The following is a 57,671-nucleotide window of genomic DNA, read 5'->3' as shown; positions in this document are numbered from 1 at the left end:
CCGGAATGTCGGTCGCCATTCCTACCGCAATCCCAGAGCCGCCATTCAATAAAATATTGGGCAGCCGCGCGGGCAAACTTTTGGGCTCTTTAATTGTGCCGTCAAAATTTGGCTGCCAATCACTCGTTCCCTGCCCCAGTTCTGACAGTAAACTCCGCGCATAGGGCGCTAACCGTGATTCAGTATATCGCATGGCCGCGAACGATTTGGGATCATCAGTCGACCCCCAATTGCCTTGCCCATCAACAAGCGGATAACGATAACTAAATGGCTGAGCCATTAATACCATTGCCTCGTAACAGGCACTGTCACCGTGAGGATGAAATTTACCAAGCACATCACCCACCGTCCGAGCGGACTTCTTATACTTAGCGGCATTATGTAGGCCAAGCTCTGACATCGCGTAGACGATGCGTCGTTGCACAGGCTTTAAACCGTCACCGACAAAAGGCAAAGCACGATCTAAAATTACGTACATCGAATAGTTCAAATAAGCTTGTTCAGCAAATTGAGCCAACGACTGCTGTTCGACGTGTTCGTTCATGAATTCTGGAAAATTAGTTGCACATTTTTATGTACGAAAGACTACTCAATCGTACCGTGAGTTACAACGGTATTTTGGTTCTAGGATGCAAAATCGAGTAACATTTAGACCCGATATCTTGTTTGCTATAATTGTTCTTAGCCTCACCTTAGTTAGAATGCTTAAATGACCGCCCCCACTGAACTTCTCTTCGACCTCGAGACCCTGATAAACTCTGCACAACCTCGACGTATTTTAATACTCGGCAATATTGATCCGGCGTTCCTAAATGACTACTGCGAACAAAAGAAAATACTTAACCAGGACTGCAATGTCACTCACATTGACGCGATAGACATTGATAGAATTTGGGAAATTAACGACCGCTTTGATGTCGGTCTAGCGCTCAACCTGTTTGAACATATCAACACAAGCAAGGGCTATCAGGTTCTCTCTCGCCTGCGCGATGTCCTCACCCCACAATACTGCGTTGCACTGCCCTTAAGTCATCAAGATGACAATTCTGATTGGCAACTGACCGACCTATTTAGCTTTGCGTTGAGCAAAGTGGCAGAGTACGAGCAGGACAAATCTGGCCTAACGCTTTTTAAATACAACATCGACGACTATAAAAAAACGCCCGACTGGCTAAACGCAGACAACTGGGCTAACCCTCAATTATGGGGGAAATACTGGTGGTAGCTTTGTTTTTTGGTATTACCAATTAATATTACCAAAACCAACTTTATTGTATTACAATGGCGCTGTAATACAAATGTAAAAATCAAGTGTACGGCTTAAAGACCGCGTGCTAACATCGCATTAATATGGTTCTTAAATTCTAGGGAATTCAAGAATCAGGCTTTACACAAACACTGTTGAAGACGCTCCTCTTCAACGTAAATTGAAAATAAACAGTAAGTCTCTGTACTGAACTTTAGTTCCATGAAAGCTACCGACATCAGCAACCCCGAATACTTTCATAAAGTAGTCGATTGTCAGTATGCGTGTCCTGCGCATACTCCCGTCCCAGAATATATTCGTCTTATAGGTAAACGCCGATACAGTGACGCCTATATGGTTAACTGGGAGTCCAATGTATTCCCAGGCGTTCTGGGCAGAACCTGTGACAGGCCCTGTGAACCGGCCTGCCGTCGCGGACGTGTCGATGAAGAGCCCGTTGCGATATGCCGGCTCAAGCGCGTGGCGGCCGACCATAAAGATGACGATGACGTGGCAGCTCGCATGCCACAAATACCGACTCAAAAAAACGGCAAGAGAGTTGCCTTAATAGGAGCTGGCCCAGCGTCGCTTACCGTTGCTCGAGACTTGATGCCATTGGGTTATGAAATAGACCTTTACGATGAAAACCCGAAAGGCGGTGGCTTTATGCGCAGCCAAATTCCATCGTTCAGGCTGCCAGAAGAAGTACTCGATCAAGAAGTTGATTATGTTTTGGACATGGGTGTTTCACAAATTTTCAACACCCGAGTGAACAGCCTTAAAAGCATCCTAGATAAAGAATACGACGCGATATTCGTCGGAACTGGCGCTCCCAAAGGCAAGGACCTAAGAATACCCGGTCGCGAAGAAGCCGATAACAACATTCACATCGGCATTAATTGGCTCGAAAGTGTTGCGTTTGAGCATACCGATGAAATAGGCAAGAAAGTGGTAATTGTCGGCGGCGGGAACACGGCCATGGATTGCTGCCGTACGGCTAAACGTATTGGCGGTAAAGACGTTACCGTCACGGTTCGATCCACCTACGAAACAATGAAGGCGTCGCCTTGGGAAAAAGACGACACCCTTGCTGAAGGCATCCCGATATTGGCCAATCACAGCCCAAAAGAATTTTTGGTTGAAGACGGTAAACTCGTTGGAATGACATTCAATGTCGTTGAATCAAGTTATGACGAAAAAGGCAAGCGCACTATTAAAGATACTGGCGAAATAGTGACCGTGGAATGCACAGACGCCATTATGGCGATTGGCCAAGACAATGCGTTCCCATGGATTGAAAAAGATATCGGCATTGAATTCGGTGACTGGGAATTACCGGTGGTTGACAAGCTAAGTTTTCAATCAACAAATAAAAAGGTATTTTTCGGCGGGGACGCCGCGTTCGGTCCAGAAAACATAATCACGGCGGTAGCACACGGTCACCAAGCGGCCATTTCGATCGACCTATTCCTTAAAGGCGAATCGGTTCATGACGACCGCCCAAGCCCTGGCACTAACTTAGTTAGCACAAAGATGGGAATCCATCAGTGGGCCTACGATAGCCAGGTAATCGATGATGACCGGCAAGCGTCTGCACACTTACCGGTGGAAAAAGCGCTATCGAGCCGCAAGATTGAGTCTGAGCTCGGCTTTTCCGCTGAGGTCGCTTTTACCGAGGCGGAACGCTGCCTCAATTGCGATGTTCAAACGGTGTTCATTGAAGAGAAGTGTATCGAGTGTGATGCCTGCACTGATATTTGCCCGACCAACTGCATCACCTTCACAGAGAATGACGGTTCCTCTCTTCGAGATCGTCTAACCGCTCCCAGCTTAAATCTTGAAACCGACCTTTACGTCTCAGAAGACTTAAACACCGGGCGAGCAATGATCAAAGACGAAGACGTGTGCCTACATTGTGGGTTATGCGCAGAGCGATGCCCGACCTCCGCATGGGATATGCAAAAATTTCTTTACACTGTGACTAAGGCTGGCGACCAACCGGCGCCCATTATGGTTGAACAAACCACCCCACGCAGTAAACGTTCGGAGGCCGTAGCATGAGCCTTTTAAACCCCAGCTCGACCAAAGCTCCAATTCAACTCGACAAAGTAGTTAATGACTTTGTCGTGAAATTCGCCAATGTTAATGGCTCTGGCTCAGCCAGCGCTAACAGCATGTTCGCTAAAGCCATTTTTCGCATGGGAATCCCGGTCAGCCCAAGGAATATTTTTCCTTCGAATATTCAAGGCGCACCAACGTGGTATGAAGTTCGCGTTTCAGAGCAAGGTTATTTAGGTCGTCGCGGTGGACAGGTTGAATTGATGGTGTCAGTGAACCCTCAAAGCATGGCTGAAGACGTAAACAGTGTTTGTCCAGGCGGCTATTTCTTTTATGACAATACCTACCCATTAGACTTCAAACTGATTCGTGACGACATTCATTATATTGGTTTGCCTTTAACCGAAATAACGAACGCCACGTTCAATGACCCAAGACGTCGACAACTGTTTAAAAACATCATTTACGTCGGCTCATTAGCGTATTTAATTGGAATCGAATTTGAGGCACTTGAAAGCATTGTAAATGACACATTCAAGGCCAAACCCAAACTGATAGAGCCCAATATTTTTGCTCTTCAACTAGGCTTTGATGAAGCCAAGGCGGCTTTCGACAAACCGCTCCCTTTGCAACTTGAACGTCGCGATAAAAACGACGGAAAAATCATGCTTGAAGGAAACGCGGCTTGCGGCCTGGGCGCCGTATATGGGGGTGCAACCGTTTGCGCCTGGTATCCGATCACACCCTCAACCTCAGTTGCAGAAGGTTTTGAGAAGTACGCTAAAAAATTACGCATTGACCCTGACACAGGAGAGAATAATTTCGCAATTATTCAGGCGGAAGATGAGCTTTCCGCGATTGGGATGGTTATCGGCGCTAACTGGAACGGCGCGCGATCATTTACCGCCACCAGCGGTCCCGGCGTTTCATTGATGCAGGAGTTTCTTGGTCTGGCTTACTTCGCGGAAATTCCGGCGGTATTAGTCGATGTTCAAAGAACAGGCCCATCGACCGGCATGCCCACCAGAACGCAACAATCGGACCTGCTTATATCGGCCTATGCATCGCACGGCGATACGAAGCAGGTGTGTCTGTTTCCAGCTACGCCGAAGGAGTGTTTCGAGCTAACGGCGGATGCATTCGATATTGCCGACCGCCTACAAACCCCAGTGATCATGCTCACTGATCTCGACTTGGGAATGAATGAACACATTTGCGAGGACTTAGAATGGGACGACTCTCGCCTGTATGACCGAGGTAAGGTCCTGTCTGCCAAAGACTTAGATGAAATCGGTCGCTTTGGGCGTTATTTAGACGTTGACGGCGATGGAATTACCAGCCGTACCATTCCAGGTGCGCATCCAGAAAAAGGTGCATTTTTTACACGAGGCACGTCACGTGATGAGTACGCCGTTTATACTGAAAAAGGCGAAGCCTATGAACGAAATATGGAACGCCTATTGGTTAAATGGAAAACGGCACCAGAGTACCTGCCTAAGCCGGTAGTCACTGCTCGAAATAACGATACCAAGATAGGCGTCGTTCATTATGGAACGAGCCTGGAGGCGACACACGAAGCTCTCGATCAACTCAAAGCGGCCGGCCATTCAGCAAATGACATCCGAATATTAGCGTTTCCTTTCAGCTCAGAAGTCTTAGACTTTATAGAACAACACGACGAAATATTTGTGATAGAGCAAAACAGAGATGCGCAAATGAAAACGCTGCTTGTTAACGAGCTAGAAATCGCACCACGGAGCTTGAAGTCCGTCCTTCAATTTAATGGAGACCCCATTAGTGCCAACTTTATCCGCACGTCAATGGAAGAAACCTTAAACACTAACGAAGCCGCTAAAACTGCTTAAAGACGGAATAGATTATGAGTTTTCTTAAACCAAACTTTCGCCATCCTGAATCTCCCAAAAACTCACTCGGCCTAACGACTAAAGCCTACGAGGGAGGAATTTCGACGCTGTGCGCCGGCTGTGGTCACGACTCGATCAGCACCGCGATCATGCAGGCTGTTTGGGGGCTGGATATCGAACCACACCGAGTCGCTAAGATGTCAGGCATTGGCTGCTCTTCAAAGTCTCCTAACTACTTCTTAAGTAAGGCGCATGGTTTTAACTCCGTACACGGCCGAATGCCCTCAGTAACGACAGGCGCTAACGTCGCAAACAGAGAACTTCTTTATATTGGCGTTTCCGGTGATGGTGATACCGCCTCTATCGGCATGGGGCAATTCGCTCATGTAATCCGAAGAAACCTCAACATGAGCTACATCGTTGAGAACAACGGCTGTTACGGGCTCACGAAGGGACAAGATTCAGCAACGGCAGACGAAGGCTCTAAATCCAAAAAAGGCAACGTGAATCCATTTGAATCGATTGATTTAGTGGCGTTAGCCTTGGAACTAGGTGCCACCTTTGTAGCACGTAGTTTTTCCGGAGATAAGGACCAACTTGTGCCACTTTTAAAAGCGGCTATGTCGCACAAGGGCTTCGCGCTGATTGACGTTGTTTCTCCTTGCGTCACGTTCAACAACCATGCTGGTTCCACCAAAAGTTACGACTACACTCGCGAACACGTAGAAGCTGGTTCAGTTGTCGACTTCGTGCCAACAGCTCAAGAAATCACGCTCGATCAAATAAAAGGCTCAACGCAAACCGTTGAACTTCATAATGGTGACTCTGTCAGATTAAGTAAGCTAGGTGAAAATTATGATCCAACCGATCGCACCAACGCAATAGAAGTCTTACACGAGCATAAGAACCGAAGCAAGCTTCTGACAGGCCTCATTTACATTGACCCAGAGTCCGACAACTTTCATGAAATCTTAAAGGTGCCTCAAAAGCCACTCAATCAGCTGAATGAAGACGTACTCTGCCCTGGTAACGCTGCCTTATCCACGATAAATTCGGGCTTAAAATAGCCTCTTTTAATCAGTAACAAGCCCATCCTTCTTTTTCTGCAAGGATGGGCGTTTAAAAAACCTATATTTAAAAACGTAGAACCGCTCGCCGTCAGTCAAGCAGTTTTTGCTTTAACTCTTTGAGTTGTTGAGCCAATCGATCAACCCTCTTGCTAGCACTTAAGTTTTTAACGTATTCTTTAAATGGCTTAGCGGGTACACCCGCGTACATTCCCGCTTTGGTGATGTTGTCCGTCACACCTGTTCTATGCACCAGCACCGCATCATCTGCGACCTGTAGGTGATCTAAAATTCCCACTTGCCCAGATGCCATCACTCTGCGCCCAATTTTCGTCGAACCAGCGATGCAAGCTTGTGACGCAAATAGCGTGCCATCACCAATCTGTACGTTGTGAGCAATATGACAGAGAGAGTCTAATTTCACGCCATTACCAATTCGAGTAGCGTTGTAGGTGCCTCGATCAATATTGCTATTAGCTCCAATTTGAACGTCGTCTCCAATTTCAACTCGGCCAGTGTGAGGAACACGGTGATACTGGCGTTCTTTGTCTTGCGCAAAGCCAAAGCCTTCGTTACCAATTATAACGCCAGAATGAATATTCACACGATCGCCAATCACGCAGCCATACCCCACATTTACCAATGAATTAATAACACAATCTTCGCCAATATTGACATCGTGCTCTATGACAGTCCCTGACCTTATTTGAGTGTTATTGCCGATCCTAACATTGGCGCCAATCACAGAATTGGGGCCCACTCGAACGTTACTCCCAAGCACCGCGCTTGAATGAACGACCGCACTCACGTGAATGTCATCCCACTCTGAATCACGGCAGTCATAGTCCTGGTAAAACTGTTTAATATGGGCCTGTGCTAAACGGACATGTTTAACGACTAAAACGCTAGAATAGTCTTGTTCAAGACATGAAGCGATCTCGCCATTGGTTACGATGACCGCGGGCGAGACTTCAGGCAATTGCGAAGGATCATCAACAAACACCAAACTCGAACCAGAAGCATCTTTAGCGCTGTCTATACGATCAAATTCAACGCAGCGATCGACGTGAGTCTCGATAAAATCTTCAAAACGTTCTATCAATTCTTGGACGGGAAAGGCCATTACATACCCCTTATTATCATTCTAAATTGAAGTATAGCTCAAACCCACAGAGCGCAACATTAGAGTGAAAAACATTTGGTCCGAGTTAACCATTCTCGGTGATAAAGATCACTTTACGACGAGCCCTTAGCCCTGAAGTAAACGTGGCCGTAAACATAGTCATAGAACATGACATTCTGAGAAGAAAGAAGTATTGGCAATATATGATCTAAGTGCCAAGGAGAATGAATGAGTATTAAAGAGCGTTGCGCTCACCCTACCAAAAGCACAGTGCAACGCCCTTTAAACAACCCAATTACAAATTACCCAACTGAGTGGAGAAACTATATCAGGTCTTTCGGCAATGTTTTCAATGACATTTTTTGCAGCCCATGACGTTTATTGTCAGGTTCTAAGTGCTTGATTTTCCCCCTTAATCACTCTTTTCTCTTATTTTTGTACACCGCTTCCAAAGTGTTCTCGCAATCATGGTCAACTATTGCCACCAACAAACGCGACTACAAGCCTAACGTTTTGAATCAAACGCCTCGTGAAGAATCACACTCAAGAGCCTCTTCTAAGACAGCATGAATACCATTCTCTTAGCGGCCTAGATCTAAACTAAGCCGCTGATCCTGACTAAGTGTCTACTTAGCCATGTTTTGATTACGTCTGTCTGCCTCTTCCCAATCTTTTGGTAACTTGCGCGAAACAACTAAAAAGCACAGCACTGAGGGAATAAACATCAAACATGTGACCGACATCGAATAACGGATTGATTCAAATTTGGAATAGTCGGCTTCAAAAACATCGGTTAGCCAACCGGCGAATGTGGGGCCGCCGCCAAGAGCGATCATATTAAGAATAAAGAAAAACAACGCAGTCGACATCGCTCTCATGTTGATGGGTGCCAACGTTTGAGCAATGGCAAAACTAGGGCCGAGGTACATCCCTAAGAAAAACAATAAAACAGTCGCGCACCCAAGATGTAGCCATACGGTTGGCACCCAAAGCGTGGCAATCCCGAGTGGAAGTGCAATACCTATGGCTATTGCTGGTACCCAGCCGTAAGCGCGGATATTCTTACTTCCCCACTTATCTGCTAATTTAGCTCCCAGATACGTCCCTCCTGCGTAAGTGGTACCGTTTATAATTCCAAGTGCGATCACTATCGTTTTAAAGCTAAAGTCCGGATCCAGCAAGACAAGATACTTAGTCTGAAAACCAGAAAATGCATATGAGACAAATGAGCCAAATGCGATCCCGAACGCCATGAACCACCAAGATGGAATTTTTAATAGCACCTTAAGCGACTCGATAAACGGCGGCTTGATCATTTCCTTATCGTCACCGAACTCCATTGCACCACGAGTTGGTTCGCGTAAAACTAACCTCACGACAATGGCCAGCGCAATTCCGGTCAGCCCTAAGAAGACAAAAATACGTCGCCAATCAACGTTCTCAGCATCCGTACCAATCAGGGCCGCCGTTGCGAAATACGCTGACATGATTCCCAGCGGGATTCCAATTGAATAGATACCGAGCGCACCAGCCCTTTCTTCTTTCGCGTACAAGTCAGAAATAATGGAATGCGAAGGTGGACTACCGCCTGCCTCACCAATGCCAACGCCCATTCGAGCAAAGCCAATTTGAACAAAGTTTGTTGCTAGACCCGTTAACGCGGTAAAACCGCTCCATGTGGCTAAAGCAATAGAGAGGATGTTTACGCGGCTGTACCTGTCCGCCAACCAAGCGATCGGAATTGCCACACAGGTATACAAAGTGGCAAACAACAAGCCAATCAATAAGCCCAACTGAGTGTTCGTCAGTCCAAGGTCCTTCTGAATAAACGGTGCTAAAATCCCAACAATTTGACGGTCAATGAAATTAAAACCGTACACAATGGTAAGCAATACAAGTACCACACTACGATACCTGGTTTTCGACGCATTCTGGTTTGGCATGATTCTCCTTTGGGTGATTATTTTTATTCGATTTTTTATGTAAGCGGAACTTTCTTTGCAGTTGAGACGTTCAAACGTCGATATACCCTTTTGTTGTGGCAATCGTAAGCATTGCCTTTTGTCAGCACAACGTGCCAACAACTCATTATTTAAAGGCCAGAGTCATTAAGTTGATTCTGGCCGTACGACACTTATTACAATCTGTTCGACGATTCAGTCTCCGTCTCTAAAACTGGGTTGCAAATGCGTCGGCGATTATTTGCTGCCCACTGTCATTTGGATGCACTCCGTCAGCTATCGTCTGAGCACCAGAGCCCAACATCCCTCGAACAGGCGCGATGCGCGCACCTTGCAAACCTCGGATTCCCTGACTGATTTGTTCCGCGCGCCGGTTTTCCGAACTCGATCGAGTGATCGGTGGCAGCGTTCCAACAACAGCAATCACATTATTTCTTTGGGCGATATCAACCATCGCCTGCAAATTCGCAACTGCGCCATCCACAGACCCTCGGATAGCGTCATTCGTACCCATTAAGATAAACACATGACTGGGGTTATTCTGAGTGATCAAACTCTCGATATTTGCCAACCCAAACGACGTTTGTTCATCTGTAACACTGGTGTTCTCGATATCTCGGCCGATTAAACCGGCAAGGCGAGGGGGCCATGGGCTGGCTATCCCAAATCCATTTCCAATGCTATCGCCTATCGCAATAACCTTTTGAGTAGGACCGTCAACTGGCGTCTCTGGTGCCTGCTGACCACCGCTATTAGAACTACCACCGCCACACGCGGCTAAAAAAATGAGGCTGCAATAAAAAAAACACAGATGAAGCACTTTTGTAAACATTAAAAATCCAGAATAAGTCAACGAAATAAACAAGCATAATACAGCAGTACAAACCGAAATATGCACAACTAATATTTCAACCGCCTACTGAGCAACTGTTTAAGTACCCAACTACTAAAAACACTTCCAATTACAGTATAACCATAAAAGAACTGACTCCTGCGCAGCCTATTCAATGCGGGCTATGAACTTCGCTCACTCCGCTTTCTGTAAGCGAGCCACATCTTAAGTGACCACTCCTTCATAAATGATCCCGCTAGAAGCCGCCTCATATCCATTGATAGTTAATGGATTTTTGTCTATTATTTTGCAAGAGGGGTAAGTTTGCGAATCTACAACCTGTGCTTTGCGAGTTTATCGAGACATTGGTCGCAAGAGGCTTTCAAATAGCGTCTAAAGGCCTAAGGAGGAGGATAGTTCCAATATGGGATTGATGCCCTTTGGTTCGCCTTGCTTGCGTTTTATGCGCACATTTCGCGCAGCATACCCAATGGCTCCAAATGTTCACCCAGCTCATTCTCACCGTTGGCAATGACAAACAAGCTGGTCCCTTTAACACTGACGACCTCCCTATAGATTGTCAGTATGTCTGTTCCTGTGGCTGGTTTGTTTCTCTAATAAGGGTTACCAAAACGGTAATCCACCACCACAAACTTGGAGATGACATAATGACTCAACGAAAACGTATTGCACTGTGTTTTTCACTGGTAAGCAGCACCTTACTAACTCTAACGACACCACACACCGCGATCGGCCATGGGCTAATGACCGAACCGCCATCACGAAATGCAACTTGCGGCTTACCTGATGATCAAAAGCCTCATAATGCAACGATTCCAGCCTGCGTTGACGCCTTTGCGCAAGATCAAAATGGAGGGTATCAGTTCATGAGTGTGCTCACCCACGATGTGGGCAGACAAGGAGTGACTCCGTTACCGAATAATGTGTGCGGTTTTGATAGTGAAACCTGGGACAATAATAATAATGGCAACACCACACCGTGGGACCTTCCTCTTGACTGGCCTACCACGCCAGTAGCCGCAGGCCCCTTTGATATCACCTGGAACATCTCATGGGGACCTCATTTCGATGATACCGAAGAGTTCGTATACTACATCACCAAACCTGGTTTCCAATATCAAGTCGGAACACCGCTGACGTGGAGCGACTTCGAAGCAACGCCTTTTTGCAAACAGTTGTATGATGACAGCGCGCCACTGGCAAATACGAACGTGGTTCCCGACAAAGGCGCCACTACTTTCAAAACCTCTTGCCAGCTACCGAGCAGAACCGGGCGACATGTAATCTACGGCGAATGGGGGCGAAATTTTTTTACGTTTGAACGTTTTCATGGCTGTATAGATGTGAACTTCAGTGGCGGCGGATCAAATCAACCCCCAGTGGCCGACTCGCAATCCGTAGAGCTGGACAAAAACACCTCTGCCACCATTGCCTTAAGCGCAAGCGATGCCGATGGAAGCATAGATTCGTTCACCATCACGAGCAACCCTCAACATGGGACACTAACTGGCACAGGCGCGTCTCGCAGCTACACGCCCAACGCTGACTTCTTTGGCAGCGACTCCTTCACCTTTACCGCCAGAGATAATGATGGTGCGATCTCCAGCGCTGCCACGGTGTCCATTACAGTCAATGATGAGGGCGGCACCGGACCCACCAATCAAGCACCGATTGCCGACTTCGCCTACGCCGCTAACAACCTGGCTGTTAGTTTCGCCGGCGGTGTTTCGTCCGACCCCGACAATGGCCCAAGCGCTCTCTCATACATCTGGGATTTTGGCGATGGTTTTTCTTCCTCAGACGTCGGTCCGGTTCATACTTACGCTCAAGCAGGCTCTTATCAAGTCACGCTGACCGTTAGCGACGGTGATTTAACTGATGCAACGACAAAGCAGGTTGTGGTTAATGACCCCAGTACCGGTAATACTAGTTGCAGCTACGTAATCGCGAACCAATGGAATACTGGATTTGTAGCCGAAATAGTCATCTCCAACAATGGCACGACTCCGATCAATGGTTGGGAGGTGTCTTGGAGCTATACCGATGGCAGCTCGGTTAGCAGTGGATGGAACAGTGTACTCACCGGATCTGGGTCTGGACCGTACTCTGCCACTAACTTGGCGTGGAACAGCACGATTCAACCTGGTGCATCGGTCGCATTTGGGTTTCAAGGAAGCCATACAGGCTCTGCAAGTATCGTTACGGTCAACGGCGCGGTGTGTAACTAACAGAGAGTCGTCCCTTTAATCTTCTCGAAGAGCCTCGTTTTAACGAGGCTCTTTTTAGTACAGAATAGATGAAAGCAACGTTCTTACTGCTGAATCTGACTCTTCGCAAGAAAAAAAATCCCGGTATCTAGGTCAAAAATCAGTTCGCCAACGCAGTCATATTTGGCATAGTAGAGTCCATCATTAAAATACTGATAATCACCGGACTCTGCCACACGGCTTTTTGAATTTCCCGCAGAGCCGGCAAAGGCGAAAAAGTGTTATGAAAAAATTCACTCTGTTTTTGATTCACGGCATCGGCATCCACAGGAGTGCAGGGTGGGCAGAAGCAACAATAGATCTGATGCAAACAGCTTGGGCGAGATCGGTCAATCTATCAGGCCCCATGCTCGATTACGTGACTATCGTTCCGATCACCTATGACGAGGTATTTGAAAGTTACCTAAATGACTTTTCTGACGTTTCAAGCGCGGTGCTCAGTGACGCCTTAGAGTTAAGTTCAGAGCAACGCGCTTCAATCAATAAATCAATCGACGAGCTGAAGTCATCCCCCGAGGCAAACGATAAGCATTTTATTTTTTCCTATATCTTTGATGTATTACTCTACAAAATGGCATTGGTAAAAGAACAAGTAAATGTGGTGGTTGCCAAACAGCTCTACGAGCACATTTCAGCGCTAGGCACTCAAGATAGCTTTGGAATCGTCGCTCATTCTTTAGGAACGCGCGTGATCAACGATACGCTTCAGAACATTCGTAGTGGTAACGCCAATGAAGCAAATTTCTATAAACAAGGTTATAGATTGAAATTTCTAATGCAGATTTCAGATGTCACTGATTTATTTGGCTTGCCCTTCAAACAAGACAAGTATCCACCCAAAGACGTCTACTCATACGACACCTATGACTACCTAAGAACGGTTACCAATCGCTTTGACCCCATTGCCAGGATCATTCCAACTCGCTTGGATCATTGGCCGAAAGGAAGATTAAATGAAGAGTATTTAGGACGACCTGCCTATAAGGACATTCTTCTTGACCATGTTCACGAGGTTAATGTCCATGGCTTAACTCACTATATGTTGCACCCAGAAATAACCGATGAAATCTTCGAGCTGTGTGGGTTTGGTCGTCGACTGATTGATCGTAACTCCAGACGTGCGAGTTTTCCGCCACTAGGCCCGTCGGTTAACCCGTCATTAAAAGTGGCTCTGGAAAACCTGATGCTGGACACCTTCGGTTTGGCCAATGACACATGGCAAACCTACATCAACCTAGTCATCAAGCACGGTGAGTTTGAAGGACACTACTCTCACGATGGCGAGCACAATGGCGAGCACAATGGCAAGCACGACCATATCGCTTAATCGCGAATTTCAAGTAAGAATAGAAATGATCATGAAAATCAAAATATTATTTCTCCTATTGGCGTTTCATTATTCAATAGCATTGGCCCAAGATAATGACAATGAACGCTTTATAACAAAGCTGACCGTACTCGACGCTAACGAAAAAGTAAGCCAACACCTGTTTAATAGTGTCATTCCAAAATTTGACGGCGCAGAGATCATGTCATTGGTCGAACAGGCCAACTTGCAATTAAAGCAAGCGGAAGAAAATGGTTTTAAACACCTTCAACCAACCATCGCACCGATGCTGGCACTGGGAAATCAAGCGTCATGCTCTGCCATCAATAGCGAGGCGTGCCCGGACTCAAGGGCCACTATTGAACGTATAAACAGATTGATTAACCGCGACGCCGGTACTGGGGTCATTACGTTAGCCACCAATCAAGGTGCCCAGACCATTAAGTTGTTTGAAAGCATCGTCGAACCGCATTGTTCCGACTCCCCATCACTCCAGTGTGCTATGGCCGTTAACGTAGCGAAAAATCTATGGGAAATTTCAGGCCTTTACAGAGCAATAGCAAACACGCTAAACCAAAAAGATAAACTGACAAGTACCGCTAAACTGACCTTGCTAGATCAACAATGGCGGTCTTATAAAAATGACACGATCAAATTGTGGCCGCAAGAAGTGCTTCTGTCATCGCTAACCTTTCGCCCAAATGAGCGAGGTTTTAGCCCACCGCCCAACTATAAAATACTATCGTTGCGGCCTTCGCTCGGCCTGAGCTATTTATCTGATGCAAGCCCTGATTTCAGCCCGACTATCAATGTTGATTTGATAGGAATCTATTGGTGGAAATATCACGGTTCTAAAGCGAGTAAAGGTCGAGGAATAGCCGCCAGCTTAGTCTGGAACGGCGATGATACAGCGTACGGCTTAACGTACCATCACAACCCGAAATGGTCTGCGACTCTCGCCCGTTCTAACGAAAATAAAGTCGTCTTTTCCGTTAGCTTTCAACTGGCCTATTGGCTTCTTAAATAACCTAGCCGACCTGAAAACGCATACAGTTAGATGCTAACGATAAGCTCGGCACGATTATTTTTCCAGCGAAATGGCAGGACGTAACACCGAGAACTTAATGCGTACTGGCTAGGGTCTAACGCTCCACTGAGAACCCTGGGCGTTGATATGTGAAAATCTGAGCCCAGTTGACGACGCGCGTTACCGGCAATGGTATTTGCTACTTCGCCGACTAGATCCTCTTTAAATCGATCCCCAAAGTCAGACTCTCCGTGCCCAAGCAAAATGAACTTCAACATAGCGCTCTTCGCAGTAACAAAAATATATCCCGAACTATAACCAGACACCGATATAACACCAGAGTAATCCAACCCTATTGTCTGATTGGTCCTTAGAAGATACGGAGCGCCTATTTCCAATGTGCCTTTCTCTCCAGTAATTGACACATCTAAATGATCAAAATAGCGAGTGAGTGCGTCAATAAAGACGTCTATGTGTTTTCTCTCCATTATGAAAGCTCTATGTCTATAATCCGTTCGATCGCAGAGCTAAGCTCATGTTCTGTAAAGGGCTTACATAAGAAACCATTGGCTCCATAACTTAACGCGGAAATCGCCGTCGCTTTATCAGCAAGGGCCGAAACCACCAATATATGCGTGCTGGGTGCAATTCCGATGATTTGCTGAATGGCTTCTACGCCACCCATCTTTGGCATCGTCAAATCCATGGTAATCACATCTGGTTTCTCAGATATAACCAGCTCGATGGCTTGAACCCCGTTTTCAGCTCGAAGCACGCCATTGAACTTGGCCAAAAGCGTTCGATTTATTTTGTTTCGAATAACCAAGGAGTCATCCACTATCATTAGCTTCATGAAATCGGTCCGTGCTAGCTGGCCTTTTGAGTGACCACAGGGTCATCGCCATAGTCACTTAAGGTAAAGTCGATAATAAATTGAGTGAACTCGTTCTCAACAGAACGAATCTTTAAGTTACCTTCCAATTGTTTAACTTGCTGCCACACCAATGGCAAACCGACTCCTCGACCAGAAAGTTGATCTGTTTCTTTGCTGGTTGAGATAGCATCTTTAAACGCGCATCGAATCAACGCAGTCTTACCGAGTGTTTTCGCTTGCTTTTTGGTCAACACTGACTTACTCACCAACTCAGCACGAATGCCATCAAAATCAAAACCACGCCCATCGTCCTCAAACAGGAATCGATAGTTTCCGCGCTTATCATTACTTAGAGAAACAGAGATTCGTCCGTGATTAGGCTTCTTAAGATTTTCTCTAGTCGCTTTGCTCTCAATGCCATGGGCAATCGAATTTCGAACCAATTGGACCGCCACTGGATAAAGTATTTCATTTAGCTGAGGGGCAACGGGTTTAGTAAAACCTCTTAACATTAAATCAACGGCTAGCCCCTGAGATTCAGCAGACCGTTTAACAAAATCGCTTAATGCATACCACTTACTGTTCTCCTCAACCCGTCCAATTGAGGAAATGCTCTCGTCACCTGAGGCAATTTTTGCTAACCGACGATCGCCCCCATAGCTGGCCAGTTTCTCACGAAGTTCGCTGACCATTTCTAAGTCATCATAGTGAGCCTTTAACTGCATCGTCAACGGCAAAAGGTCCTGCCCATTCAAGTCTGCGCGCCGAGACTTAACCTTCAGGCGATCTATGGTTTCCTCAAAAAGGTGATGTTTGTCCGCTACCCACTCGAAATTGAGCGCCAGCGCATTCCCTTTAAGCTTATGTGTTTCTCTGGCAATGCGGCTGAGTATTTTTTCGTAGTTGTCTTTTACGTACTTAGAATCTTTAAGCAAGGCATTGATCCGATCATAACCCGCCGCGCTTTCCTCTACGAATGCCTCAAGGTCTTGCGCAGGCATCGGCAAAATTTGCGTTAACAACCCCATTTGCTGTTCCAGTTCGTTTGCGTTTTCTTGATCCTGAGCTTCCAATAGTATGGAGGCTGTCACGTCTTTAACCGACACCAATATGCTCGTTTGGCCATCACCTTGATCCAGCTTCGCAAATGAAAAGTCCAAGTACTTCTTGACCGTTTCCCCACTTTCCAAGCTGATGGCTGCCTCAACACGTTTCAGTGGGTTAACGTCAGCAATTAACTCAGGATCGATATGTTTGCGGTGAAAAAGTTGCACGAAATTCAATGCGGTCTCTACTGTATTTTTAGAAAAGTAGCGGACCAAGAAGCGATCAAAACGCCGTCCAGCTACACGTTCTGTCGCAAATATTTCCTCTAACTGCTTAGAGTGTTGCCCACTCATGACGAGATTTTCATCCAAAAGAAATACCGCTTCACTAATGGTGCCGAGGATTTGATCAGATTCATGTTGCTTTATCTGTATCTCTTTATCTCGGCCACGCAGCTGACCAAGAAAGTGAAACAAGATGATAAAAAAATTGACTGTTGCTAAAGAAATACCAATCACTTGCGCTTGCCGCAACAACGAGGTTTGCCGCTCCGCGCTATCGGCAAAATACTGAGTGAGTTCATCCATATGGCGAAACATCTGCTCGTTATTGTTCGCAATAAATAGCGACGCAGGTCGAATTTCGTCATCGGTAATCAGAGTATCAACCATCAGGGGATTAATCGCCGCCTCAAACTGCTCCCAAAGCAGGTTTGCCTTCAACAAGATGGCTCTACCGTCATCTGAGCTCACCGCATCAAAGTGAATCGGCCTACCGGTGTCAGCAGACTCAAGTGTTCCACCATCATTAAAAACGTCGAGCGTCTTCCCAAAAGTATTGAAATGCTCACGTAGCTCATCAAGTCCTGACTGATAAACCCATTGCTGTAGTTTTTGCGCCTTAATGTATAGCGTTGCTTTTGACATTTGCTGTGTCAAGGTTCGCTGACGACCCGCTAAGTTAATGCGTTCAGCTTGTTCTGCGATTTTCCCAGAAGTGTAAAAGTTTAGGACTAGAACCCCTAAATCAAACACTAGAAAGAAGGCGATTGATACCACCAAAAAGCGGTATTTTCCAAATAGAGAGTTAAACATTTATTACCCAGTAATTACTAAAGTGAAGTCAATCACCCCAGCCCATGGCGGTAATGTACGTTTGAAAAATGACAAATTAATGACATCATGCTGTGAACGAATTTGAATTGTCATTGTGTACAATAACGTGCAACATTAACGTCACTTGCCGTGTCTTAAGTTATCAATCACAATCAAATCAAGAATAATTACATTTTGGAGACCCCAACCATGTTTACACACACACTTAAGCGCTTATCACAAGCTTCTGCTGTCGGCCTAGGCCTGCTCGCACTCTCGTCAGCACAAGCGAGCAATATCGACGACGTTTTGGCCGCTCAACCTGATGACGTTCAAGCGCGATATGAGTTTCGCCACCCAAAGGAAACCCTCGATTTTTTTGGAATCACTGAAGGCATGACGGTGGTAGAAGCACTCCCAGGTGGAGGATGGTACTCGAAAATTTTACTGCCTGTTTTAGGCACAGAGGGCCAGTTAATTGGCGTCGACTACGCGATGGATATGTGGAGTAACTTCAGCTTCATGACGCCTGAACGCATCGAAGCGAAGAAAACATGGGTATCAACTTGGACAGATCAAGCAAACGACTGGAGAGTTGATAGCGACGCTTCTGTATCGGCCTTTCAATTTAATGATATGCCTGAAGAAATGAGCGAAACAGCGGACGCTGTATTGTTCATCCGAGCGCTTCATAACTTATCACGCTTTGAAGAAAAAGGCGGGTACCTCACCAACGCCATGCAAGAAACTTACGCCGTTCTAAAACCCGGTGGCATCGTTGGCGTAGTACAACATGAAGCCTTAGAAGACCGACCAGACGACTGGGCTAATGGCAGCAATGGCTATCTCAAGAAAAGCGCTCTGATCGCCACATTTAAGGCCAATGGATTTGAGTTCGTCGGTGAAAGTGACATCAATTCGAACCCAAAAGACACGGCGAATGAAGGTGACTTTGTCTGGAGACTTCCTCCTTCATTGAGTGGTTCAAAGGATGATGCTGAAAAGAAAGCCAAGATGGAAGAGATAGGCGAATCAAATCGCATGACTCTACTATTTAAAAAACCAAGCGCCTAGTACAAGAATGGCCCTTTTTAAAAAGGCGGCGGCATGGATTGTCGCCGCACTCGTGGCCTCTGTTCTTTCTTCCGTGGTGTCGAGCCAACAGGTAATGATAGGCTTAATAAAAGTCGGAGCAAGAATCGACGTCGAACAGCGCCTAATCATGACACTCCAAGACTTCAAAATTTTGGAAATCCTCTTTCCTGTTATGTGTGCCTGCTTTTTAGTGGGCTTTTTAATAGCTTCATTTTGTCATCAACGCATAGGCGGCCAACGTGTGTTTTGGTTCACTCTAGCTGGCGCCACCTCTATAGTCTGTACGCTTTACTTAATGTCATTCGTAATGAATTTGATGCCAGTGGCAGGAGCTCGTTCTTTATCGGGCATGATGTTAATTGCGCTGTCCGGAGCACTAGGAGGATTTATTTTTACTCGGCTGATCGTGCCCAAGGTACCTTAATATGATATTTCGATCTTTTCTAACGCATTCAATACACTATCGTCTAGCGATCGTCAGTTTGATCTTATGCTTGAGCTCTGTAAGCCATGCTGAGGAGCGTGATTATTCGTTAAAAACCATTGCGTCTGGCTTTAAAGATCCATGGACCATGGTGTTTTTACCAAATCGCGATATTTTGGTCTCTCAACGCAATGGGCAACTAAAAGTCATCACCGATGGTAAAATCGGGAGTAAAACCGTCAGCGGCGTACCAGACGTTTACTTCGCTGGGCAAGGAGGCTTACTCGATGTATTACTCGACAAAGACTTTGCCAAGAACCAAACTATTTATCTGAGCTTTGCGCACGGAAAGAGACGGAGCAATGCGACCCGCTTAGTGTCGGCTAAACTGTCCGCCACAGAGACTCACTATAAGCTCGAAAATGTAACAGTCCTGTTTACAGCTTCCCCAACTAAGAGCACAGCCCACCATCACGGAGGCCGAATAGCCCAGCTTGACGATGGAACTCTACTGATGACCGTGGGGGACGGATACAATTACAGAGAGCAAGCGCAAACTCTGGATAACCACTTTGGGAAAATCATACGAGTTAACACAGATGGCAGTACTCCAGATGACAATCCTTACGTTGGTGTAAAAGGCGCGCTCAGCGAAATTTACACTCACGGCCACCGAAACCAACAGGCGCTCTTGACCTACAAGGGTGTTATTTATGAACACGAACACGGACCGAAAGGCGGCGATGAAGTTAACAAAATTGCCGCAGGCACTAACTATGGTTGGCCCGTAGCGACCTTTGGTATCGACTACTCGGGTGCGAGAATTTCACCATTTACAGAATACGAGGGCATGAGATCACCCGACGTGAACTGGACCCCATCAATAGCCCCAAGCGGTATGACCGTTCACGATGGGGCGCTCTACGTGACATCGTTAGCCGAGGGCTCAATTCGCAAGCTGGATATTTCAGGAGACAACCTCATCGATCGAGGAATCGTGTACAGCAAGTTAAACGAAAGGCTGCGAGATATCGTCAGTGCGCCTGATGGCTCCTTGTATGTACTAACCGATGGCGGCAACGCCAAGCTTATAAAAATTGTTGAGAACTAGCATGACGGCATCCAAAGCGCACCGCTCTCCATTAAGCGGGGTCGTCGAAGAAGTCAGTGTAAAAAACGGACAGTTCGTAGATAAAGGGGATTTGTTGCTCATCTTAGAATCGATGAAGGTTCATGTAAGAATTGAAGCCGAAACTTCTGGCACGGTAAATGAACTAAACCTCAAGAAAGCCGACGCAGTCAATCGAAATGACGTACTTTTGGTCCTAATTGATCCCCAAAACTCTGACCAACCCACCCCTACTCAGGGCAGTCAGAGGACAGAGTCTTTGCCACACCCAGCGATCGAAACGTGGAAGCAACGTCAGGCGCTATCATTGGATCCAGCGCGTTCCAAGGAAGTTCAAAAGCGCCATACAAAAGACTACGCAACGGCCAGAGAAAACTTGGCTAATCTTTGTGACACCGATGGATTTCAGGAGTACGGGCAGCTTGCGGTGGCAGCACAACGTCAAAGGCAAGATTATGAAACCCTCAAAACCACCACCGCGGCCGACGGCGTTATTACTGGAGTGGCCGCTGTTGATGGTATATCGACTGCGTTGATCATCAATGACTACAGCGTTCTAGCAGGAACTCAAGGCTATTTTCACCATCAGAAAATTGACCGAATGCTTGACGTGGCTGGTAAGCAATCTTTACCCGTCATTATGTTTACCGAAGGAGGAGGAGGACGCCCCGGTGATACCGACGTAACAACGATTAATTCGGGCCTTCAATGCACAACCTTTGCGACTTGGGCCGGTTTAAGCGGTCAGGTACCTAGAATTACCATTGCCAACGGATACAATTTCGCAGGCAACGCGGCACTTTTCGGTGCTGGCGATATTACCATCGCCACTAAACGGGCCTGGATAGGCATGGCAGGACCTGCCATGATAGCTGGGGGAGGCCTCGGGACGTTTAAAGCCACAGACATAGGCCCGATCGACACTCAATCAACCAATGGCGTCGTTGACATTGTTGCTGAAGATGAAGCTGACGCCTGCCGCCTTGCTAGAAAGACCTTATCGCTGGTGACAAAGAAGTTTATCGAAAGCTGGCGGGCGCCTGCTCAGGACCTTTTGCAATCTGTTATGCCCGAAAGCCGCCGCGTTACCTACGACGTTCGCAGCATATTGTCGACCATCGCTGACCTTGACTCTCTGGTCGAACTGCAAGCTGATTACGGTAAGTCGATCATCACGATGTTCATGAGAATTGAAGGCCGGAGCATCGGTGTTCTAGCCAATGACTGCCGTCATTTAGGCGGCGCCATCGATACTGATGCTGGTCAAAAGGCGTCTCGTTTTATGCAATTGTGCAACGATTTCAAACTTCCAATCGTCTCGTTTTGCGACACCCCGGGATTTATGGTTGGACCGGAACATGAAGAGCAAGCCGCGGTGCGCCGCCTTGCCGAACTGTTCAAAGTTGGTGCTCAATTAACGGTTCCATTTTACGCGGTGGTATTGCGTAAGTGCTATGGCCTTGGCGCCCAAGCGATGTTGGGTGGAAGCACCAAAGCCCCTCTCTACACATTAGCTTGGCCAACCGGTGAGTTTGGCCCAATGGGGCTGGAAGGGGCCGTGACGCTTGGATTCAAGAAGGAACTCGAAGCTCAACCCTGCGAGGAGTCCAGAAACGAATTATTCGATAAGCTACTGGATGAGCAGTACAGCAAAGGGCAAGCGATTGAAGTCGCCAGTGTGCTAGAGCTTGACGCCGTCATAGCCCCTACAGACACGCGGTCAACACTCTCACGGGTTCTTAAAAGGCAGTCTAATCACTAGGGAATTTCCCCCTAAGGGGGGATGCGTAATCTCGGCCAAACGTCTAACCTTAGATCAGGTGCTCAACTGAGCATCGACACTACACAAGCGGCGGCTAATCCCTGAACGCCGCCGTTTGTTTAGATTCCTTGATTATCAAACTCACTGGACAAGTCTGGTAAACCTAACGTAGCCAATGTAAGTCCTCAGGCAACTTATGCCTCGAATCACCGTCTAACTAGGTAGCTTACTCAAAATTGATTTTAGTACATTCATCTCATCAGAACTAAGCTGCTCAAGGCTGGATCTCATGACATGATTCACGCCCTCGACGGCTTCTTGCAACCTAGTTCTGCCCGTATCCCCAAGGACCACCAAACTCACACGAGCATCTCTGTCATTCGCCATCTTTTCGACCAAACCAATTTTTTCCATGGGGTTAACCAACCGTGTTACGCCTGATGCAGTCAAAGACAAACGTTCGGCTAGTTCGATCCGGCTCATCGTCGCGTTGGGTACCGAATTCAGTTCACTCAATACTCTAAATTCACTGACACCTAAGCCATGCATCGCCCCCAAATATCGATCCAATTTCTTATTCAAATGGCTATAAACTGAGCTCAACTTCGTAAAAACTTCTAAATGCAAATTCATAATTTCAACTCACTATTACTTGATCAATCAAGTATTAGTCAAGATAATAGCTTTGTCAAAACAAATTATGCAAAAAGTGCTTAAGCCGCCAAACTTAGTCCATAACTCAAAAGAAGCTCGCTATTTCATCGAATGGCTTGCGCTCAATGTCGGGCACCGTCACTCCCTCCGTTGGATAGCCTGCGACAATCAACATAAACGGCTTCTCATTGCTGGGCCGGCCCAAAATTTCATTCAGAAACTTCATGGGACTTGGTGTGTGGGTTAATGTGGCTAATCCTGACATATGAAGAGCCGTAATAAGCATCCCCGTGGCAATGCCAACTGACTCAGGCATGTAATAGTTCTTATGTTTAGTGCCCTCATCATCAATGGTATTGCGTTGTAAAAATACGGCAATAAGATACGGCGCTATTTCTAAAAAAGGCTTATTTTCGTCTGTTTCAAACACCTTCAGATCATCCAGCCACGCCTTGGGAGCGCGTCCATTATAAAAATCATGCTCCTCTGCCTCCGCCGCCTTACGGATCAGTTGCTTGGTTTCAATACTCTCAACCACCGCAAAATGCCAAGGTTGCTTATTGGCCCCGCTTGGCGCAGAGCCCGCGGAGCAAATGGCATTTTCAATTATTGTTCGATCAACAGGTCGGTCAGAGAAGCTCCGCACACTGCGTCTTCGGCTGATCGCTTGTTGAAATTCGCTCGATGCCGCCAGCATTTCTTCCGGAGACAGTTCTTTAAAATTTAATGGTTTTTGCATGTTTTCCCGATGCACACGTCAATGCATTAACGTTTTTATTTGTTATTCTTAATCAACAACATAATTGACACTTTGTTCTATTAATGTTCAAAATATGATGCAAACTCAAACTCCACCAAACGATCCAGCATTGGAAGCAATGCGCAAATTGTCACGCCGTCCCAATGAAAAATTGGACCACATACCAGGCCCTAATGGCCTGCCACTCATTGGCTGTTCTTTTGACATTATTAAAGATGCACCCGCCTTTATGCAAACTGAGTTTAAAAAACACGGTCCTGTTTTCAAGGTAAATGGCTTCGGATCGACTTCTGTGAATTTTGCAGATGTGGATGCTGCACGAATGATGCTGCTTAATAAGGATAAAAATTTCTCAAGTGAATTGGGCTGGGCACGAGTTGCTGGACTGCTCAGAACAGGCATATTATTGCGCGACTTTTCAGATCATCGTGTTCATCGACGCGTATTGCAGCAGGCGTTCAAACGGCCAGTGCTAGCGCACTATGCCGAGCAACTTAACCAACAACTAAAGCGCGGAATTGAGTCCTGGCCTAAACAGGATTCATTTAAGTTTCAACACAAATTGAAATCCTTATTATTAGATAATGCCGCATCATTGTTTATGGGGGCAGAACTAGGTAAAGAGTCAGACGCGCTTAACAAAAATTTCGTTGCACTACTTAATGCTACTGTCAGCCTCGTCAGATGGGAAATACCTGGGACATCTTGGTATCAAGGTCGGAATGGGACACGTTTCCTAAGAGCTTGGTTAGAAAAACAAATTGAATCCCGCTTAAGCAGCGACAAGTCTGATTTTTTCACAACCTTACTCAAACTCTCTCAAGACCCAGAGAGTGAAATGAACTTAGAGGAAGTCATAGATCATACGGTACTATTACTGTTTGCAGCCCACGACACGACCACCAGCACAATCAGCACAATCGCGGCCATGCTCTGCGAGCAGCCAGAATGGCAGGAAACATTAAGAGAGGAGCTTCTCCAGCTATCCGGTGATGCGCTCACGCTAGAGGAGTTCAATAAGCTACCTCTGACGGACCAATTTTTTAATGAGGCGCTACGACGCTACCCTCCCATATTTGTGGTTCTTCGTCGTTGTATCTCTGAGTTTGAATACGGCGGGTTCCGGATCCCGAGTAACACCCAAACCAATGTAAACATCCATCTCCTGCATCATCATCCGGATTATTGGACAGACCCGTTTAAGTTCGACCCGGATCGATTCTCAGCAGCGAGAGCTGAGCACAAAAAGGACATGTTTCAATTTTTGCCATTTGGAGGCGGAGCACACAAATGCTTGGGAATAAACTTCGCGGAAATACAAACTAAAATCTTATTATTCCACCTACTACGGAACTACAAAATAGAAACCGCAGCGGGCAGAAAAAATAGGTTTAACCACCTTCCGATGCCCTTGCCCAAGGATGGACTTCCTATCAAGATTACCGCCTTGTCACGTTAATGATTGGCCACACAAAAGCCTTTACCAAGCAGTAAAAGAAAAATATTTAGCGCGAAGTTACCGCACTACTTAAGTGAAAGTCGAGCCAAATAGGCGCCTAATCCTACTAGAACACTGTGGCTTAAGGCGCATTTACGCTATAGTCGCGACTATTCGAATATTGCTTATTATTTGCCTGTCTTAGGGCTTTCTGAGGTGACTGTAGCATGAGCACTTTATTTATGACCGCCATCATTCTGTTTTGCATGGGTTCCATGGCTTATGCCTACGCGCTTCGTGGGCAGGCTCGCTGGGATGGTTTTGGAGAGTACATCCGCAAAGGCTGGCCGCTTTTCACCCCATTTAACTGCTTGCTCTATCTTTTTACGAAACCTAAGGCTCGACCCGCAATAATGAACATCGACGATTTCCCAGAATTGTCTGAACTCCAAGAAAATTGGGAAATAATTCGCGATGAGGCACTCGCATTAAATGCTGATGGCGGCTTTGATAGCATCGGTGACAAAGAGTCTGCGTCTTTTTATGATATTGGGTTTAGAACCTTTTATAAGTATGGCTGGACCAAGTTTTACCTTAATTGGTACGGCTACACTCACGAGTCAGCAAAGCGGACCTGCCCAAAAACCATTGAAATATTAAGTAAGGTACCTGCTGTCAACGGCGCCATGTTTTCAATATTGCCCCCCGGCGGCCAACTTACCAGGCACCTTGATCCAGTGGCTTGTTCTCTTCGTTATCACCTTGGGCTGGCCACGCCAAATGACGATAAATGCTACATCAGCGTCGACGACAATACGTATTCTTGGCGTGACGGAGAACCCCTGCTGTTCGATGTGACCTACCTACATTTCGCTCATAACGACTCAGACAAGTTAAGAGTGATTCTAATGTGTGATATCGAACGTCCTATGTCTCCGTTAGGTAAGCTATTAAATGCGCCGTACAAATGGTTAATGAAGGCCACGGTTGTACCCAATACCGATGAAGATAAACGAGGCTTTGCTAATCGCACTTTCAGCACATTAGTCCCACTTTTAGAAAAAGGTAAACGCTTAAAAGAAACCAATTTGGTCGCCTATAAAGCTCTCAAGTACCTCGTCAACGGCAGTCTAATTTTGCTAATTGGTGGTTTGATTTGGCTTATATTGAAGTTCTTTTTCTGGCTTTTTTAGCACAAAGTGATGGCCGCCCCAATCTAGGCAAAGTGGTTAATAGATCCAAACCAAACTTACATTTGTCTTACAAATCAATTTTGCTTGACAAAAGTGCAAGAAAAGTGTCACTAAAATGTCATTTTTCGCACTTCAAGCTGTGGCACCTCAACTCTCCATTTGCTTTAATGCTGCCATTAATAAAATAGGCGTCATGCAGCACAGACTGGAGAGAACTGTACTTCAATGTCCCACCAAAAAAAATTACGGATCCGGACATCGGATATACCAACCAGCTGGTTCAACGCACGTTGTAGAAACTTGATTTCTAAATACGCATTGCTGGCTTTCAATGACGACGGCACTGTCTTTGACATGCGCTGTGAGTCCATCATGGTTCAATTGAGCCAACATTCCAAGTTCACATCATCAAGGGAACTGTTGGATATATACCACGAATTAAAAGTCGAACTGCAACGAATAGTCTCTTCGCCATCGTTAAAAACAGCTCTGAATATTTTGGCTGAAAAACTGAATTATCTTGAGGGTGACACCATCCATTGATCAGTGGAGACGAAGGTTCACTCATGACCATAAAAAAGGGCCGAACCGGCCCTTTTTTATTAAAACGCTCAATGATCAGGTGTCTTGACCAGCTGATCATTCGGCCTCTAGCTTTGCTCAGAGCCCTTTTGACGTCGCGCATTCATGGCCTTAAATAGCTCACCTAGCTCTCTGATGTTTAAACCGCCATCGGCATTAATATCAAACTTGGAGAAACTCTCTCCAACTTGCTTCTTCATTCTCGGGATCAGTTCATCAAACGCCACTTTTCCATCGACATTCTGATCCATAAAGCCCATGGCCTGAGATAACTCCATCAACCCTGGATTATGATTAGGCTTATCTGACGTCTCATCCAACCAACGATATCCAAAAGAACCGTAAAGCATTTCCTCTTCTGATTGCAGCCCCCAATACACATCGGCATTGGGTTCAGGGTTTCCTCGATTGTTACTCGAATTATCGTACACGGTACGATGCATCATGATGGTCCCCGCCGGCACACGCTTAGGCTCTGCCATACGGTAGGTACGCTGCCAATTGAAGTCGTAGTTTGGAACACTGAGTAACGTTTCCTTTTTACCGTCCGGGTAAATCAATTCAAATAACGAGCTTTTACCTCGATAATGAGCATGAGGGAAAAACGCAAAAATCTCAGCCTCTCTAGGAAACTGAAAATACGCTTTCTCTTCATGAGCGGCAGCGTTCGCTGGAATTCTGATCCCCATGTTTGCGATAACATGCTCACGATAGAAGTGTTTTGGCGGTTGCTTAGCAAAATACAATCCAAGCTTACTGGTATCCACCGTCTTTTTACCGTAAGGCGTGTAGTGCATTTGAAATTGGTACACCCCGCCCGGAGCAACATAGACACCAGTGGTATCAGGCATTCTAGACGCTTCGTTTCCAGGAGCGTACGTCAAAATGATATTTTCAAAAATGTTATCCAAACGTTGAGTGATCGGTTCCTTTACCGAAGATCCCGCCAAAATGTGGTGTACGGCCTTAGGGTCTCCAGGAATAATCGCAGCAGCTTCAACCCAAACGCCTTTATCTAAAGGATTCTTCACGATCGGGAACTGATAGTCCACGATGCCGTTAGCCGGTATTTCGAAAGCCGGTATGTCGATCACTAGATCTGGCTCACCAAATGGCCATTGACTGGGCTCGAGCTTCATAGACGCCAATGGGTCTTCACCCTCTCCCCTTGGTGATCCAGCCTCGATCCAGTTGATCAAAGTGATCTTGTCCTCATTACTCAATCCAACGTCATTTTCCCAATGCCCCAAATTCGGATCAGCATGCCAAGGTGGCATTCTCTTGGTACGCAATACTTCGCGAATCATGGGGGAAAATCCTTTAACCATGGCGTATTCGCTCATGGCCCACGGAGCAATTCCACCTTCTACGTGGCAGGCCATGCAGTTGTCTTGCAAAATTGGAACGATGCTTTCTGAATAACTTATTGGCTTATCATTTGAATCTTGAATGTTAATGAGACAACCCGGTGAAGCAACTTTAGAAAACTCCACACTCTTACCTGCGATCAGTTGATCTAAGGTGTCTCTGACGTACGTTTTATCCGCCTTCTCTTTTTGTCGTTCATAGTCTACTCGATCGCTCATTGGGCCTCGATAGACCACCTCCCAAGTGCGCGGATCAATAACCAAAACCTCGGCGGTCCGATTGACGTGCAATGATCGAGCTATCAGTTGTGTGTCGTCTTTGAGTATGGGGAAGTCAAACCCCCACTCTTTAGCTTCTTCTGCAATCCTTTCTCTACTATCTTGTAGGTTCGCGTTAAGCATCATTACTTTAACGCCTTTATCGGAATAATCGGCTCTCAAAGCCTGATAGTCAGGCAAATTGGAACGTACCACCTGACATCCATTGCCGTGAGTGATTAGTACTATCGCTTTCGCCTTGTGATTGTAGTGAAGCTCATGCGCTTCACCCTTTTGGTCAATCAGGACAAAATTATCGGCTTTGAGAGAGGCGAAAGAAGACGCACTCAATACAAACGCAAACAGTGAAACTAAACCAGCCTTTATGCCGACGATAGATGGCTGCGTCATAACGCGACTCCTTCATTCTCTTGTAATAATAGTGATGGACAAACTATCTCACAGTCGGATTGACAAGTCGTTAAAATCAATCAGATTTCGTTTCCTGAATCTTGGAATTCTCTACCGAATTATTCAAATCGATCGATTTGCCTTCAATTTATCAGGTTTTAGTCAATCTAATGATCAACCTCCGGCAGAACCAGTCGCGAGGTTTCTGCCGGTCGTCTACTAGCCGTCGGCCAGCAAGCTTCTGAGTTGCGCGATGCCCGAATTAGCCCTAGAAATGTATGAGCTCATCACCAATGAATGGTTTGCGAACATACCCATCCCACTCCCATTTAATATCATCGGGCTGCTGATCGGTTGCTGAGTCGACTCAAGTTCCCTGATTATTTGACGCAGTGTTGGAATTGCGTTTTTATCTTCTAGCACTGGTTTAAAATCAATTTCCGCCGCTCGTAAGTAGTGAATAAGAGCCCATGATGTGCCGCGCGCTTCATAAAAATTGTCATCAATAGCAAACCAAGATGTACGAGCAACAATCTCGCTGGCGGTACTCGTTGATTGCTGTGCGTTTGCATCGCCAGCGAGGTCAGTGTTGACCCGGACCTGCGGACGGGCTTGACTTAATCTGAGAGACAATGCTCCCAATCGTTTTTCTACCAAGCTAAGCCACTCATTTAGGTTGTCTGCGCGCGCATAGAATTGCGCGTCTTGCTTGGAGGTATCTTGCAACCTAGTTAAGTACTTTCTTACTGCATCAGCCCCATTTTTATACTCGCCCTCGGCTGAAGGAAACATCCAGGCGTCGCTGTCGACATTAAATTTTGGTTCCGCGAGTTCCAGATCTTCATCGGGTATTGATTGAGTTTGCGACCGGCTGTAATCATTACGAAGTGATTTTGCTAAATCGCGGACCTGCTGAAGAACCCCAAACTCCCAGTTTGGCACGTTGTCCATCATGACGCTCGGTGGCGTCACGTCGTTACTCAAATAGCCGCCGCGTTTATTCAATAGGGTATCAACCGTTTGAACTAACATCGACGTTGTTGCTACACCAATCACTGGCTGCTGCACATCAGTACTTCGCTCAAGCGACATAAAATCCGGTTCGTGATCGAAATAAAATGCCACCGCAAGCATCAAGACCAATAACACCATGAGTATGATAATGAATGGATTTCGTATGACTGACATAAGCCCTCTAGCTATTTCGATTAAATTTGATAGTTACGTGGTTCAACGCTTCACGCATGATTGCTTGCTGTTATGCCGCTGGCCCCTACGAAATCCTGTGAGTGGTTGTCACGTTGAAACGACATTTAATCGCAAAACCCATTGAAGAAGATCTTTCATAGCACCAAGCTGTACAGGCTACCTATACAGTGAGCTTCTTAGCCCGCCATAACTATTCTTGGTGTGTATATAAGCTTAGTCTACAAAATTACAAGTCGTGGAGAAAAAATCCTAGTAAATACTCATGGCGACCAAAGTCCCTTCGGTCGCCTTCTCTCAGAGAATAAGAAAGACTGATGACAAACGCTATGTAGCCAGTATTTTTAACACAGCGAGCGTTTGATCTAACTAACTAAGAGCTACGAAAATGTCGCTCGACACAAGGCCGTGATTTCAGTCCAATTCCCTTCACGCACAAGTTTGGTTGGCGCTATCCAACTTCCGCCCACGCACATCACGTTCGGTAACGCCAAAAAATCTTGATAATTATCAGCACTGACACCACCCGTCGGGCAAAATCGCATACTGGAAAACGGACCATTAAATGCTTTTAAAGCGGAAATTCCTCCCACCACGGTCGCGGGAAAGAGTTTACATTCCGTTAAACCGTGCTCAATGGCCAACATGACTTCCGATGCCGTGCCGACGCCTGGTAAATAAGGAATATTCTGACGTTTTGCTGTTTCCAATAAACTTTGGGTAATTCCTGGGCTGATGATGCCATCAACACCGGCTTTAACCACCGCGACCATTTGAGCTTCGATGTTTACCGTTCCAGCCAACACCACCATTTCGGGAAAGTTATTTTTAATAACCTCAATGGCCTTAACCCCGTACTCATTCCTTAACGTGATTTCAATAACGTTAATTCCACCGTCGATCAGTGCTTGCGCTAATCCAAGCGCCTGAGCTTCATCTTCGATCACCACAACAGGGACCACTTTTTGCCCTTCCAGCAGCTCGCTTACATTCGGAGCAGAGCCGATGCTCACTTCTCCAAAGCTAGAAGCAGTAGGTTCAATATTCGTTTGTTGATTCATAGCACGTTCTCCTTAAATCGCCGAGGCGCCTTTGGTGGATACACCGACTGCCGCTCGCATATTAGCAAACAGTCCTCGTCCCAATGTATTTGATACGTCAGGCTGAGTCGCCATCGGTCTTTTCTCAAGCTCTTCTTCACTGACCAGTGCCGAAAGCTCATTAGTTTTACAGTTCACACGTACTACATCGCCTTCCACTAGTTTGGCAAGTAATCCACCGTGTTTAGCTTCTGGACTGACGTGCATTGCCGTCAACACTTTGCCCGACGCGCCAGACATTCTGCCGTCAGTCACCAGCGCAACGTTAAACCCACGATCTTGAAGAATGCCCAAATACGGTGTCAGCTTGTGCAATTCCGGCATGCCGTTTGCAGCCGGCCCCTGAAAACGTACTACCGCGATATGGTCACATTCTAATTCGCCATTATCGAAGGCAACTTTAAGCGATTCTTGTGTTTCAAATATTTTGCACGGTGCTTCAATAACCTGGTATTTTTCTTCAACTGCGGAAATTTTCACCACGCCAGTTCCGAGGTTTCCTGTCACAGAGCGCATCCCTCCTTCTGTTGCAAACGGCGCGTCCACGGTGGCCAATATCTCAGCATCACCGTTCTCTGTCACTGGGTCACCCCAGCTCAAATTTCGATCGGCATCGATCTGGGGCTTACAACCATAGGCGTCTAAGCCCTCGCCCATGACGTTTTTCACGTCTTCATTTAGCAAACCCTTTGTACGCAATTGATTCACTAAGAAAGCCAATCCGCCAGCTTGTTCGAAATGATTAACGTCCGCTTGCCCATTTGGATAAACTCGCGCCAGAAGTGGCGTAACTCTGGATATCTCATCCATATCCTGCCAGGTGATCTGAATGCCCGCTGCGGCGGCCATGGCAATCAAATGTAAGGTCAAATTTGTTGACCCACCCGTAGCCATCATCATAACCATGGCATTGACAATGGATTTTTCTGTAACCACTTCCGCCAGCGGTGTATAGCTTGAACCTTTTTGAGTTTGATCCAACAAACGAAGCACCGACTCTTTGGTTAACTCAGTTCGCAATAGCGTGCCAGGGTTGACAAACGAAGTGCCGGCTAATTGCAGGCCCAATGCTTCCATTAACGTCTGATTGGTATTTGCTGTTCCATAGAAGGTGCAAGTTCCTGCACTGTGGTAACTCGCTGACTCGGTTTCCAACAATTTAGCTTTATCAATTTCACCAGTAGCGAACTTTTGACGGGCTAACGCTTTTTCTTTATTAGGAATACCCGATGGCATCGGCCCAGCTGGCACAAACATCACTGGCAAATGACCAAACTGGAGTGCCCCGATCACTAAACCCGGTACAATTTTATCGCACACACCAAGACACAAAATGCCATCATAGACGTCATGCGACAGAGAAACAGCCGTGGCCATCGCAATCACGTCCCGACTAAACAAACTCAACTCCATTCCAGGCTGACCTTGAGTGACACCATCACACATGGCGGGAACGCCTCCAGCCACTTGTGCTGTCGCGCCTTTAGATCGCGCCGTTAGCTTGATAATGTTGGGGTAGTTAGCAAACGGCTGGTGCGCGGACAACATGTCATTGTAAGCGGTCACAATGCCGATATTCGCACCTTCGCCAGCCGGAATCGACTTTTTGTCCGCTTCCGATTCGGCTGCCACCACATGCGCCCAATTGCTGCATGAAAGACGGTCTGGTGCTGGTGGTGCATCGCGCATTTCAGCGATCATGGCCAGATATTCTGACCTTGACTCTTTACTGCGCTCTATTATTTTTTCGGTAATTTGCTTAATTGTCATAATCTTTCACCGCCTCGATCGTTGATCGATCAGTCGGCGTAATACACGTTCAAAGGAGTGCGAGTTTGAAAAATAGCACTTCGTATGGGTAATTCTTCCAGTGCGCCGCCGGAGACGGCGGCATCAAACACGTCTAACTTTCCGCTACCTGTAAAATGTAACGCCAGAAATGTGGTATTCAGTAATGTGGGTAAGCTCCAAGTAATGCGCTCAACCTGAGTGCTCGGCGAGCTGCAAGTCAGTAACGGGGCTTTTGCATCTATAGCAACAAGCTCATCAATATTATCGGCATCAGGAAAAAACGACGCGGTGTGCCCATCGCCGCCCATGCCTAAAATGACGATATCAAACGACGTTACCGGCTCTGCTTCAGTAGCGCCGGTCGCGGCTTGGTAGTCGGCCAAGACCAAGTCAAACGAGGCTTCGACTGACTGCGCTTCTTGATACAAAGGCACAAATCTCGTTTGAGTTGGCAATGAATCAAGCAAGTGCTTTTTCATGAATGCCGCATTAGACAACTCGTGCGATTCAGGTACCCAACGCTCATCGACCAAGGTGATAATAACTTTATCCCACTCTATATCGTGCTCGGATAATGCTTTGAATAAAGGCTTGGGGGTCGACCCACCCGAGAGCGCGATAACAGCTCTACCCTTCACGTCGATCGCGTTACTAATTTGAACAACAAGTTCACCGGCTAGATTTTCCGCTAAGCTTTGAGGATCCACGCCCTCGTTCCATACAATGTTTGCTTGCTCAGATGACTGCATAACTAACCCTCGAACACCTGCCACTTACGCTTATCTTGGATTAGCAATCCAAGCGCATCGTCGGGCCCCATGGAACCCGACTTATAAGACTTCGAGGTCTGCCCTGTGGTAGCCCAGCCATCGATGATGCCATCAACCCACTTCCATGCACCACGCAATTCATCAGAGCGCATAAAGAGAGTTTGATCACCGCGCGTCACATCCAACAGCAAGCGCTCGTAGGCGCTTGGGCTCCGATGCTCCTCAAATGCCTCCTCAAAAGAAAGGTTTAATTCGACATTTTGCAAACTTGTCCCTTCGCTCAATCCCGGCACCTTGTTCATGAGGTTCATTTGAATCCCCTCATTAGGTTGTAAACGAATCACTAATTGATTTGCATTTAACACATTGGGGTCGATATCAATGAATTTGAAAATAACGGGCTTAAACTGGATTACTATTTCTGAATAGCGACTGGCCATTCTCTTGCCAGTTCGTAAATAAAATGGCACACCTTGCCAACGGTTATTCTCGATTTCAGCTTTAATCGCGACAAACGTTTCGGTATCCGAATTTCCTTGTGCGTCTTTTTCTTGCTTGTAACCAGGCACCAGTTCTTGGGCAATCGACCCTTCGGTGTATTGTCCACGAATGGTATTTTGCGTTACGTTACTCGCATCTATCTTTTTAAGGCTACGAATGATTTTCAGTTTTTCATCACGAATGTCATTGGCCTTATTTCTGGCGGGAAACTCCATAGCAACCAAACAAACCAACTGCAACAGATGGTTTTGCACCATGTCTCTGAGTGCACCTGACTCATTGTAATAGCTCCAGCGCCCGCCGGCTCCAACACTTTCGGCAACGGTAATTTGCACGTGATCAATATACGTTCGATTCCAAAGCGGTTCGAAAAAGATGTTAGCAAAACGCAGTGCTAACAAATTCTGTACCGTTTCCTTACCCAGATAGTGATCTATTCGATAAATTTGTTGCTCTTTGAACACCTCAAACAACGTATCATTTATCTGATTAAACGATTCAAGTGATTCACCCAGCGGCTTTTCAACAACCAAGCGAGTGGACTCGGTCACAGCGCCAGCGTCTCCCATGGCCTTACAAATCGGCGCGAAAATTGAAGGCGGCGTTGACAGATAGAAAACGATTTCTTCAGGGCCCAGCTCTGCACGGAGTCTCTTCATATCATCAGCAGAGGTCGCATCACCAGAGAACTGAATAATACGTTCGCAGAAACTGCCCCAACTCTCATCATCCAACGCTTTTACGTATTCGCTTTTCTGCGCCCATGAGCGCATATTGTCGATAAACTTAGATGGTTTAAATTTCCCTCGGCCAAAGCACACAATCTTTGTACAATCGGCCAGTAGGTTTTCACGGTGCAAGCTATATAGGGCTGGGTAAAGTTTCCTGAAGGCCAGATCGCCTTCCCCACCCACGATAACGATGTTACATACTTTAAGCATTAATAGGCCTCTAAGCGGCAATCACCCACGGCAAGCTCTCGGTTTAGGCCTGACGCAGATAATGTAATTTATTTACATATTTTATGGAAAATGTTAATTTATTTCAAACTGAATGTTGTTTTATTACAAAATTAAGCATTCTTACTCACTGTGAACTTTAGCAGCCCTCGTACCTACCAACGTTCAGGCTTCGCAAAAATGACACTCAGATCTTATAACACACATGAATAATAACCCCATCCTCATCGCCGATATTGGCGGCACTAATGCAAGATTCGCATTGGCAGATGATAGTGCTCATCAATTTTCCCAAGCTCAAACACTCGAAGCGGCGGAGTTTGAAAACCTGACTGACGCAATAGATACCTACCTGCACTCACACAACATCACACAACTGCAGGCGATTAGCCTCGCCGTTGCGGGTCCCATTCGCAATGAGAAAGTTGTTTTTCCTAACAGCCACTGGGAAGTCGATTGCGCCGACCTACGCAATCTCTATAAGTTAGAGCACGCCTACCTTCTTAACGACTGGGAGGCCATCTCCTATAGCCTAAGTAGCTTAGGGCAAAACGACCTTATTAATATCGGTGGGGAGTGGAACCCCCTCGCTAACGCAGACTACACGGTCGGCGCCTTAGGCCCCGGCAGCGGCCTAGGCATGTCAGGTCTGCTGCGGCGCGACGGAAAATTAATTCCCCTCGTGACTGAGGGCGGGCACGCAGGCTTCTCCCCTGAAAATCAACTGCAAGGCGAAATCCTCAGCTACCTACACCAAAAGTTCGATGATCGAATATCGCGTGAGCGCTTGTTGTCCGGCCCAGGCATCGTAAATATCCACGAGGCTCTTTGTGAAATTCATTCTACCGAGAACCCGGGCTTAACCGCGGCCGACATAGCGGTTGCTGGAATAAACAAGAAAGACGCGATCTGCCAGGAAACCTTCGACTTATTTTTCGAAGTCCTAGGTCAAGTCGCGGGTGACATTGCCCTAGCCTTAGGAGCTGACGAAGGTGTTTTTATTGGCGGAGGCATTTGCCAACGTTATCCAGATCAATTAGCGGACAGTAAATTCCGCAAAGGTTTCGAAAACAAGGGACGGCACAGCGGGCTAATGAAAGAGATTCCGACTTGGCTTATAACCCACAAAAACCCAGGACTATTGGGCGCCAGTGTTTACGCTAAAAGCCTGACTGGCTAAAACGCACCCCGAATCCTTACACAAAAAAGGCCGCCTCAATACAATTGAGGCGGCCTTTTTATGTCTGATACGAGCGAGCTACCAAAGCACGCTGAAGACGTTACACCGTTACTGATTAAGACCCGGTCCTTTAGGCTGCCATCCTCTCAATCCATAAAAAGCAATGTACACATAGCACAATGCTGGCAATATGAAGGAAATTTGCAAACCGATGGTGTCCGCCATATAGCCCTGCAATAAAGGAATAAAAGCACCGCCAATAATCGCCGTACACAACAACCCAGAGCCACGGCTTGCTAGCGGCCCCAATTTGGCAATGGCTAAACTGAAAATGGTAGGAAACATCAGTGAGTTAAATAATCCCACTCCAACCATAGCCCAACCCGCGACCATTCCATCGAACAACACAACAACCGCCAGTAATATAGTTGCCATAATCGCATTCACAAATAACATGATGTTGCCTGCAACGACCAACATTAACGCAACGCCGACAAAACGCCCGATAAGCGCGCCTGTCCAATAAAACGTCACGTAACGGGCCGCAGCCTCTTCGTCCATGCCCGATATGTGGCTCTCGCCAAGGAAGTTGATTATTAAACTACCTATGGAAACTTCCGCCCCGACGTAGAGAAAAATAGCGATCACACCCAAAACTAGGTGTTTGAACTTCATCGCATCTCCGTAACTGCCTTCAGAGGAATCGCCATCATTAATCTTGGGCAATTTCACAAACATAAAAATGACAGCCAAAATCAACAATGCCCCACCTAAACGCGCATACGGCATTTTGACTGCATCGGCTCCAGCGCTGGCATCCGCCATTGCTCCCAAAATAAGAGTAGCACCAACAATCGGTCCAAGGACGGCCCCTAACGAGTTAAACGCTTGAGTCAGTGTCAATCGTCGAGGCGCCGTTTCAGATGGCCCAAGAAGAGCAACATACGGGTTTGCAGATACTTGCAAAAGAGTAATACCAGCAGCAAGCACAAACAGCGCCCCCAAAAAGACGGGATACGCCAACATATTGGCCGCCAAAATGAACATAAAGCAACCAATTGCCGCTATGGTTAAGCCCACGACAATGCCGCGCTGATAGCCCAGTTTCTTTACAATGTTACCCGCAGGGATCGAGCAAACACCATAGGCCGTAAAGAAACAAAATTGAATCAAAAGCGCCTGAGTGTAATTTAAATTAAATACATTTTTTAGGTACGGAATAAGAATGTCATTCAGAACTGTCAGAAAACCCCACATGAAAAACAGTGAAGTTAAAATCGCTAACGGTACTAAGTAATTCTTACCATCCGCGCCCGCAGGCATCGCGGCGCTCGCTGAGTTAGGTACTTGAGCCATAATAAGTCTCTTGGTGTGATATATCGTTTTTCTTATAATGGGGCGCTAAGCACGTGCCTACTGCCCCCTCCTCGACATTGCTAAGAGCAAATATGGATACTCTACCTTCAACTAGAATAAACAAACTCATACCAATGCACTTTTCTTAGACGTGCTGTATGCTACTAAGAGTCATACGGGTCTTCAGTTATTAAATAATACCCAACTTATCCGTGTCGGGTAAGCTAAAATGTAATTTATTTACATAAAAATATAAAAAATGAAAGGTAAGAACAAACCTACATCGGTGGACATAGCCCATTTAGCCGGCGTATCTCAGCCGACGGTCTCGCGAGCGCTTCGAGACAGCCCGTTGGTGAGCCTTGAAACACGACAGCGCGTGCAACGAATCGCACGTGAACTGAACTACAAAGTAGACGTTAATGCTCGCAACCTTCGATCCCAACGCACAAACACGTTAGCGTTATTGCTGTTCGAGGATAAATCCGAAGGCGAAAGATTCATCAACCCCTTTTTTTTAGCCATGTTAGGCAGTATCACCAGAGCCACAGCAAATCGTGGGTATGATCTGCTGGTGTCCTTCCAACAGCTAAGCGACGATTGGAACGCGGAATATGAAGACGCAAATAAAGCGGACGGGATCATCTTCCTAGGCTACGGCGACTACACGACGTACATCGAGCGAATTTCAAAGCTAGATCGTCAAGGCGCTCATTTCGTAACTTGGGGGCCGGTCATTGAAAACCAACCGGGTTTGTTCGTTGGTTGTGACAACGAACAAGGTGGCTACCTAGCGGCAAAACACCTGCTTGAAAAGGGGCATAAGAATATCGCGTTCCTAGGTGATAAGTCGAAAGACTATCCTGAGTTTAGGGACCGATATACAGGGTATACACGAGCTCACACTGAAGTGGGCGAAGAAGCCAAAGAAGCCCTTCGGTTCAACGCTTTTTTCTCCGAAGAAAGTGGCTACCAAGCCACATTAGAGCTACTGGAAACTGGAGTCGAATTCAGTGCAATCTCATGCGCTTCGGACCTCATCGCCGTGGGAGCAATCAAAGCACTTAGACAAAATGGCCTCCGAGTCCCGAATGACATAGCGATCGTAGGCTTCGATGACATACCCACTGCAGAACATTTGGCGCCCGCGTTGACGACCATACGACAAGATACATTTGCCGCCGGGCAGGCGCTGGTTGATAGCGTGTTGATGCTCATAAACGATGAAGACGTTAGTTCCAGCTTACTCACCACCAATTTGATTGTGAGAGATAGCTGCGGCCAACCACAAACCTAAGGGGTTGGTTGCCCTAACAGAAACGCAACTCTTCTGGACATCACCAGTATGTCGGATATTCTTGACCGTCGATTGAGCTGCGACAGCATGGGATCACTTTGAGTTCACTAATGTCGTCTGAGCACTGGCATCTCAAATTTGATGTTGGTAGATTGGGCGTGAGAACCAAGCTACCACATTTGTTGCATTATCAGAGCAACTCATGCGTAAGAGCAATGCGTTCCCAACGTGACAGAAGATCGATCTCTGGGTAAGCATCCAATATCGAAAGGAAACCCGATCAACAACATAGAACTGCAATATCCATAACACCATGCTAAAACAGCCCTTCATACTGATTACAATAGTAAGTGTTTGGCTTCTCAGCATAGGTCCCGTGGCGCATGCTAACTCTGAGCAGGAAATAGAGTACAACCATTTCATCTACACCCCTGATGACATGCTTAACTTTGATGTGGCGTCATTCGTTAACGATAATATGCCTGGGATCACTCCACACACAGAGGAAATTCAGCACTGGAGCGCCTACTCAAGCATTAGCCCCAAGATACTTATTTCGTTGTTTAGTTATCACTCGCCTGACGCAAAGCTAGAAAAACTGACTCCTAAACAGTTACAGACGGCGCTGTCCACACTAAGCGGTAAAAGCACGCTTAACGAGCAGATTAAAGATATCAGTCTCGCGCTATCTACTTCGTACTACCAGGCTTTAGATCAAAATGAGAAACACCCTGAAGCCTTCGCATTAAACGCGCTGCTAGCATCGAGACCTTCGTCAGATCTTTCTAGCTCTAAAGCTCACGGCACAGCACCAAAACTTCAAGAAACCCGCTTTTCGACAGTTTATTTTGAACTGTTTCCAACACAGAATCAGCCTACCTTAACGTCACCCAAGAATAAAACCCTCCCATCCGTTGGATTACTACAGCTTCCATACCCCATTGGCCAATCATGGCAAACTTGGGGAGGAACACACTCTAACAGCGGCACCAACAGCGGACCAAAATCTTCACTCGATTTCAGGCTAGGCCGTCTTAATTTTGGAGCAGACACCTCCAATATATGGGTCACCAGCGCCATAAACGGACGCGTGGTTCGTCATTCATCGTGCTTTGTGGAGGTTATTGGCGATAACGGGTGGTCAACAGGCTACTACCACCTTGATAACATCGTGGTTAACTCTGGACAACGCATCTCGCGAAACACGCGCCTATCCAACTACGCTGACAATAAGCCTCAATCTCTATGCCAAGGCGGAAGCTCGAATGGGCCGCACGTGCACTTCAGTCTAAAACGCAATGGCGCTCATTTTTCTTTAGATCAAGTGCTACTTTCTGGTTACAAGGTAACGGAAGGGCGCAGAGACTACGACACCGACTGCAACCACTTTTATCTTGAGCGCGATGGGCGTCGAGTTTGCAATGGTGCTCCCTTACTAAACAACGGCGCTACGCAAATCACAAGCCCAGAACCTGACCTGCGGGTAACCAACGCAACTCCTAGCTCGAACCGATTAAAAATTGGACAACGCTTCTCATTAGCTGCCACGGTTCTCAATGCGGGGCAATCCGATTCTTCGAGCACGCAACTTAATTTTGTTATTGCAGATCAAGCGCAACTTCAAGCGGCCGACGACGCATTGGGAAACCTAGCAGTTGGGCCTCTTGCGCCTAATGAGTCAAGGATTGAGACGGCCGAAGTTTTGGCACCAACGGTTCCAGGCACCTATTGGGTTGGAGCCTGTGTTGCCACCATCCCAGAAGAACTAAACGCATCGAACAATTGCTCTCCTGGCAGTATTTTAACCACACGAAAAATCAGCGTGGTATTACCACATTTATTACTCTTTCCCGAAGAACAACCATAGCAACCAACGTTAGCACTAATCCTCTAATAGCATGAACACCCACCCATCATTCAATATAATAGAACGATAAATTCAATTCATTCCATTTTAATGATCATGGCTGCGCAGGCATAATGGGCTCATCAGCTAGCCGAAGTGAGCTCGGCGGTCATAACTTGGGTTATTTACCCGTTAACTTAATCGAGGAAACACAATGAAAATTGATATCGGAATTTCTGACGAAGGTCGCGTAAACGTAGCAGAGCAACTTAAGATACTCCTCGCGGATACTTATACCCTATACATGCAAACACACAACTTTCACTGGAACGTGACTGGCCCAATGTTTCAACAACTGCACGTTCTTTTTGAGCAGCAATACAATGAACTTGCACTTGCCGTTGACGAAATTGCAGAACGCATACGAACCCTAGACGTCGCAGCGCCCGGAACATACAAAGCGTTTGCGGAGTTAAGTTCAATAGAGCAAGTCGATGGGGTACCAAGCGCAGAGCGCATGATAGAACGCCTCTTAATGGGTAACGAACAGGTTGTTAAAACCTGCCGTAGGGCCATGATCTCTGCGCAAGAGGCTGACGATGAATCTTCCTTGGCCCTTATTTCAGATCGAATGCGCGTTCATGAAAAAACCGCGTGGATGCTCAGAGCATCGCTAAGCTAACATTCAACCAATCGAGAGGCTAACCAATAAAACTAGCCTCTCAAAACATCACAACGTTTGTTCTTAGTGCTGATGCCCACCAGGACCGTGTACATGACCATGGTCTATTTCTTCTTGTGACGCATCGCGCACCTCAGCGATGGAAACATCGAAATGCAGTTCTTGGCCAGCTAACGGATGATTGCCATCAACGGTAACCGTTGTCTCGTCTTTTGCCGTCACAACGACAGGTACCGGCCCCTGCTCGGTTTCCGCTTGAAAGCGCATGCCAACTTCCACTTTATCAATTTCTTCACCGAAAGCCTCTAACGGAACCGTTTGCACAAGGGCTTCAACCGGCAAGCCGTAGCCTTTTTCAGGTGCAACAACAGCGCTGACATTGTCGCCAACAGTTTTACCAACAAGCTGCTCTTCCAAACCAACAATGATATTCCCTGCTCCATGTAAATAAACCAATGGATCTTGGCCTTTAGAAGAATCGAGGACTTCGCCTTCGGCATTTTTTAGCTCATAGTGCATTGTCACTACTGAGTGTAACTTGATCATGAAAATAACCTTATTTTGAATAAGCTCACACCGCAATTAAATACGGTTTGAAGTATTAATAGTAGGCATCATGCGAGCTTTCTGGCAACGCACTAACCGGAATTTATGGCGGCTGATTATGCCTGTTTGAATGGAAAAGAAAAACGGCCGAATAGCCAAAAGCGATGAGAATCATCGCTAGCAACCTATTTTTTGAATGAGAAGTGAGGAAAATCAACCTTAGAACAGGTCTTGATCAAAAAAAAACCTAACCAAAGGTAATTTAGATTACCCTTGGTTAGGCCTACCCCACCACAGTGTCTTGTGCTTTCGACCCTACTCTACTAACCCAAGAACTACAGAGTTCTTACAATGGCATACCCTTAATGTGTTAATTCAGTGTCTCGCTTGACGAGAGCTGTGTTTAACTTTGCCCTTAACTTCCGTAATAATATCCTGATTAGGTTGTTTGGTTCTGTCCCCGCTGAGACATTTAGGCTTAGATTTAAGCCCAGATGCATCAAAATCTTGATTAATTACTGTTAGAAGAGCTTTCTCGTCCAATTTTAAGTCATTTCGTGCGGCATTAAAGACTAAATCGAAAAGTCGATTCAATGAAATTTTATGAGTCTGACCTGACTGATCAAACAATGATCGGGTTAACACGCTAAACTGGGCAAACGCATCCTCTTGAATCAATAACGGCAAGGTAAACTTAAATCGACCGGAATTACCAATCAAATCCCAGTAACGCGCGAACCGCCCCATAAATTGCACGTCTTGAAAGGAAACCTGATCGTTACTCACAATGCTGTACGGTGGGTTTGGATTAAAAACCAATTTGTGTGGCACCGTATGGCGAATAATCGGTGAACCTTTTAAGCGTTTTAGAATACCAACCTGTATTTCGTGCGGCGATAATGCGACCAGTTTATTGAAGCTCTCCCCAAAACTACTCAGAGATTCTCCGGGTAGCCCAAAAATCAAATCGGTATGCAAATAAGCGTTACTCTGTTGCTTTATCCAATGGATATTTTGCTCAGCTTTATCATTATCTTGGCGCCGGCTGATTCTTGCTTGCACCTCAGGATTAAACGTCTGGATACCCACCTCAAATTGCAATTGACCAGAGGGAAACTTCGCGATCATGTCCTTTAGAGCTTCTGGTAAATGATCGGGCACGACTTCAAAGTGCAGAAATAAATCATCACTCATTCGATCCAAAAAGAACTGCATGATTTTAAGGCTATTCTTTACCTTAAGATTGAAAGTGCGATCAACAAATTTAAAATGCCGAGCACCTCGTTTATGCAGCTCGTTCATTTCATCCAAAAACAACTCAAGGTCAAATGGCCAAGCAGTCTTATCCAATGCGGATAAACAAAATTCACATTTAAACGGACAGCCTCTAGAGGCCTCCACGTAAAGTACGCGATGCTTAACGTCTTGCTCGGAGTACAGATAATAGGGCATCTTGATACGATCTAACTTAGGCTGCACTCCAGTGATGATGGTAGGTTCTTTCGGCACCAAAACGTGGTCGCTTGCACTCGGTGGTTGCGTAACCGACGGCACCGAAAAAAGAGTGTGTATCAGGTCAGAAAAACTCTGCTCGCCCCACCCAGTAATTACGTAATCGCTTAGACTGATGATTGCTTGATCATCTTGTTCATAGCTCACTTCAGGCCCACCCAACACCACGATGGTATCCGGTGACACCGCTTTAAGTAAGGCAACGACCTTCTCGGTTTGCACAACATTCCAAATGTAAATGCCAAAACCAACCACTTTTGGCTGACTTGCAAGAAGCTGCTCAACCACATCCTCAGGACGCGAATCGAGAGTAAACTCTTGTATCTGACAAGCTGACTCGTAGTCACCTAAGTTGGCTTTAAGGTAACGCAAGCCAAAGGCGCTGTGAATGTATCGAGCATTGAGTGTCGATAGCACAATGTCATACTGAGGGTCGACGTGCGTGGAAACTTGGAGGTTATTCATTATGAGCTATCGTGTTTAAAACATGAGCCGCCGCAACAAACGCAAAAGCGCCCGTCACGTGCGTGATAGAACCAATGCCGCCCGCGCAATTTAACGCGTTGGAACTGACATTATCTGGGTCAACTGGTGGCCGTTGAGCGCTCAACCCACCTTGGCCGTCAGGGTAGACCAATTGCTCCTCAGAATATACGCACGGAACACCAAAAGTGCGCTTAATATTTCGCGCAAATCCGTATTCTTGCCGCAATAATTTACGTGTTTTAGCCAACAGTACATCGTGTTGCGTTCGAGTGAGGTCTGCCTGCTTAATCTTCGTTGGATCGGTTTGCCCACCCGCACCGCCAGTCACCAATACTGGCAACTTTTGTCTTTTACAATGCGCTATGAGCGCTGACTTGGTCCTAAAGTCATCTATGCAATCTACGACGTAGGTAAAATCCTTAGTGATCAGGCTGGGAATATTTTGCTTGTCTATGAATTCATCAATAATGCTGACCTGGCACGCTGGGTTGATTTGCGCAATTCGATCTTTCATTACGGCGGTCTTATCACGTCCAATTTGATCGGCCGTGGCCACCAGCTGCCGATTAATGTTGGACTCAGCCACCACATCCAAATCAATTAACGTCAATGCTCCGATGGCACTTCTTGCCAAGCTTTCGGCCACCCAGGATCCAACGCCACCAATACCAATGATGCAAATATGTGCCGCTTGGATTCGCGCTAACCCAACCTCACCATACAAGCGAGCGATCCCACCAAAACGTCGTGATATGTCCAAATCATTCATCTAAAAAGAAGCCATTCATCTAAAATTTGTTCTAAAAAATTGTCGTATAAAACGCATCTGCAATACAAATGCAGTAGACTAGTGTTTGACAGCTAACTCAGCTCTTATCAATCCTAAGTTTCTGCGCCCATGCATCCTATCGTTGACACACACTGCCATTTGGATTTCCCCGTTTTCGATTCTGATCGAGATGCTGTGTTAGATGCCTGCGCGAAAAATCACGTGACTGACCTAGTCATACCCGCCGTGAGTCAGCCCACATGGCGTAAAACAATCGCACTGTGCCATGAGCACTCAAACTTGCATTTGGCCTTGGGTCTGCATCCACTGTTTGTTGAACAGCATGAACCTCAACACCTTAATGAACTGGACCAGCTTATTACTCAACACAATGGCGATACATCAAAGAACGTCGTTGCCGTCGGAGAAATTGGGTTAGATTTTTATCTAAAACACCTAGACCAAGAAAAACAAACGGTATTTTTTACCAAGCAATTGATTATAGCAAACCAGCATTCACTGCCCGTCATAATTCATAACAGAAAGGCTCACGACCGTTGCCTTTCCCTGTTAAAAGAAATACCGGTCGTCGGCGGCATCATTCACAACTTCAACGGCAGCATTCAACAAGCGCATAAATACATTGAGCTGGGTTTTAAACTTGGCTTTGGCGGCATGCTCACGTTTCAGCGTTCTCGTGTGATACGCGCATTAGCCAAACAAATTCCAATCGAATCCATTGTGCTGGAAACTGACGCGCCGGACTTAACCGTTGAAGCCCACAAAGGCCACCGAAACAGCCCAGAATATCTGCCTCATGTTTTGGCTGCTCTGGCCGAAGTAAAAGAACTTAGTAGAGCAGAGGTTGCACTTAAAACCAGCCTGAATGCAAAATCAGCGCTCAATCTATAACCATTCATTGACACACAACAACCTTTATAAGGCCAGATCAATCCTATGAAAGATACTTTAAGCGCCGCCGTCGTATTAATTGGCAACGAACTGCTATCTGGCAGCATTCAAGATAAAAACTTAGCCCACATCGCCAAAGAGCTCGAAGTACGAGGTATTCGTATACGTGAAACACGTATTATTCCTGACATAGAAAGCGAGATTGTGGAGGCCGTTAACCACCTACGCCAAAAATTTGACTACGTGTTCACAACTGGTGGCATTGGTCCGACTCATGACGATATTACGTCGGATTCAATGGCCGCTGCGTTTGGCGTTAACAATGTGATACAACAAACGGTATTCGAGCAAATAGACAAGCGCTTTAAAGAGAAGGGCATTCCATTCACCAAGGAAGCGCAACGGATGGCCTACGCACCGCAAGGCTCAGAAATAATCGCCTCAAAGCATTCAATCATTCCAGGGTACCGCATAGACAATGTGTTCGTGATGGCCGGAGTTCCAAGCATCATGCGTTTAATGCTCGAAGGGGTGATCGAACACTTAAACACGGGCCTGACGATTCACAACAAAGCCATACACGCTAATGTTGGTGAAGGGGAAATCGCGCACCCACTGGGCATTATCCAAGATCAACATCCCAATATTGATATCGGCAGTTACCCGCAAGATAAAAATTCCGAGTTCAGCGACTACCGAGTTATTTTCATGGTTAAGGGCACTGACTTGGAGGAGATACAAATAACCTGCGACAAGATATTAGCGGCCTGCAAAGATCGTGGTCACGACGCGATACTGGCCTGAAGACTGGCCTGTATCTGGCCTCTGTCAGTGCCTGAGCAAACAATGTTAAACAAGCACTAAGTTATCGCGGTGAATCAACTCAGATTCGCCGCCATAACCGAGTATGTCAAAAATGGCATCACTGCTTTTACCTTTGATTTTTTCCACTTCTGATGAAGAGTAATTGCTAAGCCCTCGGGCAATTTCATTGCCTTGATCATCAACGCATTGCACAAACGCTCCGCGAGTAAACTCACCGCTGATCTTTGTCACGCCAACGGGCAATAAACTTCGCCCTGCCGACTGCAAAACCTGTACCGCACCCGAATCGAGCACAAACTTGCCCGCGACTTTCATTTGTCCAGCAACCCACTGTTTTCTTGAAGCAACGCGGGTCTTCGCCTTCAACAAAGTGCCAAGCGCTTCACCTTGATACACGCGACCAAGAACATCGAGTTCACGCCCACTGGCTATCACGGTATGGGCACCCGATCGGCTGGCTATTTGAGCCGCAGACAACTTAGTCACCATGCCGCCGCGACCAACACTCGAGCCTCCTGACGCCATGGCGACCAGACTTTGATCATCCGCACTTGCCGTTTCTATCAAAGTTGCGTCAGAATTGCTTCTAGGGTCAGCCGTGTATAAACCATTTTGATCGGTGAGTATCACCAATAATTCAGCGTCCACCAAGTTGGCAACCAATGCGCCTAGACTGTCATTGTCACCAAAGCAAATTTCTTCGTTTGCTACCGTATCGTTTTCGTTAACAATTGCGACTGCTCCGTACCCTATTAACGTTAACAAGGTACTGCGCGCATTCAGATAGCGCTCGCGATTCGCGATATCAGCGTGTGTAAGGAGCACCTGAGCGGTGGTTAACTCTAGGGGTCTAAAGACATCTTCATAGTGACGTACTAGGGACGCCTGACCAACCGCAGCGGCCGCCTGCAATTCATTAATGCGTTCAGGGCGCGCCGTGAGACCTAACTGACTGACGCCCGCGGCCACAGCCCCAGAAGAGACCAAGACCACCTCAATACCTTGATCCCGTAGAAACGCTATTTGCTTAGCCAAACTGGCCACAAAATCGTAATTTAGTCCTTGGCCATCGTCGGTTAGTAGAGCACTCCCTACTTTCACCACCCACCGACGACAATCTTTTAATGAGGCTCGGTCCATTTTATTCACTCACGCACAAACCATCTAATTTGAAAAAAGCCCTATTCAGGGAACCAGCCTTCTGGCTCTTCTTTAGGTTCGTTCGGAATAGACACAAAGACCTCTTCTTCCTCGCTTTTCTTCAACTCGTCTAAATAGCCCATGATTGCGTTACACAAGTCCTGAGTTCCAACACGAGAGATAGCGCTGATTTCAAACACAGGCCCTTTCCACTCAAGCTCGTCCAGCAAGTCTTTGACTATTTGCTCACGATCCTCGTCGAGCACCACGTCGGTCTTATTAATAACCAGCCATCTATCCAACTGATCCAACTCGGCGCCACTTTCCTCGGAATATTGATCCAATTCGCCAACAATCGTCCTAATATCATTGGCTAAATTTGCTTCTTCATCGCCGTAAGGAGCAATGTCGACCACGTGCAATAGCAATTTTGTGCGGGCTAGGTGACGTAAGAATTGAATACCAAGACCAGCCCCTTCCGAAGCACCTTCAATCAACCCAGGAATATCCGCGATGACGAAGCTACTACCAACCCCTAGACTCACCACACCCAATTCTGGATGCAGGGTCGTAAATGGGTAGTTTGCCACCTTGGGCGTCGCCTGCGATACCGATCGTAAAAAGGTAGACTTGCCGGCATTAGGTAGGCCCAACAAGCCCACATCAGCCAGAACTTTAAGCTCCAACCTCAAGGTACGAGCATCACCCGGTTTACCTTTGGTTATCTTACGAGGTGCTTGATTGGTGCTCGACTTAAACGTGGTATTGCCCAGACCGCCTTCGCCACCTTGAGCGACCATCACCTTTTGGTCGACTTGCGTTAAGTCCGCAATCAACTCATCCGTTTGAGCGTCGTACACCATGGTACCGACTGGCACTTTAACAATCAGGTCGTCACCGCCCTGACCGCTCTTAAGCTTACCGCCACCAGTTTGACCACTTTTGGATTGATAATGGCGAACAAACCTGAAATCAGCCAAGGTATTCAAACCCAGAGTTGCTAACAAGAACACGCTGCCACCGCGACCACCGTCACCGCCATCTGGCCCGCCTCTTGGGATGTATTTTTCGCGCCGGAAGCTCAGCGCTCCGTTACCGCCGTTGCCGGCGTGTACGGAAATTTCCGCTTCATCTACAAATTTCATGGGCGGATTTTATATCCTTTGCCCGCAGATTGCCCTGCCTTTTAGCCAGTTTTACCCTTCCTTTTGACTAACTGCCCGCTGAATTGAGTTCAACGGGCAGTATTTTCACATTATTGAGCCATCATGCCTGACATAACCATGCCTTGAAGCTCCTGAAATGACACCTTCTTACCATTTACTTCTGACTCGGCACCAATCTTCAAATTGGCTTTATACGCCTCACCGTCTTGAGAAATCAATGGGCTACCAGCCACCATGGCACCCGCTGGGTGACCATCGACCAAACTTTTGTCTAATGAAGTATTGAGTTTAATATCAAAGTACTGAAGCACTGATTCAGGGTTAAACGCGATGGCACTTAATTGAGCAAACGACGTTTTATCCAATAGCTTCAGGTCTATGTCTGCTGAATTAGGCTTGCCCATCACATTGCCAGAGAAGGCCATTTTGATGTTTAAGTCCTTATCCAACATTTTCTCAATAATTGGCAGCATCGCCATCATTTGATTTGGATCGACGGCCTGTTCATTACCTTCTTCTAGGCTGGCCAGTAGGTCGCTTTGCATTTTAGTAGCAAACTCTTGGTACTCAACAAGCGCTTGGCTATTCACTCCTAAAATGTCCGCTGAAAACACGGCGTCTTCTAACGCTATTGCTTGTGCGCCTTCACCACTCATCGACTTCACGCTCATCTTGACGGTGCTGTCCATTTTATCACCACGCTCAACTGACGCTCCGGAGAGACTAATGCCATCAAGCTTAGTTCTTTGGTTCGCATCAACAAAGTTCACGCTCGCTACCGACATATCATAGTCGCCCTCAAACAGCCCCAGCTCGGTCGGCTTCATTTTCCAGTTCATGGTGCTCGGCGAAACACTCAATGATCCGTCCGCGTCCGATAGCTCGATTGCGCCCAGGTTAGCCACTGAGTCAAATACGGTGAACCCACCGTCGGACTTCACTACGATCTCACTTGGGGCCAACTTTAAGATTGAGCCGTCCTGCATCTTTTTATCAATCGCCGTGGTCGCGATTTCTTGACTGAAACCGCCGAAGGCCGACATACCACCCGTGATCGACACAGGGTCCACACCGCCAAGCTCATCGTCAATGAATTTTTGATAGCCAGGGTTGGCTTTTAGGTCGCAGCTGTAATCTATGCCCGTCATACCGTGAGCGTAATCACAGTTATATTTAATGGTTTCGTTAAACCCCGTCAAGGTCGACAAACTTGATGGCAAATTGTACTCGTAGGCTATTTTTGAACTGCTATAGCCTCGTTCGTACGACGCAATGGTAGTGACACCGTACTCGTCAGCATTAGCGTTAAATTCTTCGATCATCTTCCGTGTTTCAGACTCTGCCATAGAACCTGTGATGTACGGTGCACCAGCGATGCCAGCCGCAGCGACACAGGCTATTGCAATAATACTTTTCTTCATGGAGTCTCCTAGCTTGGTTTAGCTTTATTCCTGTTAATTGGTTGGGTTGAGTCTAACCTTATCAGTTAGATCAGGTAGGGTTAAATTTGAGGTGAACTTTTATCGACTATCCGACTGGATAGAACCGCTTTCCTGCCAGCTCTGACGCGCGTCAAGCCACGCACGCTAAATAATCATCGCACATTTTTTTGACCGCATCGGCGTCGTAAGGCCGCAGACCGCTGAGGACTAATTTTTTAGCCCCTCGCCCGACTTCACCGGACTTATCATTGAAGGAAAAATTTAGCACCGCGTTGCCGCGCTTTCCTTGTACATCGAGTGACGTCTGTTCTAACCTTATGTCCAAATCGTCAAAATTCAAGGTCTTAAGATCAAAAGACATGCTCTCGTATATCACCAAGGGCCGACCTGGATTGATCATGACTTGATGTTGTTCCATTAATGGCATCAAAATGTGTGGGAAATTTTGACCCGAAAACGCCACGTACTTTCGTAAAACACTTTCTATCGCCATTGGCTCATCTATTGATGCACCGCTGGCGCTAATGCCTAATACCGGCTTGCCGTTAGCGTAGCTAACGCCCTGATTAACGTCGTTCGAATACACCAACTCAGAATCGGCTTTGACCATGTCCAAAAACGAAAAGGTCATCGACTGATGCAAACCGTAACGTGATAAAGCGATTGCAAACAGTAAATCGCCCGGGACACAGAAGCGCTTTGAACCAACGTCGTGAATTGGATTAAAATCCGTCGCCACTGATTTGGCGAAATCACTTCCTTGTTGCCCACTGATCGTGATTGAGCCAGCGGCTGTTTCAAAGTAATTTTCGAGAAATTCCATGTGTATCTATTGCGCAGTTAATATCACCCTGCGCAATAGTATTTTGATTAGCGGTTAGGCACAAGAGCATTTACCGCCAAAGAGCCTGACTCGGCTAATCGATAACTACGATACGCTGCGCGACAGGGAAAGTGGCACCGTCTGGTATATCTGTTCCTTCTGGATGAATGCATTCATCGCCACGGATAGCAACGTATACTCTCAACCCCAAAGACTTAGCAAACATCGCGACCGCCAATGCATCCTGGGCAGAGGATGTGCCGCTGTTCTTAATAAAATAGAGTTGGGTCCCATTACATCCAGCGGGATTATTGGTTGGAATATCTAACGAAAAAGCGATGGACCCGTCATCATAACCACCGGCCACGTAATCTATTTTCCCTACCGCTGACGAAGGCGCTGCTCCGTGCGATACTCCACCAAGGCATAGAAGTAATATCGTCATTAACTTAAGGTGAATTTTGCGGCTATTCGTGATTCTAAAATGTTCCATGTTTACTAGCAAAGTTATCTATTCAGTTAGGTAGCGAGAATGTGTTTTTACGGCTATCTGTACTAATACCCAATAGCCTGCACGCCGAGACCTTTTGCCCCGCCAGTTTTTGATGATGAGCCAAACGTAACCTCAAAGGTGCCGGTCACGGATATCGGGCCCAACCTTGAGTCTGCACATACAAATTGGCTGGTGGATGTCACCGTACCAGCAACACTGCTCGCACCAAATCTGCCATCAAACAACAACATGCCTGTGCACCTGGTTGTCACTCTTCCTGCACGATCTCTGACAGGAATTTGAAAGTCTCCCGACGGAATACTAAAGGCTCCGGTGTCCGAAATTATTGACGTGCCAGAGAACTGTTGAAACGCGATTCTGACTTGCTGACCGCCAGCTACGTTGCCAATCACTTGCAAACTGAAAGGAGTAGGCTCGTCCTGCGTGTCAATGATGTTTTCACCAGCAAAAAGGAAATCTATCTGTCCGCTGTACGTGCCTGTTCCATAAAGAGTGGCAGTAGGTGGTATAGGTGCAGGTTGGCCACCAGAGCTTGAACTGCCCCCACCGCAAGATGCAATTAGAAGGCATGTTAAAGCAAGCACCACAGACCTAAGTTTAAGGTACATAGAGCGAGAAGAGTAAAACATAAAATAGGTTTGCATAATTAGACACTGTCCTTAGCTAGAGGTTGACCCTAAAACCAAAAAATGGGCCAATATTAGGCGAAGGAGTCTACGAAATTAGAAAAAAAAAGCAACCTATTATTAGGCTAGTCCTGAACCGCAATCGTTAAATAGTGCGATCCGTAAAACTGAGTAGTATCTTAACAAAAACTCTATGGCGTACACATCAATGCGGATTGATGTGGGTATGTATCTTCAGAATCTATAATCAAGTCTCGATCTGAGTCCTGGGACTCTCCCGAATAACATATTAGAGCCAATCTCACGGCGCCCGATAGGTCACCAATACAGTTCACCAGTTTTAAAGCCTGACCAGCAGAGCACCCCAAATTATCCGCGGGGTCCCCAACGGCGGTATTTGGACAAATATCCGTTCGGTCGTAAACATTATCTCCGTCTTGATCGCCTTCTTGGACCATTATTATGTAGCTCTTATATTTAATATACGCAGTGGACTGAGCCAATAGCGCCGATGAAAAGATGCACAAGGAAAGCCCCAGAGCGAACAGAATTGAGTTTTTTTTGATCATTTTATTAAGGGGGCTTTCAAAATGGCTTTAACAAAGATATTTTCCCTAGCCGACGGTTCATTGCGCGCACTAGTGACCACGTCAAAAACCATTGGATTTGTGTCGATAGGGTTGCAAGAAACAAGCATCCTTACTTTTTTACGCACAATCTTATTTTGAATAATTTCGGGTTCCCGAAGTGTCTCAAATATGCATTTTATTATCAATCATTATGCCACCCTAAAGTAGCATATATTGGCCATAGTCGTTCTAAAGGTTTGCCTTTTAGGCTAAGACGATCTGAATTTATCTTGCGTTTTAAGCCGCGTCATTACAAATTTAAAGGGTGACTTTATTTACTTTGGCTCAGATTTCTTTATTGATTTGATGCGGAGCTTAAGAATAAACAAGGTCAGCTGACGCTGACCTTGTTTAACCTCATAATTGATCGCTAACTTATTTCAATGCGGCGGATAGAGTGACTCCACTGCCTTGATTGTCAACGCCAATGTAATGCCAACCGACCTGAGGGTTGTTCACGATAATACTTTCGTTGTTAGAGTTTGCGTTGCTTGAACGATTATCGTAGAGACTACCGCTTGTCCAGCCATTGTCACTTTGATACAACGTGGCGTCGCCGCCCTGACCTCCTGAGGTCGATAAAATAAGCTGACTGGTTCCAGCATCCACGTATATTCCAATGTGGGCGTAATGCTCACCCAGGCACCATGCATCACCGCTTTCCATATTGCCACGAGTCACCGGCGCCGAGGTTGCGCAGGCATCAACGACTCCGCCAGTTCCATTATCGACCTCCCAAGAAACCATCAGCGTCACATTATCGAACACTCGGCTTCGGTATGGGGCCGCCATTACAGACCAACTGCCTGCCGTTGGGTTTGCAACAAGAACGGTTTCTTCATTACCATTTTTCCAAGGTCGGTGATCGTAGTTCGTTAGGCTCACACCCAATGCTGCTTTGACGTGTAAATCCGCATCCCCGGTGCCACCGGTAATACGAATGCTAAGGTTCTTGGCATTATCTGGCACATTAATGGTAAACGTTGGAGATTCCTGCCCGTCTGAGCTGAGCGCGGTTGAAGACCCGTTTGCTAAGCTACTGTCCCCGTCTTTAATGCTCTCAACGGACGTTAACCATTGAGCAAAATCCGCGTCATATCGTGTGCCGATTGTGATGTCTTGGAAGTCTTGAAATTCTTGAAACTGACCGACGCGCAAAAACGAGAGCATGGTGTCAATGTCAGAACGACGCTCCTCAAACAAATAGCGCATCGCCAAATAGCCCCAAGAATACGTTCGTGTGGCGTCGCTATTTTCGTAAGTGGTTTTAAACAACTCACTGAGCGCGTAGGTGTTCTTTCGAGCTTCAACAATCGCGTCATCGTTATCCTGTTTTTTGGCCATATAATCGGCGATGCCTTCACCCCACATGACGGTGTTAAAAGCATTTGCCGCTCTGAAATCACCATAAAGATTGAAACGCCCATCAAGGTAATGAACGTATTCATGCTTTAGATTCCACACCACAAATTCGGGTAGCAGCCACTGCGCTTCATGCGCAAAGAATCGTGGAATGTTGCCCGCTTGAGACGGATCTCCTTCAAGATATTGGCCGCCGTTATTGGTGCTGTTTCCAAATATAGACCCTGAATACTTTTTGTACTCGGTACTGGAGTCGTAAATAACTAACTCTAAGGTTGCGTTGTTATCATCCGCCACGGGGACGTTACCCGTTTGCAAACGCTCGTGAAAATACGCTTCCTGCGCTGCTAAATCAGAGCAAATTTGTACTAGCTGCTCGTTCGTGACCGCTTGAGCTCGTACTCGCAAACTTGAACTGCAATTGTGCGTAATCGGAAGTATGGTGTCTTCGAGAATTTGTTTGTAGTTGCACGTACCGTAATAAGCGCAATTATCACGATCATGAAAGTCGATTTGGTCGGCCATGTTTATCCATGCCCCCGAGCCGTCATCGAACATGGTGTAACGCGAAAGAAAGTTTCTGACCAATAATTTTGCGCGCTCCTTTGCTTGGCCTCCGTAGCCGATCATGCGGCTTAACTCAGAAGCGGTGTCGTTAAACTGGTATTCCCGATTAGTGCCAAGAAGGCCGGACCGATCTCTCAAGAACGCATCCAACGTATCAATGATGGTCATGTCCGTTTCAACGTGAGAAATGAACGCCGCATTATTTCTCGCTCGGTAGAGCAGTGTTAGGCTTTGGGTCAATAGCCGTTGCATATTCGCCCCCCAATTTTGGTCGTACCGATTAAACCAAGATATTACTTGCGGAAGGTAACGCGTATGAAAGTCCAATTTGGTGCCCATTAGAATCATGGCTTCCTTTACGGTATAGCCATGGACTTCATCCGTGTTGTAATAATTTGCATTAATTGCAAACGCATCCAAAAAATCAGTGATTCCCGCGTCAACGGCGGCGGAATGAGCGCCAATCACGTCGCTGTTTCCCGATTGCGCCCAAACCCCAACACGTAAGTAGAGCAGAAAGTTACGCAAAGCGTTCGCGTTAGAGCCGTCGTAGCTCAACGCCAATAAACGAGCTTCTTGCGCTATTGAAATCATGTCCGCCTCTTTGAACAGAAGTTCCATATTGGATTTTGAGGATCCCCAAAGACTGTCCTCCATACAGTCAAAATCGGTGCCAGTTTTGAGTAAAGAGATCCGCGCGCTTCCTGTGACCGCAAAGAGCTCATCCGACGTAACGCAAATGCCATTGGCAGTCACACCAGCCGGGCCTTGAATATTCGCTTGGTCAGACGACTCAGAGTTCGGCCCAGAATTTGGGCCTTCGGGGCCTTGATCAGACTGCGTAGGCGGCATGTGATTATGGTTATGACCATCACCAACTGAAGGCTCATCACGTCCGATAGCCTTATCACGGCCGGTCGATGGATCGCGCTCAACACCCCGTTCCTCAGCGTTGTGATGTGGGTCCTTTTGTTGTGTGACAGTCGTATGTTGCTTAACTGCTTTGATTTTTGGTTCAGGGGTTCTGGCATCGCTGTTAAATGGGGTAGCGGTGACACAAAGTGCGGCCATCAGCACACTCGTGAGTTTTCCAATCTTCATATTATTTACCTTTGATGTTTCATTATTTTTATTAGAAAAGTTAGACCGTTTTAACTTCAATGGTCACTCTGTAGAAGCCAGCGTGTTACAGCAGCTTCTCCGAAAGCGCCCCTTTAAAACGGGCTTGCCTTCGGCAAACGGAAAACAGCAAAACCTGCGTAAATGAGACAAGCCTTCAATTTGAAACCACGCTGTAGGGTTGATTTGTATTTGCATGGACTTAAAACAGACACGCTAATCACCAGCAACTATTGCCATTTTCAGTAAGTTGAACTTAAGGTCTTAAGAGCTCTGGAAATCATCGGGCTCAAACCCACAAACCTTGTATTACGACGATGTATTTAGGCTATAGGAGCAGGGAGATTGCGGTCTTTGCGTAAAAGCAATAATTAAATTTGAATTTTGCACAAGAGAAGTGCGCACAGAGGATGACTTGAGGAGAAGCGAAAAAAGTGATTACGGTGGCGATTCCCTGCCTAATAGCGCCAACGTAGCTGAGGTTTACGATTCCATCTTAGAGCATCACTATTGATGAGTGTCCATGATTATTTCTCGATACCAAACGACATCGTCTTCTGCGGATTTAAATACGAAGCGACTCTTTAGTCCTTTTAAGCTGCAGGTGAGCTGCGGACCCCGTAAATTTAATGAATTTTTATTCGTTTCAATCTTCGACACCAAAAATATGCTTTAAAACTAATTTTCGTATATACAACACAAGCATATACATTCCGAAAGGAAGAAACATCTTTCCATTCCCTAAGTATTTATCAACCGCAGGATCATTTGGATAAAGAAACACCATCGTTAGCGGACAAAGAATAAGAAATACTACTATTACCATCGCGAAAACATCTTTTTGGGTGGCGTCTCTACTACCGCTACTTTCATTCTTTTTACTCATAACGTTTTGCTCACTGTTACCCAAAAAGACACTAACACAACCAATTAGAACCATAGCAGCAATACACTTTATAGGCTGCACCAGAAAGAAGACTCCATGATAAGTTTTCTATCGCCAGTCCAATAGCATACTTAATTCGAGATCAAGTTTACCGATCCTACGAGAAAAACGCTCCATCTTACGATGGTGTCCATTATTTTTCGCTTTCTTTAGTTACTCAGTAACAGTTCTCCACGAATATCTTTCCATAAGCTTTCAATCGAGAACTTAAGACTATTTTTCACAAAATAGCTTTTCCCTTCGTTCTCCAAATAAAAACAATGCCCGTCGGATGTAAGATAGATATTAAAGTCAGCGTTACCATACCTTCTAATCTCTATTTTAAATCTGTAGGTTGGTTCACACTCTCTTTCCTTCAAATAACCGGACTTTAGTTTTCGAAATAAATCATCTACCACCATATCGCAGCGCCCAAAACATCTCTTTGAAACCGCATGATGCCAAGAACGATCAAAGACGTTCTTAGACTTAGAGCGTTTGCTAGTTACATGGCGAGGCAAGTATTTTATTGTGATCGTTTGAGGCTTATCTAATGAAGAGCCCAAACTCTCAATCAAGTTATTTACACTTAAATTTTCATCTCTGACCGCTTCGGCTTGCGCCCATAAGGGCATCAAGGTAATAACGAAAAACAAGTAAACTCTAAGTTTAGTATTCATACATGAGAACCTCTTAGCTACATTTCATAAAAGGGGTCAGAGCCGATTTTTTCTCGGC

General features: G+C 46.4%; 49 protein-coding genes (1 of these 49 running past the window's edge). 20 read left to right on the top strand and 29 right to left on the bottom strand.

Annotated elements, in window-relative coordinates; all coding sequences use genetic code 11:
• Positions 1-544, bottom strand: partial view of a DNA topoisomerase IV subunit A gene (gene parC, locus ABWW54_RS17165; protein ID WP_353414035.1) — the start only. Its footprint begins 1,724 nt before the window's first position; only the first 544 of its 2,268 coding nucleotides appear in the window; the start codon lies at positions 542-544; the stop codon falls past the left edge of the window.
• Positions 545-709: 165 nt separating this feature from the next.
• On the opposite strand from parC, the gene ABWW54_RS17160 reads away from it, so the two are divergent.
• The 4 genes from ABWW54_RS17160 (at position 710) to ABWW54_RS17145 (ending at position 6,236) form a co-directional block, all read left to right on the top strand.
• Complete coding sequence (locus ABWW54_RS17160) at positions 710-1,225, top strand: DUF6231 family protein (RefSeq protein ID WP_353414033.1); 516 nt, start codon at positions 710-712, stop codon at positions 1,223-1,225.
• Between the two features lie 243 nt (positions 1,226-1,468).
• The gene (locus tag ABWW54_RS17155) at positions 1,469-3,307 is read left to right on the top strand and encodes an FAD-dependent oxidoreductase (RefSeq protein ID WP_353414032.1); all 1,839 of its coding nucleotides are present in this window, start codon (positions 1,469-1,471) and stop codon (positions 3,305-3,307) included.
• Entirely contained in the window at positions 3,304-5,169 is a 1,866-nt protein-coding gene (locus tag ABWW54_RS17150; protein WP_353414030.1) for a 2-oxoacid:acceptor oxidoreductase subunit alpha, read from the top strand. Before ABWW54_RS17155 ends, ABWW54_RS17150 begins: the two co-directional genes overlap by 4 nt.
• Positions 5,170-5,183: 14 nt before the next feature.
• Positions 5,184-6,236 carry a 2-oxoacid:ferredoxin oxidoreductase subunit beta gene (locus ABWW54_RS17145; protein WP_353414028.1) on the top strand — a complete coding sequence of 351 codons (1,053 nt, stop codon included), beginning with the start codon at positions 5,184-5,186 and terminating at the stop codon, positions 6,234-6,236.
• Between the two features lie 91 nt (positions 6,237-6,327).
• Here ABWW54_RS17145 and lpxD read toward each other — a convergent pair whose 3' ends face one another.
• The 3 genes from lpxD to ABWW54_RS17130 form a co-directional block, all read right to left on the bottom strand.
• Positions 6,328-7,359 carry a UDP-3-O-(3-hydroxymyristoyl)glucosamine N-acyltransferase gene (gene lpxD / locus ABWW54_RS17140; RefSeq protein WP_353414027.1) on the bottom strand — a complete coding sequence of 344 codons (1,032 nt, stop codon included), beginning with the start codon at positions 7,357-7,359 and terminating at the stop codon, positions 6,328-6,330.
• A 626-nt stretch (positions 7,360-7,985) separates the two neighbouring features.
• Complete coding sequence (locus ABWW54_RS17135; protein ID WP_353414025.1) at positions 7,986-9,302, bottom strand: spinster family MFS transporter; 1,317 nt, start codon at positions 9,300-9,302, stop codon at positions 7,986-7,988.
• A 226-nt stretch (positions 9,303-9,528) separates the two neighbouring features.
• Positions 9,529-10,152 (bottom strand): SGNH/GDSL hydrolase family protein, encoded by a 624-nt coding sequence (locus tag ABWW54_RS17130; RefSeq protein WP_353414024.1) that lies wholly within the window; start codon positions 10,150-10,152, stop codon positions 9,529-9,531.
• 668 nt (positions 10,153-10,820) lie between these two features.
• Between ABWW54_RS17130 and ABWW54_RS17125 the strand changes: the two genes are divergently transcribed.
• The 3 genes from ABWW54_RS17125 to ABWW54_RS17115 all read left to right on the top strand — a co-directional run bounded on the left by ABWW54_RS17125 (position 10,821) and on the right by ABWW54_RS17115 (position 14,794).
• Positions 10,821-12,401: a lytic polysaccharide monooxygenase gene (locus tag ABWW54_RS17125; RefSeq protein WP_353414022.1), complete on the top strand. Its 1,581-nt coding sequence runs from the start codon at positions 10,821-10,823 to the stop codon at positions 12,399-12,401.
• A 262-nt stretch (positions 12,402-12,663) separates the two neighbouring features.
• Positions 12,664-13,767: a hypothetical protein gene (locus tag ABWW54_RS17120; protein WP_353414021.1), complete on the top strand. Its 1,104-nt coding sequence runs from the start codon at positions 12,664-12,666 to the stop codon at positions 13,765-13,767.
• 31 nt (positions 13,768-13,798) lie between these two features.
• On the top strand, positions 13,799-14,794 hold the full coding sequence (locus ABWW54_RS17115; protein WP_353414020.1) for a hypothetical protein: 996 nt from the start codon (positions 13,799-13,801) through the stop codon (positions 14,792-14,794).
• Between the two features lie 26 nt (positions 14,795-14,820).
• Here the strand turns inward: ABWW54_RS17115 and ABWW54_RS17110 are convergent, their stop codons facing one another.
• Genes ABWW54_RS17110 through ABWW54_RS17100 form a run of 3 tightly spaced genes read right to left on the bottom strand, consistent with a single transcriptional unit; the run spans position 14,821 to position 17,809 of the window.
• Entirely contained in the window at positions 14,821-15,282 is a 462-nt protein-coding gene (locus tag ABWW54_RS17110; RefSeq protein ID WP_353414019.1) for a chemotaxis protein CheX, read from the bottom strand.
• The gene (locus tag ABWW54_RS17105; RefSeq protein ID WP_353414017.1) at positions 15,282-15,647 is read right to left on the bottom strand and encodes a response regulator; all 366 of its coding nucleotides are present in this window, start codon (positions 15,645-15,647) and stop codon (positions 15,282-15,284) included. The genes ABWW54_RS17110 and ABWW54_RS17105 overlap by 1 nt, the downstream gene beginning before the upstream one ends.
• 14 nt (positions 15,648-15,661) lie before the next feature.
• Positions 15,662-17,809, bottom strand: a complete 2,148-nt coding sequence (locus ABWW54_RS17100) for an ATP-binding protein (protein WP_353414016.1) — start codon at positions 17,807-17,809, stop codon at positions 15,662-15,664.
• 210 nt (positions 17,810-18,019) lie between these two features.
• Between ABWW54_RS17100 and ABWW54_RS17095 the strand changes: the two genes are divergently transcribed.
• Genes ABWW54_RS17095 through ABWW54_RS17080 form a run of 4 tightly spaced genes read left to right on the top strand, consistent with a single transcriptional unit; the run spans position 18,020 to position 22,219 of the window.
• Positions 18,020-18,883, top strand: coding sequence for a class I SAM-dependent methyltransferase (locus ABWW54_RS17095; RefSeq protein ID WP_353414015.1), 864 nt, complete (start codon positions 18,020-18,022; stop codon positions 18,881-18,883).
• Positions 18,884-18,890: 7 nt separating this feature from the next.
• Complete coding sequence (locus ABWW54_RS17090) at positions 18,891-19,328, top strand: hypothetical protein (RefSeq protein ID WP_353414014.1); 438 nt, start codon at positions 18,891-18,893, stop codon at positions 19,326-19,328.
• 1 nt (position 19,329) lies between these two features.
• A complete protein-coding gene (locus ABWW54_RS17085; RefSeq protein ID WP_353414013.1) occupies positions 19,330-20,439 on the top strand; it encodes a PQQ-dependent sugar dehydrogenase in 1,110 nt (369 codons plus the stop codon).
• 1 nt (position 20,440) lies between these two features.
• Positions 20,441-22,219, top strand: a complete 1,779-nt coding sequence (locus tag ABWW54_RS17080) for a carboxyl transferase domain-containing protein (RefSeq protein WP_353414012.1) — start codon at positions 20,441-20,443, stop codon at positions 22,217-22,219.
• A 213-nt stretch (positions 22,220-22,432) separates the two neighbouring features.
• On the opposite strand, the gene ABWW54_RS17075 is transcribed toward ABWW54_RS17080, so the two are convergent.
• Complete coding sequence (locus tag ABWW54_RS17075; RefSeq protein WP_353414011.1) at positions 22,433-22,852, bottom strand: MarR family winged helix-turn-helix transcriptional regulator; 420 nt, start codon at positions 22,850-22,852, stop codon at positions 22,433-22,435.
• 106 nt (positions 22,853-22,958) lie between these two features.
• Positions 22,959-23,612: a nitroreductase family protein gene (locus tag ABWW54_RS17070; protein WP_353414009.1), complete on the bottom strand. Its 654-nt coding sequence runs from the start codon at positions 23,610-23,612 to the stop codon at positions 22,959-22,961.
• Between the two features lie 94 nt (positions 23,613-23,706).
• Here ABWW54_RS17070 and ABWW54_RS17065 point away from each other — a divergent pair, with 94 nt between their 5' ends.
• The 3 genes from ABWW54_RS17065 (at position 23,707) to ABWW54_RS17055 (ending at position 26,807) form a co-directional block, all read left to right on the top strand.
• Positions 23,707-25,092, top strand: coding sequence for a cytochrome P450 (locus ABWW54_RS17065; protein ID WP_353414007.1), 1,386 nt, complete (start codon positions 23,707-23,709; stop codon positions 25,090-25,092).
• Between the two features lie 206 nt (positions 25,093-25,298).
• The gene (locus ABWW54_RS17060) at positions 25,299-26,264 is read left to right on the top strand and encodes an aspartyl/asparaginyl beta-hydroxylase domain-containing protein (RefSeq protein ID WP_353414006.1); all 966 of its coding nucleotides are present in this window, start codon (positions 25,299-25,301) and stop codon (positions 26,262-26,264) included.
• A gap of 225 nt (positions 26,265-26,489) precedes the next feature.
• The gene (locus tag ABWW54_RS17055; protein ID WP_353414004.1) at positions 26,490-26,807 is read left to right on the top strand and encodes a hypothetical protein; all 318 of its coding nucleotides are present in this window, start codon (positions 26,490-26,492) and stop codon (positions 26,805-26,807) included.
• Positions 26,808-26,914: 107 nt separating this feature from the next.
• On the opposite strand, the gene ABWW54_RS17050 is transcribed toward ABWW54_RS17055, so the two are convergent.
• The 6 genes from ABWW54_RS17050 to zwf form a co-directional block, all read right to left on the bottom strand.
• Complete coding sequence (locus ABWW54_RS17050; protein ID WP_353414003.1) at positions 26,915-28,882, bottom strand: redoxin domain-containing protein; 1,968 nt, start codon at positions 28,880-28,882, stop codon at positions 26,915-26,917.
• A gap of 219 nt (positions 28,883-29,101) precedes the next feature.
• A complete protein-coding gene (locus tag ABWW54_RS17045; RefSeq protein ID WP_353414002.1) occupies positions 29,102-30,070 on the bottom strand; it encodes a DUF2333 family protein in 969 nt (322 codons plus the stop codon).
• A gap of 398 nt (positions 30,071-30,468) precedes the next feature.
• A complete protein-coding gene (eda, locus tag ABWW54_RS17040; protein ID WP_353414000.1) occupies positions 30,469-31,149 on the bottom strand; it encodes a bifunctional 4-hydroxy-2-oxoglutarate aldolase/2-dehydro-3-deoxy-phosphogluconate aldolase in 681 nt (226 codons plus the stop codon).
• A gap of 12 nt (positions 31,150-31,161) precedes the next feature.
• Positions 31,162-32,958 carry a phosphogluconate dehydratase gene (gene edd / locus ABWW54_RS17035; RefSeq protein WP_353413998.1) on the bottom strand — a complete coding sequence of 599 codons (1,797 nt, stop codon included), beginning with the start codon at positions 32,956-32,958 and terminating at the stop codon, positions 31,162-31,164.
• Between the two features lie 29 nt (positions 32,959-32,987).
• Positions 32,988-33,728, bottom strand: a complete 741-nt coding sequence (gene pgl, locus ABWW54_RS17030) for a 6-phosphogluconolactonase (RefSeq protein ID WP_353413997.1) — start codon at positions 33,726-33,728, stop codon at positions 32,988-32,990.
• 2 nt (positions 33,729-33,730) lie between these two features.
• A complete protein-coding gene (gene zwf / locus ABWW54_RS17025; RefSeq protein WP_353413996.1) occupies positions 33,731-35,191 on the bottom strand; it encodes a glucose-6-phosphate dehydrogenase in 1,461 nt (486 codons plus the stop codon).
• A 223-nt stretch (positions 35,192-35,414) separates the two neighbouring features.
• Here zwf and glk point away from each other — a divergent pair, with 223 nt between their 5' ends.
• On the top strand, positions 35,415-36,389 hold the full coding sequence (glk, locus tag ABWW54_RS17020; RefSeq protein WP_353413995.1) for a glucokinase: 975 nt from the start codon (positions 35,415-35,417) through the stop codon (positions 36,387-36,389).
• Between the two features lie 108 nt (positions 36,390-36,497).
• On the opposite strand, the gene ABWW54_RS17015 is transcribed toward glk, so the two are convergent.
• On the bottom strand, positions 36,498-37,745 hold the full coding sequence (locus tag ABWW54_RS17015; RefSeq protein ID WP_353413993.1) for a sugar MFS transporter: 1,248 nt from the start codon (positions 37,743-37,745) through the stop codon (positions 36,498-36,500).
• A 259-nt stretch (positions 37,746-38,004) separates the two neighbouring features.
• Here ABWW54_RS17015 and ABWW54_RS17010 point away from each other — a divergent pair, with 259 nt between their 5' ends.
• The 3 genes from ABWW54_RS17010 to ABWW54_RS17000 all read left to right on the top strand — a co-directional run bounded on the left by ABWW54_RS17010 (position 38,005) and on the right by ABWW54_RS17000 (position 41,570).
• Positions 38,005-39,042 carry a LacI family DNA-binding transcriptional regulator gene (locus ABWW54_RS17010; RefSeq protein ID WP_353413991.1) on the top strand — a complete coding sequence of 346 codons (1,038 nt, stop codon included), beginning with the start codon at positions 38,005-38,007 and terminating at the stop codon, positions 39,040-39,042.
• Between the two features lie 313 nt (positions 39,043-39,355).
• Positions 39,356-40,909 carry a LasA N-terminal domain-containing protein gene (locus ABWW54_RS17005; protein ID WP_353413990.1) on the top strand — a complete coding sequence of 518 codons (1,554 nt, stop codon included), beginning with the start codon at positions 39,356-39,358 and terminating at the stop codon, positions 40,907-40,909.
• 193 nt (positions 40,910-41,102) lie between these two features.
• A complete protein-coding gene (locus ABWW54_RS17000) occupies positions 41,103-41,570 on the top strand; it encodes a Dps family protein (RefSeq protein WP_353413988.1) in 468 nt (155 codons plus the stop codon).
• Positions 41,571-41,633: 63 nt separating this feature from the next.
• Here ABWW54_RS17000 and ABWW54_RS16995 read toward each other — a convergent pair whose 3' ends face one another.
• The 3 genes from ABWW54_RS16995 to tcdA all read right to left on the bottom strand — a co-directional run bounded on the left by ABWW54_RS16995 (position 41,634) and on the right by tcdA (position 44,883).
• On the bottom strand, positions 41,634-42,116 hold the full coding sequence (locus tag ABWW54_RS16995) for an FKBP-type peptidyl-prolyl cis-trans isomerase (RefSeq protein ID WP_353413986.1): 483 nt from the start codon (positions 42,114-42,116) through the stop codon (positions 41,634-41,636).
• 375 nt (positions 42,117-42,491) lie between these two features.
• Entirely contained in the window at positions 42,492-44,093 is a 1,602-nt protein-coding gene (locus tag ABWW54_RS16990) for a B12-binding domain-containing radical SAM protein (RefSeq protein WP_353413985.1), read from the bottom strand.
• Positions 44,086-44,883, bottom strand: coding sequence for a tRNA cyclic N6-threonylcarbamoyladenosine(37) synthase TcdA (gene tcdA, locus ABWW54_RS16985; RefSeq protein ID WP_353413983.1), 798 nt, complete (start codon positions 44,881-44,883; stop codon positions 44,086-44,088). The genes ABWW54_RS16990 and tcdA overlap by 8 nt, the downstream gene beginning before the upstream one ends.
• Positions 44,884-45,012: 129 nt before the next feature.
• On the opposite strand from tcdA, the gene ABWW54_RS16980 reads away from it, so the two are divergent.
• Positions 45,013-45,795: a TatD family hydrolase gene (locus ABWW54_RS16980; RefSeq protein ID WP_353413982.1), complete on the top strand. Its 783-nt coding sequence runs from the start codon at positions 45,013-45,015 to the stop codon at positions 45,793-45,795.
• Positions 45,796-45,840: 45 nt separating this feature from the next.
• Positions 45,841-46,599, top strand: a complete 759-nt coding sequence (locus ABWW54_RS16975) for a competence/damage-inducible protein A (protein ID WP_353413980.1) — start codon at positions 45,841-45,843, stop codon at positions 46,597-46,599.
• Between the two features lie 45 nt (positions 46,600-46,644).
• On the opposite strand, the gene proB is transcribed toward ABWW54_RS16975, so the two are convergent.
• The 10 genes from proB to ABWW54_RS16925 all read right to left on the bottom strand — a co-directional run bounded on the left by proB (position 46,645) and on the right by ABWW54_RS16925 (position 57,613).
• On the bottom strand, positions 46,645-47,760 hold the full coding sequence (gene proB / locus ABWW54_RS16970) for a glutamate 5-kinase (protein ID WP_353413979.1): 1,116 nt from the start codon (positions 47,758-47,760) through the stop codon (positions 46,645-46,647).
• Positions 47,761-47,801: 41 nt separating this feature from the next.
• On the bottom strand, positions 47,802-48,905 hold the full coding sequence (gene cgtA / locus ABWW54_RS16965) for an Obg family GTPase CgtA (RefSeq protein WP_353413978.1): 1,104 nt from the start codon (positions 48,903-48,905) through the stop codon (positions 47,802-47,804).
• Positions 48,906-49,015: 110 nt separating this feature from the next.
• Entirely contained in the window at positions 49,016-50,347 is a 1,332-nt protein-coding gene (locus ABWW54_RS16960; RefSeq protein WP_353413976.1) for a DUF945 family protein, read from the bottom strand.
• Positions 50,348-50,498: 151 nt separating this feature from the next.
• Entirely contained in the window at positions 50,499-51,191 is a 693-nt protein-coding gene (locus tag ABWW54_RS16955; protein WP_353413975.1) for a DUF3581 family protein, read from the bottom strand.
• 94 nt (positions 51,192-51,285) lie between these two features.
• Positions 51,286-51,684 (bottom strand): hypothetical protein, encoded by a 399-nt coding sequence (locus ABWW54_RS16950; protein WP_353413973.1) that lies wholly within the window; start codon positions 51,682-51,684, stop codon positions 51,286-51,288.
• A gap of 62 nt (positions 51,685-51,746) precedes the next feature.
• On the bottom strand, positions 51,747-52,349 hold the full coding sequence (locus ABWW54_RS16945; protein WP_353413971.1) for a hypothetical protein: 603 nt from the start codon (positions 52,347-52,349) through the stop codon (positions 51,747-51,749).
• 173 nt (positions 52,350-52,522) lie between these two features.
• Positions 52,523-52,900 (bottom strand): hypothetical protein, encoded by a 378-nt coding sequence (locus ABWW54_RS16940; RefSeq protein WP_353413970.1) that lies wholly within the window; start codon positions 52,898-52,900, stop codon positions 52,523-52,525.
• A gap of 435 nt (positions 52,901-53,335) precedes the next feature.
• Positions 53,336-55,990, bottom strand: a complete 2,655-nt coding sequence (locus tag ABWW54_RS16935) for a M9 family metallopeptidase (RefSeq protein ID WP_353413968.1) — start codon at positions 55,988-55,990, stop codon at positions 53,336-53,338.
• Positions 55,991-56,654: 664 nt separating this feature from the next.
• Complete coding sequence (locus ABWW54_RS16930) at positions 56,655-56,894, bottom strand: hypothetical protein (RefSeq protein ID WP_353413967.1); 240 nt, start codon at positions 56,892-56,894, stop codon at positions 56,655-56,657.
• Between the two features lie 209 nt (positions 56,895-57,103).
• The gene (locus ABWW54_RS16925) at positions 57,104-57,613 is read right to left on the bottom strand and encodes a hypothetical protein (RefSeq protein ID WP_353413966.1); all 510 of its coding nucleotides are present in this window, start codon (positions 57,611-57,613) and stop codon (positions 57,104-57,106) included.
• Between the last annotated feature and the right edge of the window lie 58 nt (positions 57,614-57,671).

This window comes from Arenicella sp. 4NH20-0111, assembly GCF_040366405.1.
Taxonomy (GTDB): domain Bacteria; phylum Pseudomonadota; class Gammaproteobacteria; order Arenicellales; family Arenicellaceae; genus Arenicella.
The sequence above is the reverse complement of the archived record's forward strand: the minus strand, read 5'-3'. Positions and strand labels throughout refer to the sequence as shown.

Coding starts and splice junctions, on each gene's coding strand:
- pgl (WP_353413997.1), bottom strand. CDS start 33,728: ATGCAGTCATCTGAGCAAGCAAACATTGTATGGAACGAGGGCGTGGAT.
- edd (WP_353413998.1), bottom strand. CDS start 32,958: ATGACAATTAAGCAAATTACCGAAAAAATAATAGAGCGCAGTAAAGAG.
- ABWW54_RS17010 (WP_353413991.1), top strand. CDS start 38,005: ATGAAAGGTAAGAACAAACCTACATCGGTGGACATAGCCCATTTAGCC.
- ABWW54_RS16995 (WP_353413986.1), bottom strand. CDS start 42,116: ATGATCAAGTTACACTCAGTAGTGACAATGCACTATGAGCTAAAAAAT.
- proB (WP_353413979.1), bottom strand. CDS start 47,760: ATGGACCGAGCCTCATTAAAAGATTGTCGTCGGTGGGTGGTGAAAGTA.
- ABWW54_RS17110 (WP_353414019.1), bottom strand. CDS start 15,282: ATGGAGAGAAAACACATAGACGTCTTTATTGACGCACTCACTCGCTAT.
- zwf (WP_353413996.1), bottom strand. CDS start 35,191: ATGCTTAAAGTATGTAACATCGTTATCGTGGGTGGGGAAGGCGATCTG.
- ABWW54_RS17135 (WP_353414025.1), bottom strand. CDS start 9,302: ATGCCAAACCAGAATGCGTCGAAAACCAGGTATCGTAGTGTGGTACTT.
- ABWW54_RS17015 (WP_353413993.1), bottom strand. CDS start 37,745: ATGGCTCAAGTACCTAACTCAGCGAGCGCCGCGATGCCTGCGGGCGCG.
- ABWW54_RS17065 (WP_353414007.1), top strand. CDS start 23,707: ATGATGCAAACTCAAACTCCACCAAACGATCCAGCATTGGAAGCAATG.
- ABWW54_RS17050 (WP_353414003.1), bottom strand. CDS start 28,882: ATGACGCAGCCATCTATCGTCGGCATAAAGGCTGGTTTAGTTTCACTG.
- ABWW54_RS17075 (WP_353414011.1), bottom strand. CDS start 22,852: ATGAATTTGCATTTAGAAGTTTTTACGAAGTTGAGCTCAGTTTATAGC.
- cgtA (WP_353413978.1), bottom strand. CDS start 48,905: ATGAAATTTGTAGATGAAGCGGAAATTTCCGTACACGCCGGCAACGGC.
- ABWW54_RS16925 (WP_353413966.1), bottom strand. CDS start 57,613: ATGAATACTAAACTTAGAGTTTACTTGTTTTTCGTTATTACCTTGATG.
- ABWW54_RS16955 (WP_353413975.1), bottom strand. CDS start 51,191: ATGGAATTTCTCGAAAATTACTTTGAAACAGCCGCTGGCTCAATCACG.
- ABWW54_RS17130 (WP_353414024.1), bottom strand. CDS start 10,152: ATGTTTACAAAAGTGCTTCATCTGTGTTTTTTTTATTGCAGCCTCATT.
- ABWW54_RS17145 (WP_353414028.1), top strand. CDS start 5,184: ATGAGTTTTCTTAAACCAAACTTTCGCCATCCTGAATCTCCCAAAAAC.
- eda (WP_353414000.1), bottom strand. CDS start 31,149: ATGAATCAACAAACGAATATTGAACCTACTGCTTCTAGCTTTGGAGAA.
- glk (WP_353413995.1), top strand. CDS start 35,415: ATGAATAATAACCCCATCCTCATCGCCGATATTGGCGGCACTAATGCA.
- ABWW54_RS16930 (WP_353413967.1), bottom strand. CDS start 56,894: ATGAGTAAAAAGAATGAAAGTAGCGGTAGTAGAGACGCCACCCAAAAA.
- ABWW54_RS17095 (WP_353414015.1), top strand. CDS start 18,020: ATGTTTACACACACACTTAAGCGCTTATCACAAGCTTCTGCTGTCGGC.
- lpxD (WP_353414027.1), bottom strand. CDS start 7,359: ATGGCCTTTCCCGTCCAAGAATTGATAGAACGTTTTGAAGATTTTATC.
- ABWW54_RS17060 (WP_353414006.1), top strand. CDS start 25,299: ATGAGCACTTTATTTATGACCGCCATCATTCTGTTTTGCATGGGTTCC.
- ABWW54_RS17005 (WP_353413990.1), top strand. CDS start 39,356: ATGCTAAAACAGCCCTTCATACTGATTACAATAGTAAGTGTTTGGCTT.
- ABWW54_RS16990 (WP_353413985.1), bottom strand. CDS start 44,093: ATGAATAACCTCCAAGTTTCCACGCACGTCGACCCTCAGTATGACATT.
- ABWW54_RS17080 (WP_353414012.1), top strand. CDS start 20,441: ATGACGGCATCCAAAGCGCACCGCTCTCCATTAAGCGGGGTCGTCGAA.
- ABWW54_RS17045 (WP_353414002.1), bottom strand. CDS start 30,070: ATGTCAGTCATACGAAATCCATTCATTATCATACTCATGGTGTTATTG.
- ABWW54_RS17085 (WP_353414013.1), top strand. CDS start 19,330: ATGATATTTCGATCTTTTCTAACGCATTCAATACACTATCGTCTAGCG.
- ABWW54_RS16950 (WP_353413973.1), bottom strand. CDS start 51,684: ATGGAACATTTTAGAATCACGAATAGCCGCAAAATTCACCTTAAGTTA.
- ABWW54_RS17090 (WP_353414014.1), top strand. CDS start 18,891: ATGGCCCTTTTTAAAAAGGCGGCGGCATGGATTGTCGCCGCACTCGTG.
- ABWW54_RS17000 (WP_353413988.1), top strand. CDS start 41,103: ATGAAAATTGATATCGGAATTTCTGACGAAGGTCGCGTAAACGTAGCA.
- ABWW54_RS17155 (WP_353414032.1), top strand. CDS start 1,469: ATGAAAGCTACCGACATCAGCAACCCCGAATACTTTCATAAAGTAGTC.
- ABWW54_RS17150 (WP_353414030.1), top strand. CDS start 3,304: ATGAGCCTTTTAAACCCCAGCTCGACCAAAGCTCCAATTCAACTCGAC.
- ABWW54_RS16960 (WP_353413976.1), bottom strand. CDS start 50,347: ATGAAGAAAAGTATTATTGCAATAGCCTGTGTCGCTGCGGCTGGCATC.
- ABWW54_RS16945 (WP_353413971.1), bottom strand. CDS start 52,349: ATGCAAACCTATTTTATGTTTTACTCTTCTCGCTCTATGTACCTTAAA.
- ABWW54_RS17160 (WP_353414033.1), top strand. CDS start 710: ATGACCGCCCCCACTGAACTTCTCTTCGACCTCGAGACCCTGATAAAC.
- ABWW54_RS16980 (WP_353413982.1), top strand. CDS start 45,013: ATGCATCCTATCGTTGACACACACTGCCATTTGGATTTCCCCGTTTTC.
- ABWW54_RS17115 (WP_353414020.1), top strand. CDS start 13,799: ATGAAAATCAAAATATTATTTCTCCTATTGGCGTTTCATTATTCAATA.
- ABWW54_RS17105 (WP_353414017.1), bottom strand. CDS start 15,647: ATGAAGCTAATGATAGTGGATGACTCCTTGGTTATTCGAAACAAAATA.
- ABWW54_RS17120 (WP_353414021.1), top strand. CDS start 12,664: ATGAAAAAATTCACTCTGTTTTTGATTCACGGCATCGGCATCCACAGG.
- ABWW54_RS17100 (WP_353414016.1), bottom strand. CDS start 17,809: ATGTTTAACTCTCTATTTGGAAAATACCGCTTTTTGGTGGTATCAATC.
- ABWW54_RS17070 (WP_353414009.1), bottom strand. CDS start 23,612: ATGCAAAAACCATTAAATTTTAAAGAACTGTCTCCGGAAGAAATGCTG.
- ABWW54_RS16940 (WP_353413970.1), bottom strand. CDS start 52,900: ATGATCAAAAAAAACTCAATTCTGTTCGCTCTGGGGCTTTCCTTGTGC.
- ABWW54_RS16975 (WP_353413980.1), top strand. CDS start 45,841: ATGAAAGATACTTTAAGCGCCGCCGTCGTATTAATTGGCAACGAACTG.
- ABWW54_RS17055 (WP_353414004.1), top strand. CDS start 26,490: ATGTCCCACCAAAAAAAATTACGGATCCGGACATCGGATATACCAACC.
- ABWW54_RS17125 (WP_353414022.1), top strand. CDS start 10,821: ATGACTCAACGAAAACGTATTGCACTGTGTTTTTCACTGGTAAGCAGC.
- ABWW54_RS16935 (WP_353413968.1), bottom strand. CDS start 55,990: ATGAAGATTGGAAAACTCACGAGTGTGCTGATGGCCGCACTTTGTGTC.
- tcdA (WP_353413983.1), bottom strand. CDS start 44,883: ATGAATGATTTGGACATATCACGACGTTTTGGTGGGATCGCTCGCTTG.